The 56743-nt window shown below is 53.1% G+C and carries 57 protein-coding genes; 25 read left to right on the top strand and 32 right to left on the bottom strand.

Annotation, left to right across the window (positions count from 1 at the left end; translation table 11 throughout):
• Window positions 1-78: 78 nt before the first annotated feature.
• The 5 genes from GNT65_RS18135 to GNT65_RS18115 all read left to right on the top strand — a co-directional run bounded on the left by GNT65_RS18135 (window position 79) and on the right by GNT65_RS18115 (window position 5785).
• Complete coding sequence (locus GNT65_RS18135; RefSeq protein ID WP_160798613.1) at window positions 79-561, top strand: YcxB family protein; 483 nt, start codon at window positions 79-81, stop codon at window positions 559-561.
• A gap of 147 nt (window positions 562-708) precedes the next feature.
• On the top strand, window positions 709-1383 hold the full coding sequence (locus tag GNT65_RS18130) for a YiaD family glycine zipper/OmpA-like lipoprotein (protein WP_160798612.1): 675 nt from the start codon (window positions 709-711) through the stop codon (window positions 1381-1383).
• A 157-nt stretch (window positions 1384-1540) separates the two neighbouring features.
• On the top strand, window positions 1541-4276 hold the full coding sequence (locus tag GNT65_RS18125; RefSeq protein WP_160798611.1) for an ATP-binding protein: 2736 nt from the start codon (window positions 1541-1543) through the stop codon (window positions 4274-4276).
• Window positions 4266-4604: an Hpt domain-containing protein gene (locus tag GNT65_RS18120; protein WP_160798610.1), complete on the top strand. Its 339-nt coding sequence runs from the start codon at window positions 4266-4268 to the stop codon at window positions 4602-4604. Before GNT65_RS18125 ends, GNT65_RS18120 begins: the two co-directional genes overlap by 11 nt.
• On the top strand, window positions 4601-5785 hold the full coding sequence (locus GNT65_RS18115) for a response regulator (protein ID WP_160798609.1): 1185 nt from the start codon (window positions 4601-4603) through the stop codon (window positions 5783-5785). Before GNT65_RS18120 ends, GNT65_RS18115 begins: the two co-directional genes overlap by 4 nt.
• Here the strand turns inward: GNT65_RS18115 and GNT65_RS18110 are convergent.
• From GNT65_RS18110 to GNT65_RS18090, 5 genes are all read right to left on the bottom strand, one after another.
• Window positions 5782-6348: an acetate uptake transporter gene (locus tag GNT65_RS18110; protein ID WP_160798608.1), complete on the bottom strand. Its 567-nt coding sequence runs from the start codon at window positions 6346-6348 to the stop codon at window positions 5782-5784. The two genes, GNT65_RS18115 and GNT65_RS18110, sit on opposite strands and share 4 nt — an antisense overlap.
• 487 nt (window positions 6349-6835) lie before the next feature.
• Window positions 6836-7357, bottom strand: coding sequence for a GNAT family N-acetyltransferase (locus tag GNT65_RS18105; RefSeq protein ID WP_160798607.1), 522 nt, complete (start codon window positions 7355-7357; stop codon window positions 6836-6838).
• Between the two features lie 91 nt (window positions 7358-7448).
• On the bottom strand, window positions 7449-8528 hold the full coding sequence (locus GNT65_RS18100; protein WP_244952225.1) for an ACP S-malonyltransferase: 1080 nt from the start codon (window positions 8526-8528) through the stop codon (window positions 7449-7451).
• A 14-nt stretch (window positions 8529-8542) separates the two neighbouring features.
• A complete protein-coding gene (locus tag GNT65_RS18095; protein ID WP_160798605.1) occupies window positions 8543-10816 on the bottom strand; it encodes a dehydrogenase E1 component subunit alpha/beta in 2274 nt (757 codons plus the stop codon).
• A 108-nt stretch (window positions 10817-10924) separates the two neighbouring features.
• Window positions 10925-12100 carry an acyl-CoA dehydrogenase gene (locus tag GNT65_RS18090; RefSeq protein WP_160798604.1) on the bottom strand — a complete coding sequence of 392 codons (1176 nt, stop codon included), beginning with the start codon at window positions 12098-12100 and terminating at the stop codon, window positions 10925-10927.
• A 190-nt stretch (window positions 12101-12290) separates the two neighbouring features.
• Here GNT65_RS18090 and GNT65_RS18085 point away from each other — a divergent pair, with 190 nt between their 5' ends.
• The 5 genes from GNT65_RS18085 (at window position 12291) to GNT65_RS18065 (ending at window position 16617) form a co-directional block, all read left to right on the top strand.
• Window positions 12291-13127 carry a LysR family transcriptional regulator gene (locus tag GNT65_RS18085; RefSeq protein WP_160798603.1) on the top strand — a complete coding sequence of 279 codons (837 nt, stop codon included), beginning with the start codon at window positions 12291-12293 and terminating at the stop codon, window positions 13125-13127.
• 173 nt (window positions 13128-13300) lie between these two features.
• Window positions 13301-14179 (top strand): MipA/OmpV family protein, encoded by an 879-nt coding sequence (locus GNT65_RS18080; RefSeq protein WP_160798602.1) that lies wholly within the window; start codon window positions 13301-13303, stop codon window positions 14177-14179.
• 14 nt (window positions 14180-14193) lie between these two features.
• Window positions 14194-14595, top strand: a complete 402-nt coding sequence (locus tag GNT65_RS18075; RefSeq protein ID WP_160798601.1) for a DUF3019 domain-containing protein — start codon at window positions 14194-14196, stop codon at window positions 14593-14595.
• Window positions 14595-15308, top strand: a complete 714-nt coding sequence (locus tag GNT65_RS18070) for a response regulator (protein WP_160798600.1) — start codon at window positions 14595-14597, stop codon at window positions 15306-15308. Before GNT65_RS18075 ends, GNT65_RS18070 begins: the two co-directional genes overlap by 1 nt.
• A gap of 10 nt (window positions 15309-15318) precedes the next feature.
• The gene (locus GNT65_RS18065) at window positions 15319-16617 is read left to right on the top strand and encodes an ATP-binding protein (protein ID WP_160798599.1); all 1299 of its coding nucleotides are present in this window, start codon (window positions 15319-15321) and stop codon (window positions 16615-16617) included.
• Between the two features lie 24 nt (window positions 16618-16641).
• Here the strand turns inward: GNT65_RS18065 and GNT65_RS18060 are convergent, their stop codons facing one another.
• Window positions 16642-16920 carry a DUF1289 domain-containing protein gene (locus tag GNT65_RS18060; RefSeq protein WP_160798598.1) on the bottom strand — a complete coding sequence of 93 codons (279 nt, stop codon included), beginning with the start codon at window positions 16918-16920 and terminating at the stop codon, window positions 16642-16644.
• 192 nt (window positions 16921-17112) lie between these two features.
• On the opposite strand from GNT65_RS18060, the gene GNT65_RS18055 reads away from it, so the two are divergent.
• On the top strand, window positions 17113-17652 hold the full coding sequence (locus tag GNT65_RS18055; protein ID WP_160798597.1) for a DUF4136 domain-containing protein: 540 nt from the start codon (window positions 17113-17115) through the stop codon (window positions 17650-17652).
• Window positions 17653-17663: 11 nt separating this feature from the next.
• Here GNT65_RS18055 and GNT65_RS18050 read toward each other — a convergent pair whose 3' ends face one another.
• The 3 genes from GNT65_RS18050 to GNT65_RS18040 form a co-directional block, all read right to left on the bottom strand.
• Window positions 17664-19133: an AAA family ATPase gene (locus GNT65_RS18050; protein WP_160798596.1), complete on the bottom strand. Its 1470-nt coding sequence runs from the start codon at window positions 19131-19133 to the stop codon at window positions 17664-17666.
• 203 nt (window positions 19134-19336) lie between these two features.
• The gene (locus GNT65_RS18045; RefSeq protein WP_160798595.1) at window positions 19337-20473 is read right to left on the bottom strand and encodes an HlyD family secretion protein; all 1137 of its coding nucleotides are present in this window, start codon (window positions 20471-20473) and stop codon (window positions 19337-19339) included.
• Between the two features lies 1 nt (window position 20474).
• Window positions 20475-20864: a DUF3302 domain-containing protein gene (locus GNT65_RS18040; protein ID WP_160798594.1), complete on the bottom strand. Its 390-nt coding sequence runs from the start codon at window positions 20862-20864 to the stop codon at window positions 20475-20477.
• Between the two features lie 265 nt (window positions 20865-21129).
• On the opposite strand from GNT65_RS18040, the gene purT reads away from it, so the two are divergent.
• Window positions 21130-22308 carry a formate-dependent phosphoribosylglycinamide formyltransferase gene (purT, locus tag GNT65_RS18035; protein ID WP_160798593.1) on the top strand — a complete coding sequence of 393 codons (1179 nt, stop codon included), beginning with the start codon at window positions 21130-21132 and terminating at the stop codon, window positions 22306-22308.
• 86 nt (window positions 22309-22394) lie between these two features.
• Here the strand turns inward: purT and GNT65_RS18030 are convergent, their stop codons facing one another.
• From GNT65_RS18030 to GNT65_RS18010, 5 genes are read right to left on the bottom strand one after another with little or no spacing between them, the layout of a single operon-like run.
• Window positions 22395-23348 carry a D-2-hydroxyacid dehydrogenase gene (locus tag GNT65_RS18030; protein ID WP_160798592.1) on the bottom strand — a complete coding sequence of 318 codons (954 nt, stop codon included), beginning with the start codon at window positions 23346-23348 and terminating at the stop codon, window positions 22395-22397.
• A 20-nt stretch (window positions 23349-23368) separates the two neighbouring features.
• The gene (locus GNT65_RS18025) at window positions 23369-23998 is read right to left on the bottom strand and encodes an outer membrane beta-barrel protein (protein WP_160798591.1); all 630 of its coding nucleotides are present in this window, start codon (window positions 23996-23998) and stop codon (window positions 23369-23371) included.
• Between the two features lie 25 nt (window positions 23999-24023).
• Window positions 24024-24800 carry a co-chaperone DjlA gene (gene djlA, locus GNT65_RS18020; protein WP_160798590.1) on the bottom strand — a complete coding sequence of 259 codons (777 nt, stop codon included), beginning with the start codon at window positions 24798-24800 and terminating at the stop codon, window positions 24024-24026.
• A complete protein-coding gene (gene murU / locus GNT65_RS18015) occupies window positions 24801-25526 on the bottom strand; it encodes an N-acetylmuramate alpha-1-phosphate uridylyltransferase MurU (RefSeq protein ID WP_160798589.1) in 726 nt (241 codons plus the stop codon).
• Complete coding sequence (locus GNT65_RS18010) at window positions 25526-26563, bottom strand: phosphotransferase (RefSeq protein WP_160798588.1); 1038 nt, start codon at window positions 26561-26563, stop codon at window positions 25526-25528. The genes murU and GNT65_RS18010 overlap by 1 nt, the downstream gene beginning before the upstream one ends.
• A 156-nt stretch (window positions 26564-26719) precedes the next feature.
• On the opposite strand from GNT65_RS18010, the gene lptD reads away from it, so the two are divergent.
• From lptD to GNT65_RS17975, 7 genes are all read left to right on the top strand, one after another.
• The gene (gene lptD, locus GNT65_RS18005) at window positions 26720-29041 is read left to right on the top strand and encodes an LPS assembly protein LptD (protein ID WP_160798587.1); all 2322 of its coding nucleotides are present in this window, start codon (window positions 26720-26722) and stop codon (window positions 29039-29041) included.
• A gap of 126 nt (window positions 29042-29167) precedes the next feature.
• Window positions 29168-30472 carry a peptidylprolyl isomerase SurA gene (gene surA / locus GNT65_RS18000; RefSeq protein WP_160798586.1) on the top strand — a complete coding sequence of 435 codons (1305 nt, stop codon included), beginning with the start codon at window positions 29168-29170 and terminating at the stop codon, window positions 30470-30472.
• A gap of 5 nt (window positions 30473-30477) precedes the next feature.
• Window positions 30478-31476, top strand: coding sequence for a 4-hydroxythreonine-4-phosphate dehydrogenase PdxA (pdxA, locus tag GNT65_RS17995; RefSeq protein ID WP_160798585.1), 999 nt, complete (start codon window positions 30478-30480; stop codon window positions 31474-31476).
• 2 nt (window positions 31477-31478) lie between these two features.
• Window positions 31479-32288, top strand: coding sequence for a 16S rRNA (adenine(1518)-N(6)/adenine(1519)-N(6))-dimethyltransferase RsmA (gene rsmA, locus GNT65_RS17990; protein WP_160798584.1), 810 nt, complete (start codon window positions 31479-31481; stop codon window positions 32286-32288).
• 54 nt (window positions 32289-32342) lie between these two features.
• Window positions 32343-32723, top strand: a complete 381-nt coding sequence (apaG, locus tag GNT65_RS17985; protein ID WP_160798583.1) for a Co2+/Mg2+ efflux protein ApaG — start codon at window positions 32343-32345, stop codon at window positions 32721-32723.
• A gap of 23 nt (window positions 32724-32746) precedes the next feature.
• Window positions 32747-33571, top strand: coding sequence for a symmetrical bis(5'-nucleosyl)-tetraphosphatase (locus GNT65_RS17980; protein ID WP_160798582.1), 825 nt, complete (start codon window positions 32747-32749; stop codon window positions 33569-33571).
• A gap of 103 nt (window positions 33572-33674) precedes the next feature.
• Window positions 33675-35699, top strand: a complete 2025-nt coding sequence (locus GNT65_RS17975) for a methyl-accepting chemotaxis protein (RefSeq protein ID WP_160798581.1) — start codon at window positions 33675-33677, stop codon at window positions 35697-35699.
• Between the two features lie 87 nt (window positions 35700-35786).
• Here GNT65_RS17975 and GNT65_RS17970 read toward each other — a convergent pair whose 3' ends face one another.
• The 7 genes from GNT65_RS17970 to rplU form a co-directional block, all read right to left on the bottom strand.
• On the bottom strand, window positions 35787-36179 hold the full coding sequence (locus GNT65_RS17970; protein WP_160798580.1) for a DUF3718 domain-containing protein: 393 nt from the start codon (window positions 36177-36179) through the stop codon (window positions 35787-35789).
• Between the two features lie 86 nt (window positions 36180-36265).
• Window positions 36266-36748: a type 3 dihydrofolate reductase gene (gene folA, locus GNT65_RS17965; protein WP_160798579.1), complete on the bottom strand. Its 483-nt coding sequence runs from the start codon at window positions 36746-36748 to the stop codon at window positions 36266-36268.
• 40 nt (window positions 36749-36788) lie between these two features.
• A complete protein-coding gene (locus GNT65_RS17960; protein ID WP_160798578.1) occupies window positions 36789-37259 on the bottom strand; it encodes a threonine/serine exporter family protein in 471 nt (156 codons plus the stop codon).
• Entirely contained in the window at window positions 37256-38017 is a 762-nt protein-coding gene (locus GNT65_RS17955) for a threonine/serine exporter family protein (protein ID WP_160798577.1), read from the bottom strand. Before GNT65_RS17955 ends, GNT65_RS17960 begins: the two co-directional genes overlap by 4 nt.
• Before the next feature lie 35 nt (window positions 38018-38052).
• Window positions 38053-39216 carry an Obg family GTPase CgtA gene (cgtA, locus tag GNT65_RS17950; RefSeq protein ID WP_160798576.1) on the bottom strand — a complete coding sequence of 388 codons (1164 nt, stop codon included), beginning with the start codon at window positions 39214-39216 and terminating at the stop codon, window positions 38053-38055.
• 214 nt (window positions 39217-39430) lie between these two features.
• Window positions 39431-39685, bottom strand: coding sequence for a 50S ribosomal protein L27 (gene rpmA / locus GNT65_RS17945; RefSeq protein WP_011864676.1), 255 nt, complete (start codon window positions 39683-39685; stop codon window positions 39431-39433).
• A 15-nt stretch (window positions 39686-39700) separates the two neighbouring features.
• On the bottom strand, window positions 39701-40012 hold the full coding sequence (gene rplU, locus GNT65_RS17940) for a 50S ribosomal protein L21 (RefSeq protein WP_033537952.1): 312 nt from the start codon (window positions 40010-40012) through the stop codon (window positions 39701-39703).
• 275 nt (window positions 40013-40287) lie between these two features.
• Between rplU and ispB the strand changes: the two genes are divergently transcribed.
• Window positions 40288-41259 carry an octaprenyl diphosphate synthase gene (ispB, locus tag GNT65_RS17935; protein WP_160798575.1) on the top strand — a complete coding sequence of 324 codons (972 nt, stop codon included), beginning with the start codon at window positions 40288-40290 and terminating at the stop codon, window positions 41257-41259.
• 133 nt (window positions 41260-41392) lie between these two features.
• Here ispB and mdh read toward each other — a convergent pair whose 3' ends face one another.
• Window positions 41393-42328, bottom strand: a complete 936-nt coding sequence (mdh, locus tag GNT65_RS17930; RefSeq protein WP_160798574.1) for a malate dehydrogenase — start codon at window positions 42326-42328, stop codon at window positions 41393-41395.
• A 307-nt stretch (window positions 42329-42635) separates the two neighbouring features.
• On the opposite strand from mdh, the gene argR reads away from it, so the two are divergent.
• Window positions 42636-43106 (top strand): transcriptional regulator ArgR, encoded by a 471-nt coding sequence (gene argR / locus GNT65_RS17925; protein WP_160798573.1) that lies wholly within the window; start codon window positions 42636-42638, stop codon window positions 43104-43106.
• Between the two features lie 198 nt (window positions 43107-43304).
• Window positions 43305-43763 carry a cupin domain-containing protein gene (locus tag GNT65_RS17920; protein ID WP_160798572.1) on the top strand — a complete coding sequence of 153 codons (459 nt, stop codon included), beginning with the start codon at window positions 43305-43307 and terminating at the stop codon, window positions 43761-43763.
• Window positions 43764-43828: 65 nt separating this feature from the next.
• Here the strand turns inward: GNT65_RS17920 and GNT65_RS17915 are convergent, their stop codons facing one another.
• The 4 genes from GNT65_RS17915 to GNT65_RS17900 all read right to left on the bottom strand — a co-directional run bounded on the left by GNT65_RS17915 (window position 43829) and on the right by GNT65_RS17900 (window position 48787).
• Window positions 43829-44773, bottom strand: coding sequence for a Dyp-type peroxidase (locus tag GNT65_RS17915; RefSeq protein WP_160798571.1), 945 nt, complete (start codon window positions 44771-44773; stop codon window positions 43829-43831).
• Window positions 44774-44959: 186 nt separating this feature from the next.
• Entirely contained in the window at window positions 44960-45988 is a 1029-nt protein-coding gene (locus GNT65_RS17910; RefSeq protein WP_160798570.1) for an ABC transporter ATP-binding protein, read from the bottom strand.
• A 1-nt stretch (window position 45989) separates the two neighbouring features.
• Entirely contained in the window at window positions 45990-47621 is a 1632-nt protein-coding gene (locus GNT65_RS17905; RefSeq protein ID WP_160798569.1) for an ABC transporter permease, read from the bottom strand.
• Window positions 47622-47779: 158 nt separating this feature from the next.
• Window positions 47780-48787: a Fe(3+) ABC transporter substrate-binding protein gene (locus tag GNT65_RS17900; RefSeq protein ID WP_160798568.1), complete on the bottom strand. Its 1008-nt coding sequence runs from the start codon at window positions 48785-48787 to the stop codon at window positions 47780-47782.
• Window positions 48788-48957: 170 nt separating this feature from the next.
• Between GNT65_RS17900 and GNT65_RS17895 the strand changes: the two genes are divergently transcribed.
• A complete protein-coding gene (locus GNT65_RS17895; protein WP_160798567.1) occupies window positions 48958-49428 on the top strand; it encodes a hypothetical protein in 471 nt (156 codons plus the stop codon).
• A gap of 23 nt (window positions 49429-49451) precedes the next feature.
• Here the strand turns inward: GNT65_RS17895 and GNT65_RS17890 are convergent, their stop codons facing one another.
• The 3 genes from GNT65_RS17890 to GNT65_RS17880 form a co-directional block, all read right to left on the bottom strand.
• Window positions 49452-50051 carry a glutathione S-transferase gene (locus GNT65_RS17890; RefSeq protein ID WP_160798566.1) on the bottom strand — a complete coding sequence of 200 codons (600 nt, stop codon included), beginning with the start codon at window positions 50049-50051 and terminating at the stop codon, window positions 49452-49454.
• Window positions 50052-50061: 10 nt separating this feature from the next.
• The gene (locus GNT65_RS17885) at window positions 50062-50802 is read right to left on the bottom strand and encodes a ferredoxin--NADP reductase (RefSeq protein ID WP_160798565.1); all 741 of its coding nucleotides are present in this window, start codon (window positions 50800-50802) and stop codon (window positions 50062-50064) included.
• A gap of 129 nt (window positions 50803-50931) precedes the next feature.
• Window positions 50932-51513, bottom strand: coding sequence for a DUF5610 domain-containing protein (locus tag GNT65_RS17880; RefSeq protein ID WP_160798564.1), 582 nt, complete (start codon window positions 51511-51513; stop codon window positions 50932-50934).
• Between the two features lie 153 nt (window positions 51514-51666).
• Between GNT65_RS17880 and GNT65_RS17875 the strand changes: the two genes are divergently transcribed.
• Window positions 51667-52203 (top strand): histidine phosphatase family protein, encoded by a 537-nt coding sequence (locus tag GNT65_RS17875; RefSeq protein WP_160798563.1) that lies wholly within the window; start codon window positions 51667-51669, stop codon window positions 52201-52203.
• Between the two features lie 358 nt (window positions 52204-52561).
• On the opposite strand, the gene GNT65_RS17870 is transcribed toward GNT65_RS17875, so the two are convergent.
• Both GNT65_RS17870 and GNT65_RS17865 read right to left on the bottom strand, forming a co-directional pair.
• Entirely contained in the window at window positions 52562-52825 is a 264-nt protein-coding gene (locus GNT65_RS17870) for a hypothetical protein (protein ID WP_160798562.1), read from the bottom strand.
• Between the two features lie 75 nt (window positions 52826-52900).
• Window positions 52901-54676: an ABCB family ABC transporter ATP-binding protein/permease gene (locus GNT65_RS17865; protein ID WP_160798561.1), complete on the bottom strand. Its 1776-nt coding sequence runs from the start codon at window positions 54674-54676 to the stop codon at window positions 52901-52903.
• A 397-nt stretch (window positions 54677-55073) separates the two neighbouring features.
• Between GNT65_RS17865 and GNT65_RS20570 the strand changes: the two genes are divergently transcribed.
• On the top strand, window positions 55074-55250 hold the full coding sequence (locus tag GNT65_RS20570) for a hypothetical protein (RefSeq protein ID WP_011864658.1): 177 nt from the start codon (window positions 55074-55076) through the stop codon (window positions 55248-55250).
• 64 nt (window positions 55251-55314) lie between these two features.
• Here the strand turns inward: GNT65_RS20570 and aroG are convergent, their stop codons facing one another.
• A complete protein-coding gene (gene aroG, locus GNT65_RS17860) occupies window positions 55315-56367 on the bottom strand; it encodes a 3-deoxy-7-phosphoheptulonate synthase AroG (protein ID WP_160798560.1) in 1053 nt (350 codons plus the stop codon).
• Between the last annotated feature and the right edge of the window lie 376 nt (window positions 56368-56743).

Below are 56743 nucleotides of genomic sequence, written 5' to 3'. Positions count from 1 at the left end.
TAAGAGAGGTACACGACGAGATTGCACTTCATCCCCGAGGGATTACACTGTGTCCCAAATCCAGATATCGATATTGCCATGACTGCTACATTTCACTACTGCACACATTTCATCCTAGACAGGGATTACTATGGCGAATGCTTCGACGCCTCAGTGACTCAACCCGCACCAAGAGCCGAATATACTAAGTCGCTGTGCTTCCTGCTCGCGGGACTGGCGCTGTTGATGACAGGCGTCAATGCCTACGCCTCCTGGTTTATCATTGCCCTCGGCGTATTAGAAGCCCTAAGCATCAGGTTTAAGCGCCCTTGGTACCTGACCCGCCAGATGATGAGCAAGGCAGCCGGTAACGAAGCCAGCCTCACGCTGGATGAGCAGGGGGTAAAGACAGAATCCCTCTACGTTAAACAGCAGCTGCTGTGGGGCGATATCGACGAGATCGAGGAAACCGCAACGGGATTCCTGTTGTTAACTAAGGGGCAGAAACACTACCTCTCTAAACGCCATCTTGATGATGCCTGTCACCATTTTCTGCGCGAAAAGCAAGCGAATCGAGGCTAGTTTGAGCAGTGTTTCATTAAAGTTTGTATAAATTCAAATAATGAGTCCCCCTTTTGTTATTATGCAAACAAAATGCGACTATAGCGCACATAACAACAAGCCCTAAGGACGCTCTCCGTCCTAAGGCAAATCTGATATGGAGTAACGATGATCAGTAACCAGAAACTCGTCGCGGCAATCCTAGCCGGATCGACACTTTTTATTTCGGCTTGTCAAACAACCAACCCCTATACCAACGAGACCCAAAACGCCAAGGCAACTAACGGCGCCATCATAGGCGCAATCGCTGGTGCCGCGATAGGTGTCGCCTCATCAAGCAAGAGCGACCGTGGTAAGGGCGCACTGATCGGCGCCGCCTCGGGCGCCGCAGTGGGTGGCGGTATCGGCTACTACATGGATGTGCAGGAAGCCGAGCTGCGTAAGCAGCTACAATCAACCGGCGTAAGCGTCACCCGTAACGGCGACAACATCATACTCAACATGCCAAACGAAGTGACCTTCGGTGTCGATCAGTCTGTGCTGAGCAGTCGCGCCAAGAACGTGCTGAACAGCGTTGCCCTAGTGGCCGAGGAATATGACGAAACCATGCTGAACATCATGGGCTTTACCGACAGCTCTGGCAGCGAGTCGTATAATCTGCGCCTGTCTCAGGTACGTGCCGCTGAAGTGGCCAACTACCTGATGTCTCGTGAAATAGAGAACCAGCGCATCAGCTCTATCGGCATGGGCGAGTCTCGTCCTATCGCAGACAACTCGACCCAGCAAGGCCGCGCACAAAACCGCCGTGTCGAGATCGTTTTAAGCCCAATGCCAAAGGGCTAGACTCAGGCGTAAACCCCAAGTGCCCCTCGCCATCATTCGATTGAGGGGCACTCTCCTGCTGAATTTCCCGCCGTCAAAAAAGATTTATAAAACAGCCCCCCAAAGTGCCAGCTTAGGTCTAGACTTATTCTTAAGGGATAACAAGGATCTGGATGCCATGGCACCTGCAGGGAATAGCATAGACGACTCACCGTTTGCGCAGCTCATCTGCGATAAACAAGGATTGATTATCAAGGCCAACGATACCCTGTGCGCCTTGTTTGAACTCGATCGCCAGGCAATCGAAAACCAGACTATAGATCAACTACTAAAGCCCAGTCAGGTAACATCATCCGTCAGCCTTATCCATGGCCTGACTAACGGACAAGCGATTAACGTTCGGCGCAAACACCAATGTCAAACCCCTTGGTATCAGTTGCTTCCCCATCATCTGAATGATGATCATTTGCTGCTATTGCTGGTTCCCCAGTGCGAAGATCCCAACTTACATCAAGAATACCTCAAGCGTTTCGAAGCCTTCCTCTGCTCGGCCAATATCGGTATCTGGCACTATGATTCGGCCACGGGCCAAACCTATTTCTCCAACAAGGTGAAAGAACTGCTACAGCTCAACCATCACAGTCCCCTGAGCTGGCAGCTCCTGCAACAGATGGTTCCGGTAAAAGATCGCTATAAATTCGATCGCTTTCTCTCCCCTTCGCCTACAGGCGAACTTAAGATCCAGTTTCGCTTTCGCATCGACTCCGATGATGTCACTAAGGTGTATGAGCTGTTTGCCGAGCACCTCTATCTGGAGGATGGCCACTATAAACTGCTCGGCCTCATGATAGATCAGACAGAGTCCAAGGAGATGCTCGATGCCCTGAATGAGGCCAATGAGTCGAAAAAGCTGGCGCTGGAAGCCGGTAACATAGGTAACTGGCGGGCACAGCTAGATGAACAGGGAAAATGGATCTGGCAATGGGATCAAAGAGCCAATGAGATGTTTTGCCTCAACATCGAAGACATAGGTGTATTGGAGAAATGGGCCGAACGGGTTCATCCTGAAGATTTTCCCGCCGTCATGGCCGCCGTCGAAGACTCTCTGGCTAACGGCAATCCGTTTCATCAGGAATATCGTGCCATCTTACCCAACCAGGAGCTCATCTACATCTTGGCCAAGGGCAAGGTCAGCAAGGGACAGAACAATCAAAACAGCCGCATCGACGGCATCTGTATCGACCAGACTCCCATCTACCAGGCCAGGCTCGCCCTGCAGGAAAACTATAAGTCGCTGGAAAGCAGGGTCAAACAACGCACAACGGAACTCCAGTTGGCCAAGGAGCGAGCCGAGATCGCCAGTCAGGCCAAGAGTGAATTTCTTTCCATGATCAGCCATGAGTTGCGCACGCCGATGAATGCGGTGATCGGCGCCTTGGAGCTGCTGTCGCTGGCCGGAAAATCGAGCGAGGAGCGGGATCTTATCGAGACTGCCTCTACCTCGGCCAACAACCTCATCTATATCCTCAACGATATCCTCGACATCAACAAAATCGAGTCGGGCAAGATGCAGCTGGAACAGCAAGATTTTCACTTAACCGAGATGATTGCCGACCTCATCAAGAGCTTCTCGCCGGTGGCCAGCCGCCAGGGACTTCGCTTTGCCGTAAAAGAAGCCCTGGAGTTACCCGAGTGGGTCGAAGGAGATATCGTCAAGGTGCGTCAGATCCTCAACAACCTGCTGAGTAACGCGATGAAATTTACCCACTCTACCGAGGAACAGACGGGCTGTGTCGCCTTAAGCATCTCTGTGGGAGAGCAGAACGATATCGTCACCCGAGTGCGTTTCATCGTGACTGACAACGGTATAGGCATAGACAAGGCGACGCAGAAACGTCTGTTTACCCCCTTCGTGCAGGCGCAGCGCTCCACCACGCGCAACTATGGCGGTACAGGGCTGGGACTGGCGATCTGTGGCAAACTCACCAACCTAATGGGTGGTAGCATCAACCTGGAAAGTGAGCTGGGCCAGGGAGCACAATTCTGTGTCGAAATCCCATTCTGGCGCGCCCACCACCAAATACAAACGCAAGCACTCGCCTCACACACCATAGGCGTTGTGAACCTAGGTCAACCACAGGCCACACTCGACTGGATCAAGCAGTGCCTGGCCGCTCAGGGAGGCAGAGTAAAATGCTACAAGGGCGAGCAGCTGGGCGTTGATACTCACGCCCTGCCTCTGGTGATTATCCTCGCCACGGGTGAGGCCGACGAGCTGAGTTTTCTTGCCAATCAGGCGGCGACTCCCAAGGGCCATGACAACTGGCTGGTCGCCCTGCCTCAACATCAGCGTAAGGCGCTGCTGCAAGCGATTCCTCAAGTCGACAGCCTGGATATCTACCTACTCTCACGAACCTTGCTACTCAAGGCGGTACAGAAGCGGCTCGACAGCGGACTCGCCATCGACCTCGATGAGATGGAGTTGGACCTATGTGATCCCGTCGATAACGAGCCCACACCGCAAATTAAGAGCGATGCCGATATTCTGGTGGTGGAAGATAACCCATTAAACCAGAAGCTTATTCTTAAGCAACTCGACATGCTTGGCTACCGTTGCAACTTAGCCGAAGATGGCCTCGCCGGAGTCCACCTCTGGCAGTCGGCAAATTACAAACTTATCCTCACCGATTGCCACATGCCCAACCTTGACGGCTACGACATGTCCAAACAGATCCGTCAGATAGAGAACAGTACCCAACGTAAGTCTGTCCCCATAGTCGCCATCACAGGAGCCGCAATGGCCACCGAACTAGACGACTGTTATCGCTCTGGCATGAATGATTTTGTCAGTAAACCTGTGCAGCTCAGAGACCTCAAGAAGGTCATCCAGAAATGGTATCGTCATGAAGAATAGCCCCCAGATCCTCAACCCTAAAATCATGCGTGATCTTATCGGCAACGATCCGGCGCTCATCACGCAGTTCAAGCAGGACTTTGTCAATCAGGCCCGCGCCAGCCTGCGTGAACTCGCCACCCACTATAACAATCGCGAATTTGACCGGCTCAAGCAGGGAGCGCACTTTCTCAAGACCTCAGCCAAGGCGATCGGCGCCGAAGAGGTTGCCGACAAGCTACAGCAACTGGAATTAGCCTCCCGAGAACAAGAGTTGAGTCGCTGCAAACAACTCATCATCCAACTCAAGAACGCCCTGCAGTCTCTAATAGAGGTGATCAACTCATGACTCGAAAACCCAGCGTCGCCAGTCGCCATCCTGAAGTGATCATGCTCTACGAGAAGGAAGAGGATATCTCGGGTGCAGCCAACATCATTGCCGAACAGGTAGAGGAGTACCGTACCGTGCCCGTGACCCGGCTGGTCGGCGAACAGATAAAAGAACACAAACCCTCGGTGATCCTCTTCGCCATGAGTTCGGTGAAGCTCAGCATAGAGCTCTACACTAAGATGCTGAAAAATCAGCAGATAGCCTACAGACACTATGCCATAGTGCTATGCAAGAATAAGGAGTCAGCACTCGCCTTTCGCAGCTGTATCAAGGGGGTGTTCGACAACTACTTCGTCTATCTGCCCCTCTACGAGAAGTTTCGCTTGAAGATGATAGTCCATAACGGACTGAGACAGAGCCAGGGAGATGATCACTATGCCGGCCTGGATGATGACCAGCTGGAACGCATAGACACCAACCTCTCCTCCCTTATCGAGCTGAGCAGCCAGTGCAAGCGACAGCTACTGGATTCGGTCGACTCCTGCAAGGCCTCGGTGCAGCAGTCTACCGAACAACTTGAACCAGGTGAGGAGGGCGTGACCCGTGAGAAGGCACTGGTCAAGTCACTGGCAAAACAACATATCGAGCCCCTGCTCACCCAGCTGGAGCTGGAGATCAAAGATGGGCTGGATCTCATCCTGGCTCAGCTCACCAGTCGCCACAGCGAGATCAAAGATATCAAGCAGAAGGTGATCGACAAGCAGCAGGCTAAGATCCCGACCCAGGCACTGGTTAGCTCCCTGTTCGAGAATCAGGAGGCCAAGCCACCCAAGAAGAAGATTTTGGTGGTGGAAGATAACCAGATCTACCGGGAGATGATCGTCAAGGTACTGGAGCATGACGAGTACGACACAGAACAGGCCTGTGACGGACTGACCGCCCTCAAGATGATTAAGGGTAACGATTACGCCTTGATCCTAATGGATCTCTACATGCCCCACCTAGATGGCATCAACACCACCAAGCAGCTCAAGGCGCAAAACGACGGCAAGGATATTCCCGTGGTCGCGCTGACCAGCAACAACAACCGCGAGCTGATCAAGCGCTGGGCCCAGGTAGGGTTGAAGGGCTATATTCTTAAGCCCTCTAACCGTACCGAGATCCTTCAGGCGGTGAAGACCGCCATAGAATACAGCTAGGCCTTCGCCTCACCAATGGGCAGGATCACTTTGCCATACTCATGGTTCAGCACCTGTGCCATGGCAAAGTAGATGGCGCTGGCCCCACAGAAGATCCCTTCGAATCCGGCGATCATGCCAATCAGCTCGCTGCCGGTGAAGTCGCGGGCCGCGAGCAGAAAGAAGAGTATCGTCAAAGAACCAAACACCCACTGCTTGGCACGGGGGTAACGCAGGGAGCCGACAAACATGAAGGCGGTAAACAGGCCCCAGAGGCTGAGATACCAGCCCATGAAGTGACTCGGACTGGCCGCAGCGAGCCCCAGCTTAGGCAGCAATATCAACCCCACCAGGGTTAACCAGAACAGGCCATATGAAGTAAATGCCGTGGTGCCGAAGGTATCGCCCCGTTTAAAGCACATCATACCCACCAGCACCTGGCCCAGGCCACCGTAGAACAGCCCCATCGCCAATATCATGGCATCTATGGCAAAGAAGCCCGCGTTGTGTATGTTCAAAAGCACGGTCGTCATGCCAAATCCCATCAAACCCAGAGGTGCCGGGTTGGCCAGTTTTGTCGACATTTAATTCCCCTCTATATCGCTAGCGATTATTGCGCCCCCATGGCGCCATCAAAATCGCGGCGGATTCTAGAGAAGTCTTAAGGACACCACAATGCCAGCCTGAGTGGGCATAGCCTCTTAATTAAAACCTATACAAAACAATAAGATGCAAATGTCACTTGCCTACGAGACATTAACAAAAAGTAAAAATAACCAAGAAATTCATAAAGATAAATAAGATGCTCGGGGCGAAAGAGAGTTAGCTCACACAAACCCGGCTTTTAAGCACTTCGTCACAAAGACTATTTAGAAGCCAATCTAGATAAGCATTAGACGCTAGGAAAAATGGGACAGGACAAGACGCGCCTCACACTTCCTCGCTTCCTGCAACCAAACTCACAAAAAAATCAGCAGAGAGTCTTAGTTAACCATCTGCTGATCTAGATCAGTTTTACGCCTCAGATAGAGACCATAGAGCGAATGTTTAGCTAGTGCATAAACATGGCCCTTAGCAACACCTGGCCATCAGGAAGGCATTGACATAACCGCCATCCCGAAAGGCGTAATCTTTAGCCTCGCCTTCGATCTCAAACCCATGGGACTTGTAGAGGGCGATGGCGGCTTGATTATCGGTATAGACCTCGAGTTCGATGCGCCGCACCGCGAGCCAATTGGTCGCCAGATCTATCATGGCCGCCAGCAAGGCACTGCCTATCCCCTGCCCGCGGGCCGATTCGCACACAGCCATACCGAAGTTGGCCACATGCTTGCGTCTGGCGTTGCTATAGACCTCCATGCCGAGCTGACCCACTATCTTGCCCTCCCGCACGGCCACCAGGCTGTAACAGTTTTCCGGTAGATCCTTTAACCGCTTCTGCCAGAAAGCCAACGACGGATAGGGACGCTGCAGGGTACCGGCATAACAGCTGCGCTGGCCGTAGAGGGCAAAAATCCCCTCTATGTCACCATCTTTGCTGTGACGAATACTGATCTCTGGGCCTTGAGGGGAATCACACTGCTGCTCTGCCATAAACGTCCTATATTTCCTTATAAAAGAAGGCAATATGCCATAGGAATAATAGGCTTAGCAATGACAGGATTAGCACGACCGCGGCTCAAGCTTAGCCACTAATTTCACCCGTAGCTAATGCCCGCTGCGCCGGATTGCCCATGGCAATCAGTTTAGGCGCCAGTTTCTGCGCATCGCTGAAATCTTGCTTGCTCTGCCAGCCAAACCACTGGTTGGCGATCAGCGTCTGCGCCACAGGCCCACCTAAGGTATTGCCCGGCCCGAGCACTATCACGCAATCTGGGGCAAACTCCTTCACTCCAACCGCCATCGCCTGACTGAAATCGTAGGGTGCCACCACCTGATGATCTAAGGTGTAGCTGTGCAGCATTTCCTGATCACAGCTGAAGGGACTCCAGATATTCCCCCGTCCATCCACCATGGGCAAGTTGGGCCGGTGAAACAGCGACGGGGGCAGTGCCTGCTGCCCCCGTCGGGCGATCTCTTGCAGCAGCGGCGAGTGGAAGGCGCCGTGGTTATAGAGGCGCATAGGGTAACGTTCCTCCAGCTTAGGCAGACGAGTCTCGGCCTGGGTGAGCCCCGCCTCGTTACCCGCGAGCACGCGATAGCCCCCGAGTTGAATAGAGGTGTAGAGCTCACAGCCCGCCTCCTGGTTCACCTCATCGATGACCTCATCCAGCAGCGCCGTCTTAACATCGTCCCGGCGCCAGCTATCATCCATCTCGGGATAGATCATCTGCCCGCCGATCAGGCCGTCGCTCATCATACTGCCCATGGTATTGATCACCTCGATAGCGCCGCGCTCATCCAGGGCGCCGGCAAGTGCCAGGGCGATATACCAGCCCATGGAGTTACCGGTCACCGCCACTATCTCAAACCGCTCACGGTCGATATCCATAAAGTCCGCCATGGCGCAGGCATAGATAAGGGCAGAGGCATTCTCCCCCGGCGTGTGTAACTTAAAGGAGTATTTACTCTGGCCATCGAGCTCGGCGATGGGCTTCTGCCCCAGGTCGCGTCGATAGGCATCGATCGCCTCGATAAAGGCGGGCTTGTCACTATGGAATCTGGCCAGATAGCCAAGCTCCTCCTTGTTGTAACAGCCTCTTCCCGGCGCCACTACCAAGGCTCTTAGCTTGCCTGCCCCGCCCACTTGGTCGGTATTCTTCATCTTGGCTTCCTGTGTCATAAGGCTTGTCTCACTCCAGCACGTGCGATGGTTTCTCTGCCCTCATCGGCATTAGCCAGCTCGCCAACTAGGCCTAGGGCGGCCTCGACGATTTGCGAGCGCCCCGGCAATGGCAGGGTCGCCGCCTCGGCCAATGGAATAAAGCAATCTTCGGCAGTCAGCCTGGCCATCTGCGGCGCGAGATCACCCAGACGCTCATGCACACAGGTCACTATCGCCTCGCTTACCGAGCCACTGCGGCGGCACTCATCGACTATCAACAAATGCTCGCACTCGCTCACCGCCGCGATGATCGCCTCCTCGTTGAGGGGGATGAGATAGCGCAGATCGATCACCCGACAGTCGATACCCAACTTGGACAGTTCAAGCTCGGCCTGGCGGCTGAGATAATAACCATTACCATAGCTGAGGATGGCCAGCGTCTTGCCCTTGCCATAGACACCCAACTCACCATAGGGCAATGCTTTCGCCTGCTCCTGGGGACAATAGGCATGACTCCAGAGGCCATCGCCCTCCTCATGGAGATCCCGCGTCATGTACAGCGCGATCGGCTCTAAGAAGATCACCAGTCGCTGCTCCTGCTCGGCCAGACGCACGCATTCCCGCAGCATCCCCATGGCATCGGCGCCGTTAGAGGGGCAGGCTAGGATGAGGCCTGGAATGTCGCGAAACACCGCAAGTGAATTGTCGTTATGAAAGTGGCCGCCGAAACCCTTCTGATAACCCAGGCCGGCGATGCGGATCACCATGGGATTGCTAAACTGACCGTTAGAGAAAAACGGCAGGGTCGCCGCCTCGCCGCGGATCTGATCCTCGGCGTTATGCACATAGGCGAGGAACTGGATCTCGGGAATTGGCAACAGGCCGTTGTGGGCCATGCCGATGGCCAGGCCTAAGATTGAGGTCTCATCCAGCAGAGTATTGATCACCCGGTTGGGGCCGAAACGCTCCACCAGGCGTGAGGTCACATGATATACCCCGCCCTTCTTGCCCACATCCTCGCCGCAGACCACTATGTTCTGCTGACGTGCCATCAACTCGGTGAGCGTCATGTTGATAAGCTTGCCCATGTGCAGCGGTTTACCCAGGGAGTTCTTGTCCGCGCTAAATAGCCGCGCAAAGGCTTCTTCGGACAGATCTTGGTGTGCCTGAACCTGGTCATTTACAGGTGGGACTACTGCCGCCATCGCTGCCTTGGCACTGGTGAGCTTGGGCCGCTCGACCGCGACCTTGGCAATGGCCGCGATACGCGCCTTGAGACTTTGGTACTGCTCGACGATTTCATCCGGGCTCATCAGCTTGGCCTCGATGATCTGCTTGGCCGTGAGCAGCAGAGGGTCCTGCGCCTCGTTATCGAAAATCTTCTGTTTGTTCAGATAGGCAATCTCGGCGTCGCTGCCGGCATGGCCCATCAGGCGCACGGTTCTGACATGCAAGAAGACGGGGCGGCGCTTGACTCTGGCATATTCGGCCGCCTGGCGGCTGACCCGGTAACAGTCCAGTAGATCCCGGCCATCACAATAGAAATACTTGATGCCGGCGCGGTCGCGAAAGTTGGCTGCGATCCAGCCACTTGGGGTGGCGGTGGAGATGCCGATACCATTGTCTTCGCAGACAAACAGCAGCGGCAGTGGCACCTGCTGATAGGCGGCCCAGCCCGCGGCATTGATCGCCGTCTGGGCGCTGGCATGGTTGGCCGAGGCGTCACCAAAGTTGCAGAACACCAGGCTGTCCTCGGGCAAGACGCTGTCGATATCCAGCCGCTGGGTCAGGGGAATACTCAGGGCCGCCCCCACCGCCTTGGGCAGATGTGAGGCTATGGTGGAGGTCTGCGGCGGTATCATCAGCCGCTTACTGCCGAGCACCTTGTGACGGCCGCCCGAGATGGGATCTTCGCTGGAGGCGGCGAAGGAGAGCAGCATGTCCCACAGAGACTTCTCGCCGGGCACCTGGCGCGCCCGCTCTATCATAAAGGCCGCGCTGCGATAGTGCAGAAATGCCATATCGGTCGGGCGCAGGGCCGCGGCGCAGGCGGCGTTGCCTTCGTGACCCGAGCTGCCTATGGTGTAGAAGCCCTGATTGCGGGCCCGCATCTTACGGGACTCGAGATCCAGCAGCCGGCTCTTCATCTGAGACTCGAACATGCCGACAAAATCGGCATCGCTGAGCCCTAAGCGGGTGTGGCACCAGCCCTGCTCTATCTCCAGAAAATCTTGCTGTGATACACGTTCGACAAATTGCCTGTCGAGGGCAATAGCTCTATCTTCCAAGTTGATCTACCTCAATTGGGCGCAACAAGGCCTATACCACAGGCGTTCAACAGGCCGCTGCGACGAGAAGGCGAAACGACGCCGTCGCTCCGAGCTGAAGGAGAGGAATTAGCCGAAGGCCTGGATACCGGTCTGCGCACGACCCAGGATGAGCGCATGAATATCATGGGTACCCTCGTAGGTATTGACGGCCTCAAGGTTCATCACGTGGCGGATCACATGGAACTCGTCGCTGATGCCGTTGCCGCCATGCATGTCGCGGGAGGTACGGGCGATGTCCAGTGCCTTGCCGCAGGAGTTGCGCTTAATCAGTGAGATGGCCTCGACCGGTAAGGCGTCTTGATCCATCAAGCGACCGGCCTGCAGACAGGCAAATAAACCAGTGGTGATCTCTGTCTGCATGTCGGCCAACTTCTTCTGGATCAGCTGAGTGGCAGCCAGCGGACGGTTAAACTGGATACGATCTAGGCTATATTGACGCGCGGCGTGCCAACAGAACTCTGCCGCCCCCAGTGCGCCCCATGCGATACCATAGCGGGCCTTGTTGAGACAGCCAAACGGTCCCTTTAACCCCTCGACGTTAGGCAATAGCGCCTCTTCACCCACCTCGACATTGTCCATCACTATCTCACCGGTGATCGATGCCCTCAGGCTGAACTTGCCCTCAATCTTAGGCGCGCTTAGCCCTTTCATGCCTTTCTCTAGGATAAAGCCACGGATCACGCCGTCGAGTTTGGCCCACACCACAAAAACATCGGCGATGGGCGAGTTGGTGATCCACATCTTGGCGCCGTTGAGACGGTAACCCCCATCGATGCGCTCGGCGCGGGTCTTCATCCCACCGGGATCTGAGCCCACATCCGGCTCTGTCAGACCAAAACAGCCTACCCACTCGCCGGTAGCCAGCTTAGGCAGATACTTCTGGCGCTGCTGCTCGCTGCCATAGGTATAGATGGGGTGCATCACCAATGAAGACTGCACGCTCATGGCACTGCGATAGCCGCTATCGACCCGCTCGATTTCACGGGCCACCAGGCCATAACTGACATAGTTGGCATTGGCACAGCCATAGGCCTCGGGCAGCGTCGCCCCCAAGAGCCCGAGTTCGCCCAGTTCATTCATGATCTCACGGTCGAAATGCTCGTTGCGATTGGCCATCAATACCCGGGTCATCAACTTCTCTTGTGCATAGTCGTGCACCATGTCGCGGATCATGCGTTCATCTTCGCTAAGCAGCGCATCGAATTGCAGTGGATCTTGCCAATCAAATTTCACTCGAGCCATGAGTCTGTTCCTTGCTGTCATTTATTGTTTTGGTTGCAGCTGGTGACTAATTCATCACTTGCTAATTCGACTAGCATAGGCATAATTTATCCGTAGGAAAAATATTCTTTTTGTTTAGCTTACATAGTTATAATCTATATCTTACGTAAGGGTAAACATGAATCCCTGACACCAACCTAAGAGCCCAGATATGAACCTAAGAGCCCTGAGCTACTTTGTCGCCGTCTACGACAAAGGCACCATCAGCGCAGCCGCCAAGCAGTGTTATATCGCCCAGCCATCGATCTCCTCGGCCATCAGCCAACTCGAAGACGAGCTCGACACCCAGCTGTTTCAGCGTCACGGCAGAGGAGTAAGCCCCACCGAATCCGCCGAGCGCCTCTATCCCCTGGCACAGCGGCTGCTGAACGAGTCCAAGGCAATTCGCTCACTATTCAATACGCCAGAGCAGCGTCAACCCTTCAAGCTTGGGTTGATCAACTCCCTCGGGGTACAGCGCATGAGCATGCTACTCAAGGACTTTAGCCAGGCCTGCCATGATATGGAGCTCACCCTGGTCGAGGCCAACGAGCCCTGCGACGCCCGCATCATCACCACCAGCCAGCTAAAATCCGATGAGGTGTTTCAGCCCATCTGGCATGACGACTACCTGCTGGCGATCCCCTCGACCATGAGCCTGGCGCTGAAGAAGGAGATCCGCCTGCAGGATCTTAGCGGCCAACCTTTCATCCACCGCGCCCCCTGCGAGGCCCTGGCAGATCTGCAGCAGCTGATGGATCTGGAGGGAATAAAGATGCAGATCCGCGCCCGGATCCAGACGGTGGAGTACGCCGTGGGCCTAGTGGCGGCTGGGGTTGGCATCGCCTTGGTGCCCGCCCTGCCAGTATTGATGGAGCAGAACAACATCATCTACAAGGCGATAGGCGATCTGCAACTCAAACGCACGGTCGGCCTTGCCATGCCAAGGGAAGGAGAGCGCACCGAGCAGCAGAGACTATTGCAACAAGTCAGCAAACTCTACAGCTAAAATGAATCACACCCAGCCAAATACTGCGCAACAACTCACCAAAACTTAGCCAACACAAGGCGTGAAGCTGTATCATTTTGCATCAGGAACCGCGAAAACACTGTGCATATATGACGTAAATGGTAATCTTTTGTTCAGACTCCTGTTTGACCCGATTTAGCGTATCTATACCCATGAAAAACAAGCTGCTGACAAGCCTACTCACAACCCTGCTCCTCTCCTTTGCCATCCAGGCCGAAGAGCAGAAGGCTTGCCATTTAGATGATGAATGTGTTGAGGTTGGTCAATGGCAATTGGGCCTGGCACTGGGTTATGGCGAGCGCTCCAACCCTGTTCGCGACTATGATGACATCCCCATCTATCTGGCGCCTACTCTGGCCTACTATGGCGATAGCTGGTTTTTCGACAACGGTAACCTGGGTTACACCCTGGCGGAGAAGGAGCTGTTCAGCCTCAACCTGACCACAAGTTTTAGCAGCGATAGCGCCTACTTCTACCGCTGGGATCCATCAAACATCTTCATATCCGGCACCAGTCAGCTCAGTTCGGCGCCGGCTTTAACAACTAGATTTCAAGCCTTTGGCGCAGAGCCGGAGCCGGTCTTCAATGAGCTCGAAGACAGAAAATTTACACTTCTTGGCGGAGCCGAAGCGTTTATTTACACACCAATGGGTATAATCAACCTGGCCTTGGCCCACGACCTTTTTGATGTCCACTCCGGTATGGAGGCCAAGGTGAAGTGGCTCTACAACCTAACCCTGTCAGACTGGAAGTTTGAGGTCGCCGCGGTGGCCAACTGGAAGAGCGAAGAGATCATCAACTACTATTATGGCGTACGTCCGAGCGAGAACGCATATTGGAGTGAACGCTATCATGCCGGCTCTGGCACAAATTTAGGATTAGAATTGACGACACAATACATGATGACAGAACACTGGGATCTACTCTTCCTGGTACGCTATACCGATCTGGCCGACGAAATCGTCGCCAGTCCGCTGGTCACCGAAAGTTATACCAACACTTACTTTATCGGCACTGCCTATAGGTTCTAAGGTAAGTATTTTCAATGACTTTCAAGCTGATACAGGCAATTCTTGTCATCATTTTATTGTGCAACATTACCTATGCCGTGGGCCAGGAGTCGACGGCCAGCTTGTCTTTGTCGCCCCAAATTTGTATCACGGCCGATGTTGAACAGAGCTGTGAAATCGAGTTGGTTTTAAACTGGGAGACGCCCTATCCCCAAGTCGTCTGCATCATGTCGGATCATAGCGACCTGGAGAAATGGTGCGCCGACTCGCCCAATACCCACTCACTCACCCTGAAGGTTGAGACACAGAAAGATATTCAGTTTGTCATGATAGACAAACAGAGCCACCAAACCTTGGCCGGCGTGAAACTAAAAGTTACCCCAACTGCGGCGCCTCAGGTGAGACGTCGTTATCGCAACCCCTGGAGTCTATTCTAATGACCGAATCTCAATCGACCCATAGAGTCTTGCTCGTCGAAGACGATATTCGCCTGGCAAACCTGATTGTGGATTATTTAAAGTCGCATGGAATGCACGTTGAAGTTGAGCGTCGCGGTGATACCGTATTGACCCGACTGATCAACTACAAGCCAGATATCATCTTACTCGATATCATGTTGCCAGGGATGGATGGCCTTACGCTTTGTGAGAAGCTGCCCGACTACTTCGCCGGCCCTATCCTGCTGATGAGCGCCCTGGGCTCCAACGAAGATCAGATCAAGGGGCTGGAGCTGGGCGCCGACGACTATGTGGTTAAACCGGTAGACCCTGCCCTGCTTGTCGCTCGCATCAATAATCTGCTGCGCCGCACCGCCAAGCCGCCACAGGCAGAGTCTCACTGTCTGACCTTTGGCAAGCTAAGCATAGATCCCCACACCCAGGCCATTCGTCTGGGCGAGCTCGAGGTGGACCTCACCAGTCATGAGTTCGAACTGCTCTGGCTGCTGGCCTCCCAGGCGGGACAGGTGCTGAGCCGCCAATATATCTATCAATATCTGCTCAACATCGACTTCGACGGTAAAGACAGGAAGATAGATGTGCGTATCTCCAGGCTGCGCAAGAAGTTAGGTGACAATATCCAAACCCCGTTTAGAATTAAGACGGTATGGGGTCAGGGATATCTGTTTGCCCCTGAAGCCTGGAACAACTAACGGAGCAGCGTTGAAACGACTCTTCATTAGCCTATACCTGCTACTGAGCCTCAGTTTTCTCGGTATAGGCTGGACCCTGGACAGTATCTGGCAAAACAATGTCGACGACAGCGGCGTCCAAGACGCGCCGCTGATCGCCCTGGCACAGCTGATCGGCAAGCTCCCTGCTGCCGAGCGTGAGGCATACCTGGCACAACTGAGCACTCGAGAGACCTACCCTCTCAGGCTACTGTCTAAGGCACAGGTGGCCATCAACCAAGACGAATCCCTCGGCCGCGACAGCGTATTGATCACCGCACCAGACGAGCAGCACGAGCTGCATTTCATCGAGGTCGATGACCAACAACTTCTGATGGCCGGCCCCATAGAGATAGATCCCAGGGAGCAGCTACGCGGCCTGTTTACCCTCTTCTTCTACCTCTCCCTGGCATTAGTCGCGCTGATCTGGGTCTGGCCCCTATCGCGGGATCTCAAGACCTTGCGTCTGGCAACCAAGGCTTTCGGTCAGGCCAAGTGGGATACCCAAATTCAGCTCTCCAGCCGCTCCCAGGTACAGCCACTGGCCAGTACCTTCAACGAGATGGCCCGCCACATCAGTGCCCTCATCGAAAACCAGAAGCACCTCTCCAACGCCGTCTCCCACGAGATCAGAACACCTTTGGCCCGGCTCAAGTTTGCCCTGGCCTTGGTGCCTCAATACTGCGCCCCCGATTCCGATCCCGCACAGCGTCAGGCTTTCCTCGACGAGATGCAGCAGGATGTCAAAGAGATGGAGACCCTGTTACAGGAGCTGCTGACCTACGCCAGCCTGGAGTCTCAGCAGCAGGATATGGAATTTGAATGCTGCGAGCTGACCAAGCTCACCCAGCAGACCATCAGCCGGCTACAGAACCGCCATGACACCCCTATCTATTTTGACGAGCAGACTCCGGAACTAAAGGTGATGGGCGACCCATCGCTTATCGAGCGGGCGCTGCAAAACCTGATCATCAATGCCCAGCGCTTCGCCCAGAGTCGCATCACCATCGCCATCGGCCAGGACAACAAGTCGGTGCAGCTTAAGGTCATCGACGATGGCCCGGGCATCGCGGCCGTGGATCAGGAGAAGATCTTCGAGCCCTTCTATCGCAGCAAGGTGGTACAGAACGGTAACAAGGGCCATGGACTGGGACTGGCTATCATCAAGCGGATCATGCATAAACACAACGGCCGGGTGTCATTGGCGAGCGAGCCGGGCAGCACGGTATTTACCCTGAGCTGGCCCAGGATAAACGCCAGCAGACAGCGAAAATCGCAGACTGGCACATAAGGCCAAAAGAGTTAGCATCGCGCCTTATTCGGTGTCGGAATGGGTGTCGAAATCCAGGGATTGGGTCGCGGCGGCGCGCTCCTCGAGCATAGCCGTCTTCTTCGCCTTTAACAGGGCCAGGCGACGGCGGCGGTGTCGCTGCTTACACAGACGGATCACCTCGTTTTTCTGGGCGTCAGAGAAGTTCAGCCAGTTGAAGCGCTCCTCTCTGCTACGCAAACACCCCTTACAATAGCCCCTGGCATCTGTCTGACAGACACCAATACAGGGACTGGGGATCTCGAAAAACTCTAACTGTTCCATGGGGGCTAGCCGCACCTAATTGTCTATACCATCTCGAATTCGGGCTCACATAAGGGGACGCTAAAGGAGCCTATAGTTAAAACATAACCTAATTCTCGGCAACTGGCTAAACTTTATTCATATCGATAAACTAAAAACTCTTGTATAAATAAGCTGATAGCTGAAATTTATGATTATTTCACAGGAAGCACTATGAACTTACTACGCCTGCTCATCCTCACAATCGCCACCTTGCTACTGAGCGCCTGTGCCAGCAAACCCAGCACAGATTACGATACCCAGTATGATTTCGGCTCGCTCAAGCATTTCACCCTGCAACGACCAACCGACATAGGCGATCCCCTCAGCACGGAGCGGATCGATAACGCCATAGTCGAAAACCTGACGCAGCGCGGCTATCAGCAGAGCCCAGATCAAACACAATTCATGGTGACCTATGGCTTTAAGGTGGTGGACAAACCCAAGCGTTCTGGCGTCTCTATAGGTTTGGGCACAGGGAGCTGGGGCAGCTCAGGCGGGGTGGGAGTGAGCACCAGTGTCGGTGTCCCCCTGGGCAAAGACAACACCAAGATGCAGATCATCCAGATAGATATCGTCGACAGCGCCAGTAACAAGCTGATCTGGCGCGGCAGTGACAAGTTTGACTATGACGACGGCGGCGAGAAGAAGGCCAAGGAAACCCGGGAAACCATTAGCAAGATCCTCAACCAATTCCCTCCTAAGACAGAGTAACGATTCTCTGACTATCGATGGGCGTTAACCGTACGCCCTTTCGCCCAGTGGCGCAGCCCGGCAAGCTTTTCTCGCATCACCACAGATAGGGGCCGGGTCTTCATCAACTCACCCAACAAGAGTACCTGGGATACAGGCTGTTCCAGTGCCCGCGCCGTGTAGCGCGCCGAGATGATCGCCTGCTCTATCTCGGCGCCGGAAAATCCCTGACTGGCTTGTGACAACTTGGCCAGATCGAAACTGAGCGGGTCCAACTCGCGGCGCTGCAAATGGATCAGGAAGATCGCCTGACGCACGCTGTCGTCGGGTAGATCCACAAAGAAGATCTCATCCATCCTGCCCTTACGCATCAGCTCGGGTGGCAAGGCGCTGATATCGTTGGCCGTGGCCACCAGAAACACCTCAGACTGACGCTCGGCCATCCAGGTAAGTAGCGCCCCTAATATCCGCTTGGAAGTGCCATCGTCGCTGCTGCCGCTGCTCAGCCCCTTCTCTATCTCATCGATCCACAAGACACAGGGAGCCATGAGATCCGCCAGCGCCAAAGCATTGCGCAGATTCTTCTCGGTCTCGCCGATATACTTGTTATACAACGCCGACATATCAAGGCGCAGCAATGGCCGCTGCCACATGCCCGCCACCGCCTTGGCCGCCAGGCTCTTGCCACTGCCCTGTACCCCCAACAGCAGAATCCCCTTGGGGTGATCGACTCTGCCCTCTGCATTCGACGCAGGACTGCGTTGAGAGAGCCATTTCTTCAGGTTATGCAGGCCGGCCACCTGGGAGAAGTCGCTGGTGTCATACTCGAACTGCAGCACCCCCTCCATATCCAGCAACTTAAACTTGCCCTGATTGATTCTGTCCACGTCCGAGTGGGTGATCGCCCCGTCGTCCACTATCGCCTTATGGGCCAGGCGACGGGCATCGTCGAAGGTCAGGCCCCTTAGGTTCTCTGCCAGCTTGATCACGGCATCATCGTCGACACTCTGCAGCAGGCCATCGGCACGAGCCCTGTCTATCTGCTCATAGATGAGGTTTTGCAGCTGGGTCGTATCTGGCAACGAGATGGAGAAATGGGCGCAGTAGCGTTTGATCTCAGGCGGAATATCGAAGGCATGACTCACCAGGACTATGGTATGTTTCAGCGCCTCATACTCTAATGCGATCTCCTTAAGCAGACGCACATTCTTGGGCGCATTCTCGACGAAGGGGTGAAAGTCGCACAATACATAGATCCCCTGCTGACTGGTGGACTTAATCTGCCCCAGAATTTCCGCGGGATCTGTGTTGAACTTCTGGGTCCCCATCTTCACGTCGGCGCGGGTCAGCCCCTGGGTGATACTCCAGGTGAACAAGGGCTGATATAAGATGGTCGATACCCTCTTTAGCAACTCAATGACCCGATATTCTTCATAGGTTTCGATCACCACTATGGGGGTGTTGGAGCGCAGTACGGCGGTGAGGTCACGAATATCTTGCATGGGTCATCCTTAAACAAATTTGCTAACGACAGCATCGAAGCCGCTGGAACTGACACGAGACGGTAAGCTCAAGCGCTATTGATACCCCAGTATCCCAGTAAATTCAATTGCAGGCCTCGACACTCGCCCAATAAAAAGCCCGCAATGCGGGCATTTTATTGTCAGAAAACGGAACCTAGAGCTAGCCTTTGATCGAGCTCGGGCTAATGAAACAGATAGTTCAGCCAGCCTTGCATCCTCAGCAGCACCTTACGCATCACGGCCACATGGGAAAAGTGCTCAGTGTAGACGGCTATCTGACCCGATACCCCGGCAGGGAAGCTTCGCTTGGCCTCGTGATCATCAAGCTCGATCAAGATGATGGCACGCCCCCGAGGCAACAGCGCCATGGAAGAGACCAGTGCCCCCTGAGACTGAAACTCGCCTTCGGCCATGGCTGGCAGCACCTTGGCCACCCTTCCCTTAAACACCTGACCGGGCGCGGCGTCTAAGATCATCTCCGCCTCATCCCCCTCCTTGAGTCGCAGCAGAGAGTTTTGCCAGAAGGCGCCGGCAAAATAGCGATCCTCATCGGGAATGAAACTCACCAAGGAGCGTAGCGGCATAGGCACGGCAATCACTCCTGGGCGTAGTGCCATCTGAGTCACTATGCCGTCGGCCGGTGCCCGCACCACTGTGTGCTCGAGATCATAGATGGCCTTATCCAACTCGGCCCTAATGCCGGCCACCTTGGTATTGACGCCGTCGACATTGGATTCATAGGCCAACCTGACCCTTAGTTCTTCTGAACAGGCCGCGGCTAGCTGGGCCTCAGAGGCCATGTAGAGCTGACGCTTGTTATCCAGCTCGAGCTCGGTGAAGGGCGAATTGGCACCGCCACGCTTGCGCCCCTTCTCGTAACGCTCGAACGCCGACTTGGTACGGTCTCTATCCGCCGTGGCACGCTCCACGCTGGCCTGCGCCGTCTGCCAGGCCGCCTCCAACTGCGGTACCTCAAGCTCGGCCGCTGCCAAGGCCGCGCGCTTTTGCATCACTACCGCCTCGAAGGGCTCGGGATCTATACGAAACAGCACATCCCCCTTCTTCAGGGGCACATTGGGCTTTGCCTCGACGCTGATCACCAGACCGCGCACCGCAGGGTTAATGGGCACGGTGGCAAATACCTGACGAGCATAGGGAGTGTAAGGATGGTTATAGTTCATCAAGAGTACCAAGGCACCGACGATCACTATGCCACCGAGGATCGCCGTGGGCACAGTCCACTTATTGAGCGGGATCTTGAAGATCTTAAAGATGGCGATACAGATAGCGGTATAGGTCAGAATGAGTAACAGATCCATCTTATGACTCCTTCTCTTGCTCAACGGACGGCGTATCGACCACATGCAGGGCCGTTTGCCCGCCCTCGACCGCGCTGAGACGCTGCTCGAGCTTGGCTATGGTCTGGTTGAGCTGTTTTACCTCATCCTCCAGCGCCAGCTCTCGCTCGACCACCTTGTTGAAGCCCCAGCCCCTATCTTCACGATACAGGGTTGCCCAGATCCACAGGAAGGGCCAGATAGCATGCAGGGTAAATAGGCTCACCCAACCGGCAACATGCAGAGCATCTTGCTGCGGATGATTACGCTTCTTGGCTATCTCATAGGGAATATCATGAATGACGATCACCCCATAAAACAGGAAGACGGCGACAAAGATGATGACGCCTAAAGCAAAGTAATCCAGAAACACGGCTCACTCCTTACTCTTAGTTAATCCTTTTAACAGGCGGCGCACCACCCCTTAAGACTGGCGCAAACGAGCAAATCTCTTAACATCACCTTAACTATACTAGCCATAAATTGCTGATATTTCTTTTCTAATTGGTACCATAATCTTGATCCAGTACACACTTGTCGGCGCAAAGGGTCTGCTTCTTACTGACGACGGGGTAAGATGATCCCCAAATAACCTAAGTTGGGCGAACGACCCACTCAAGATAAAAGGTACCCACACCATGATAGGCACACCCTATTCACGCGGCGCGCTGCGCGCCATGCTGCTTGGCTGCGGCGAACTCGGCAAAGAAGTTGCCATCGAACTACAACGCCTGGGCGTTGAAGTCATAGGCGTCGACCGTTACCCAAATGCTCCAGCCATGCAGGTCAGTCACAGGTTTCATGTGATCAATATGCTGGACGGCGAGGCGCTGCGCGCCATCATAGAACAGGAACAGCCTCACCTGGTGATCCCAGAGATCGAAGCCATCGCCACCCAAACCCTGGTTGAGATGGAGGCCCAAGGCCTTAAGGTGATCCCCACGGCAAAGGCCACCCAGCTCACCATGGATCGCGAAGGCATACGCCGCCTGGCAGCCGAGACGCTGGGACTACCCACCTCACCCTATTTCTTCTGCGACACCCAAAACGAATTTGAGCAGGCGGTCGCCGACATAGGCCTGCCCTGCGTGGTTAAACCTGTGATGAGCTCCTCTGGCAAGGGCCAGAGCATCATACGCAGCGAGGAGGATATTCTCTCGGCCTGGCGTTATGCCCAGGAGGGCGGCCGCGCCGGTGGCGGCCGGGTGATAGTCGAGGGTTTCGTGCCCTTCGACTATGAGATCACCCTGCTCACCGTCAGCGCCGTCAACGGCATCCACTTCTGCGACCCTATCGGCCATCGCCAGGAAGATGGTGACTACCGCGAGTCCTGGCAGCCCCAGGCCATGTCTGATGCCGTGCTCGCCAAGGCACAGGAGATAGGGCGTAAGGTAGTCGAGGCGCTGGGCGGTTATGGCCTGTTCGGCGTCGAACTGTTTATCAAGGGAGAGGAGGTCTACTTCTCCGAAGTGTCCCCTCGCCCTCACGATACCGGCTTGGTAACGCTGATCAGCCAAGATCTGTCTGAGTTCGCCTTGCATGTGCGGGCCATCTTAGGCCTGCCTATTGCCAACATAGCACAACATGGCCCATCGGCCTCAGCCGTGATCCTGGCAGAGGGTACCAGCCACAACATAGGCTATCAGGGGATGGCGCAGGCGCTCGTTGAGCCCAACACCCAGCTACGCCTGTTCGGCAAGCCGGATATCGACGGTCGCCGCCGTCTCGGTGTCGGCCTGGCCCGCGGGGAAAGCATTGATAACGCCATCGACAAGGCGCTCAAGGTTGCCGCTCAGGTAGAAGTTTTGCTGGATTAAATCCTCCGCAAGTGAAATCAAAAAAAAGGGCGCCTCTTCTTCTCAAGAATCAGGCGCCCTTTTCTTTTCAACCAGATGACCTTGGTTTAATTCACCTGATTAATCAGTTGCCCCGCCAGATAGCCCTTGAGGTTATCGACGGCAATGGTCAGCAGATTCTGCCTCGCCTCCCTGGTCGCCCAGGCATTATGGGGGCTGATGCTGATATGAGGCGCACTCAGCAGCGGATTGTCAGCCTGTGGCGGCTCACTCGATAAGACATCCACCCCGGCGGCGGCAATTTCCCCCTGCTCCAAGGCATCGGCCAGGGCCTGCTCATCTACCAAACCGCCCCGGGCCGTGTTGATCAAGATAGCACCGGGCTTCATGGCGCTGAGCCGCGCTGAATTGATCAACTGCTGGGTATCCGGCGTCAGCGGGCAGTGCAGCGAGATGATATCGGCGCTGGCAAAGAGCGCCTCACGCTCACACCAGCTAACCCCTTCAGGGAGATCGTGTTTAATAGATCGCGTATTGACCAGCACCCGCATCTGAAATGCCTTAGCAATAGTGGCCACCTGACGGCCTATATCGCCAAAGCCTACCAGCCCCAGCGTCTTCCCCTTGAGAGACTGTAGCGGCGCCAGGGTAAAGCAAAAATCCGGTGCCTGAGACCAGGCCCCGTCTACCACGGCATTATGATGCTCGGCCAGACGCTGGGTGTGATGAAGAATATGCGCAAATACCATCTGGGCCACCGCATCTGGCCCATAGCCAGGTACATTGGTCACCTTGATCCCAAGCTCGCCGGCAGCATCAAGATCCACCACGTTGGTGCCTGTGGCGAGCACGCCGATATACTCGAGCCCAGGCAGGGCCTGAAGTGCGTCGGCATCGAGCACTGTCTTATTGGTCAGCAACACCTGCGCCCCTTGAGCGCGATCTAGGAGTTCGGCCGGGGAGGTTCTGTCAAAACAGCGAAACTCGCCCAGCGCCGCCAGGGGCTGCCAATCGAGATCGCCAGGATTGAGGGTGTAGCCATCGAGTACCACTATCTTCATTAAGATTGCTCGCTTATGGGTTAAAAGGTGTATTTGAATCCGGCGTTAACCTGGCCCTGCCACATGACATCGGCACTGATATTCCAGATACAACGGTTGGCATCGCAAAATAGCGAATTATCGCTATCGATAAAGGTGGCGTAACCACGGCCATCGGCAAACAGGCTGAAGTTATCGCCCATCAGGTATTCCACCCCACCACCTATCCCCATGGAAAAACGCGACTCGTCGGAGAAATCGCCCGATGGTCTCATCTGCGTCATGCCGACGCTGACGGTCACATAGGGACGCAAATTTCCCTTGGGAAAATAGAGCGAACCGCCAAAGTGGGCATAGTCCAACTGCAGTTTCGCCAAGCGATTGGGGTTGAACATGCCCGCGGCATGCATATCTGTGCTCTGGTGACTGTAAAGCAGGTAGATATCGCCTGGGTCCCGGGTCTTCATCCCCACTATGATACCGTAATGGCTGGAATCCTTGATGCTGACCTCGCCCCGGGTATTGGTGCCTACGTCTGTGGCGTCGAGTTCACTGGCCCCGAAGCTATAACCGCCGAAGGGGGCAACGTAGATATCCGATTGAGCCCAGGCCCCTCCGGCTAGCATCCATGTTAAGAGACCTGTCAATAAGATCTGTCTTGTTCGCATCATCGCCCTCTCCTTAGTTAGCTAATGTTCATCTCATCCCACGATCTTGCTTCACTCTGTCGTAGGCGGCCTGAATATCCTGCGCCTTCTGTTTGGCCAGCTCCATCATCTCGGCGGGTAACCCCTTGGCAACCAGTTTGTCGGGATGGTGCTCGTTCATCAGCTTGCGATAAGCTCGCTTCACCTGCTGATCCGAGGCCTGCTCGGTGAGTCCCAATACCTCATAGGCATCATTGATTGAGGTCTGCTGACGACCGTGACGCTGAAAGTTAACCTCCGCCTGCCAACGCTTGAGCAGTTCATCGAGTTGCTCGCGACTAAAGCCCAGCTCCTGCGCCACGGTTAAGAGTATGGCATGTTCTTTGGCATCTAGCTCGGCGTCCGACAGTGCCGTCTGGATCTGAATTTCCAGAAACATCTGCAGCAGCTCCCGCCGTCCCATGGAGATCAATCTGAAGGTACGCAGCGATGCCTTAAGGTCGAAGTCGGCCGCCTTACCTTGGGTAAAGGCCGCCTGGGCCTCGCGGCGGGCATCGCCGCTGAGGCGCAGCTGATCCATCAGCGCGGTCGCTAAGCGAATATCATTCTCTGTGACCTGGCCCGAGGCCTTGGCCACATGACCCATCACCGCAAATGCGGTATTGAAGAACAGCGCCTGACGATCGCTGCCCTTGCCCACCAAAGCCTCCACCTCACCACGCTTCTTGTCATAGAGGTGCCCGAGCCAGAGACCTATGATTCCGCCTATGATGCGACCAAACATGAAACCTATGGCAAAACCGAAAAACTTACCCCAAATCTTCATCTAACAACCTTTATTGTGTTCTTGTGCCGCCCTTAACTCGGCGTCCAGTGACTCCAGCCTTTGCAGCGTACCCACGTCGCACCAGAGATGTCGATAGTGCTCGCCACCGATCAGCCCCTGCTGCATCTTGGCTCTTAACAGCGGCGCCAGACCAAAACGCCCGCTGGGGGTGCCATCGAAGAAACGTGGATGATAGATGGCCATGCCGGAAAAGGTCAGCCTAGGTTCACGGTTATCGAATACCTTCCCCTTCTCCAAGGCAAAATCCCCTTCAGGATGCTGCTTAGGGTTATCCACCAACCAGAGATAAGCCTCATGCTCACTCATCAACTCGGTAATACTTGCGGTATCGAGCGCCACATCCAGCGACTGGCCTTTCACTGTGGGCAGGCTGTCGATGTAGACATCACCATTGAGCACCAGAAAAGGTTCATCCCCCAGCAGCGCCAGCGCCTGCTTGATGCCACCACCTGTCTCTAGGGCTTGTGTCTCTGGACTGTAGCAGATGCTCACGCCCCAGTCGCTGCCATCCCCCAGACTGGCCTCGAGCTTGTGGCCCAACCAGGCGTGGTTGATCACTATCTCTGTAATACCAAGAGCCGCGAGGCGCTCAATGTGATAGACGATGAGCGGCTTTCCCGCCACCTCTGCCAGGGGTTTAGGAAGCGTATCGGTCAGGGGGCGAAGACGTTCACCACGACCGGCCGCGAGTATCATGGCTTTCATCACTGTGCCTCCGATTTGCTTGTCAGTTGAGACAGCTTGTCGCTCGTCATATGCGGCACAACCTCACACCTCAACCAGGCAACAAACGGCTCAAACTCAGGGTATTTCGCCCCTATGTCACACACATAATCTAACGTCAGCGGAATATCTTTAAGGTAACCCGGCTTGCCATCGCGATAGTTGAGGCGGCAGAAGATCCCTGCCGCCTTGAGGTGGCGCTGCATCCCCATGAGATCGAACCAGCGGCGATACTGAGCCAAATCCACCTTATTTCCTATACGCCCCAGGGCGCGGGCCTGCTTATAGTGCAGCTCAAGCAAGGGCTCGACCACAGCGTTTGGCCAGCGCACATAACAGTCGCGCAGCAGGGAAACTGCGTCATAGGTGATGGGACCTAAGACAGCATCTTGAAAATCGATCACCGCCAGCTTGCCATCACATAGCATGAGATTGCGGCTGTGGTAATCCCTGTGCATACCCACCTTGGGCTGCTGGGCGACATTATCGATAAGCAGGCCGAAACAGTCATAAATCATCTGCCGGGTCTGGCTGTCGAGGCTCAGCTGCAGATGATGTTCAAGCAGCCACTCTACAAAAATATTCAGCTCACGCAGCACGAAGGCGTCGTCATAGTCGGGCAAGGGCTGCCCAGCCGACGAGGTGATGGTCTGTATCTCGTCGAGCAGCCCCAACGCCTTACCATAATGGTGACCGACGTTATCAAGGGTGAGCACCTCGAGCAGCTGAGTATCGCCGAGATCCGAGAGCAGCAGAAAGCCTTGTGCCATATCTGCGGCCTTAACCTCTGGCGCCAGGATGCCATGGTCACAATAGGCGTTTGCGAGGGCGATAAAAGGGGCGACGGGCACCAGATCCGGCGGTGAGTCCATGGCGATAAAAGTCTGGTTTGAACACTTAACACGATAGTAGCGGCGGAAACTGGCGTCACCGGAAATTAAGGCTATCTGAGCCTCATCGCCTAAAGTTCGCGCTATCCATGAATTAAGGGCAAGAAATCTTGGATCTGACAAGGGCACCTCATGGCTCTTAGAAGAAAATTGCTTTATTATAAAGCAAAATAGAAACAGCAATTAAGATGATTCTATCTCTTTTGCTAAGTTGCTTCCCAAGAGGGATGCAACTATTCTCACCGATAACTTGTCTAGACTAAGAAACCACAAAAACGATAAAAGATGCATATCCGTTACTTATTGGCATTGGCGCTACTCCCGCAGCTAGTCTTGGCAGACGAATCGGAAACCACTCCCGCGCCCGGTGCCCAGTGTCTGGTACTTCCGCCCGTACCTATCCCAGAGCCCACCACAGACGAGCGTCCCCTAGATCTGCAGCAGATTAAGATCGTTTCCGACTCGTCGGCAGCCAAGATGGGCGATAAGGCCAGTTTCCAGGGAGATGTGACTTTCAGCCAGGGTGGCCGCCATATCGCCGCCGACAGCGCAGTATTGGATCAGGCCAACGAACGCCTGGACGCCAACGGTAACCTGGTGTTCCAGGACAATATGTTTACCGTCACGGCAGACTCCCTCAGCGCCGAAATGCGCACCAACAGCGCACAGCTTCAGGGTGCCCAGTATTGGCTCCATGGTCAGCAGATCCACGGCGAAGCGGAAAACCTGGAGATCACTCAGGACAACAACCTGCACCTGTCAAATACCAACTTTACGACCTGTCCTCCGGGCGATAGCTCCTGGCTGCTGGAAGCAGAGACTATCAAGATAGACAGCAGCGAAGAGTGGGGCGAACTCTGGGATGCCAAGCTCAAGATAGGCGATGTGCCCGTCTTCTATCTGCCCTATATGACGATTCCGGTATCGGAGAAGCGCAAAACTGGCTTCCTGTTCCCGTTTTTCAGCACCAGCACCACCAATGGTGTCGAGGTAGCGACTCCCTACTACTGGAACATAGCCCCCGAGTATGACCTCACCTTCACTCCGCACTATATGTCGGCTCGCGGCCTGTTCCTCAAGTCGGAGTTTCGCTATCTCGCCGGAGAGGCCCAGCAGGGACAGTTAAATATAGAGTACCTGAGCAACGACAATCTGGTGCCTAACCGCGCCGACCGTTACCTCTACCACTGGCAGCATCAAGGTGCCATCGCCGACAACTGGCGGGTACTGGCCAACTTTACCAATGTGTCAGACAACAACTACTTCAACGACCTGCCCTCAGACGTGTTGCGCGCCACCGACAACCAACTCTCTCGCATCGGTGAGATCGCCTACTTCGAAGATAACTGGGACATGTCAGCCAGGGTGCAGGACATCAAGGTACTGGGCGAAGAGGAATCCCCCTATCAGGTCATGCCACAGGTTGGCTTTAATTATCGCGCCCCCGGTCTTTGGCAGGGCATAGACTTCAACCTCATGGGGGAAGCCAGCAACTTCCGTCATAAGGACGACCAATATGCCACCGCTAGCCGTCTGCATTTCGAACCCAGCGTATCCTTGCCTATCCACGGCCCCGCGGGCTCGCTGACCAGTGAGCTTAAGCTGCTGCAGACCAACTATTGGCAGGACACCAAGAACTACACAGGCACCCAGCCGCTGGACAGCTCGGTGAGTCGTACCCTGCCTCAGGTGCGTATCCACGGTCAGATCAATTTCGAGCGTTTCACCGACTACTTCGACGTCAACTACCGTCAGACCCTGGAACCCCAGTTCCAGTATCTGTACGTCGGCTATGAAGACCAGTCCAACATAGGCATCTATGACACCGCGCTGCTGCAGGAAGACTACTACGGCCTCTTCAGGGATCGCCGCTTCTCGGGTCTGGACCGTATCGCCGACGCCAACCAGATGACTCTGGGTCTCACCACACGCCTGTTTGACGATCATAACCTTGAGCGCTTCAAATTCAGCCTGGGTCAGATCTACTACTTCGAGGACAGCAAGGTTGGCATCACAGATCCCTCCCGTCCCAACGAGATCTTTAAGCAGGAGAATACCTCAAACTCTGTGCTGGCGGCGGAGCTGAATACTCAGCTCTACAGCGATTGGTTCTTGAGCGGTGCCATTCAATATGACACCAAAAACAAGAACAACAAGAAGAGTGAGGTCACCCTGGATTTCCGCCCCGGGGTCAACAAGCTGCTACAGCTAAGCTACCGTTATGTACCCGATTTAGTTAACAGCAACACCAACGAATCTGTTAATGTGTCGCAAACCGGCTTGCGCACCGCCTGGCCGATTAACGACAACTGGTATATCGTGGGCAACTGGTATTACGATCTCAATGAAAATCGAAGCGTCGAGACCTACACAGGATTTCAGTACGAATCTTGTTGCTGGGCGGTGCGCTTAAGTTATCATTACCGCATTAAAACCAACTACGATGACAACCTGGATCCGACGTTTAACGACAGAGAGCTGTTTGAAAGCGGCTTCTACCTGAACTTTGTGATCAAGGGATTAGGTGGCTCCGGCCCGCTAGGGGTATCGGACATGCTTAACGATGGCCTGTTTAACTATCGCAAGCCGCTCTACCTGAAAAACTAGTTTTGATATTTTAATCGGCTTTGCGCTGAACCTAGATACGGACTTGTAGTCCAATCAGAATAGTCGAATTAGATACTCGGCCGACACCTGTGTCGACCGACCTGAATATGCCAAGGATTTTTGTGGATGAAACCCTGTAAACAACTGATTTTTGCTTTACTTACATTGGCGATGAGCCACGGCGCAATGGCCGAGAACGTTCCTCTGGATAGGGTGACGGTTCAGATCAACGAAGGCATAGTGCTGGAAAGCGAAATCGTCAACATGTTGAAGACAGTCAAAGCCAACGCAAAAGCCGCCGGCCAGTCACTCCCTTCAGACAAGGCGCTGCGCACTCAGGTGATCGAACGTCTTATCGTGACCCGTCTGCAGCTACAGATGGCCGATCGCATCGGTCTGCATATCGGTGACCTGCAACTGGACCAGACCATAGAAAACATCGCCAAGGAGCAGAAGATGACTCCTGAGATGATGCGTGAAAAGGTTGAGGCCGAGGGCATGAGCTGGAGCCAATACCGCGAGCAGCTCAGAGAAGAGATCACCCTGGGCGAGATCCAACGTATTCAGGTTCAGCGCCGTATTCAGGTCTCCCCACAGGAGATCAACAGCCTGGTTAAGCTTATTGAAGAGCAAGGGATGCAACAGGTGGAATACCAGATCGGTCACATCTTGATCGAGGTGCCCAGCAGCCCCAACAGCGAACAACTTGAGGCCGCCAGCAGCCGCGCCAACGCCGTGCTCAAGCGTCTGCAAAGCAATGCCGACTTCAAACAGACAGCCATCGCCTCTTCTTCAGGCCCTAAGGCCCTTGAAGGCGGTATCTGGGATTACATGAACGTCAATGAGATGCCAACCCTGTTCGCCGAACTGTTAGTGGGCGCCAAGACGGGCGACATCATAGGTCCGGTACGCAGTGGCGCCGGTTTCCACATCATCAAGGTGATGGATGCCCGCGGCCTGCAGACCAAAGAAATTGACGAAGTGCGTTCTCGCCATATACTGATCAAGCCGTCACCTATCCTGTCGGAAGAACGTGCCAAGGCAATGCTCGACAAGTTTGCAGACCAGCTGAGAAGCGGTGAGGCCGACTTTGCCACCCTGGCTCGTCAATATAGCGAAGATCCAGGTTCGGCTGCCAAGGGCGGCGAGTTAGGCTGGGCAGACCCCACCGTCTATGTACCGGCCTTCGCACAGACATTAGGCGCATTGAAGATCAACGAGATCAGTGAGCCATTCCGCTCTAGCCACGGCTGGCACATAGTGCAGCTGGAAGAGAGACGCAGGACGGATGCGACAGATAAATTTAACACTAATCGGGCACACCAGCTCATCTTCCGCCGTAAGTTTAATGAAGAATTACAAAACTGGCTGGATGAAATGCGAGCAGAGGCTTACATTGAAGTATTCGATGCCGATTTCAATCGAGGTTAATCATATTGACGACTAAACGCATCGCCATCACACCGGGAGAACCTGCCGGTGTGGGTCCAGACTTAGTCATTCAACTTGCTCAGCGCGCTTGGCCCGCTGAGCTTGTTGTTTGTGCAGATCCCACTTTGCTGACCAGTCGCGCCAAGCAGATCGGCTTGCCGATACAGCTGCGCCCCTTCCAGCCCAATCAGCCCCCTAAGCCGCAGGAAGCTGGTACCTTAACCATAGTTCCCTTCCCGCTGGTCAACGAGGCGGTGTGCGGTAAGCTCGATGAACTGAACAGCAGCTATGTGATCGATACCCTGGCCTATGCCGGTGAGAAGAACATGAATGGCGAGTTCGATGCCGTTGTCACGGGTCCTGTGCACAAGGGGATAATCAACCAGGCAGGCATTCCCTTTAGCGGCCATACCGAGTTTTTTGCCCATCAGGCTAACTGTCAGGATGTGGTGATGCTACTCGCGGCGCCGGGCCTACAGGTGGCGCTGGTGACAACCCATATTCCGCTGGCCTATGTGTCTAAGGCGATCACCCGTGACCGCCTGCATCAGATCATCAAGATTTTACATCAGGATCTGGTCACAAAGTTTGCCCTCAAAGATCCTAAGATCTATGTCTGTGGCCTCAACCCCCATGCGGGTGAAGATGGCCATCTGGGCCGCGAAGAGATAGATGTGATTATCCCCGCGCTCAACGAGCTGCGCGAGCAGAATATGAATATCGTCGGGCCGCTGCCCGCCGACACCCTGTTCCAACCTAAGTACCTGGAAGATGCCGACGTGATCCTTGCCATGTATCACGATCAGGGCCTGCCGGTATTAAAATCACAAGGATTTGGCAGCTCGGTCAACATCACTTTAGGCCTGCCCTATATCCGCACCTCGGTCGATCACGGTACGGCCCTGGAGCTGGCCGGCACAGGCAAGGCCGACATAGGCAGTTTTGTCTGCGCGCTAAACAAGGCTATCGAACTAGCCACCAAGAATGAGTCACTTAAAGAGTAGTAATGAGTAATAAAGTACATTTAGGCCACACGGCGAGAAAACGTTTCGGACAAAACTTTTTGACCGACAGCAATGTGATCAACCGTATCGTCGGCGCCATCTCGCCCGATAACGATCACGTGATGGTCGAAATCGGCCCAGGCCTGGCGGCACTTACCGAGCCGGTAGCCGAAAGCATCGACAAGCTCACTGTGGTCGAGCTGGATAAAGATCTGGTCGAGCGTCTACAGACACATCCGTTTCTCAAGGATAAGCTGGAGATCCATCAGGGCGATGCACTGAAATTCGACTTCATGCAACTGGTCGAGGACGGCAAGCAGATGAAGGTGTTTGGCAACCTGCCCTACAACATCTCCACCCCGCTGATGTTCCATCTGTTTGAGTTTGCCGAGCATATCGAAAATATGCACTTCATGTTGCAAAAAGAGGTGGTGTTGAGACTGTCTGCCGCGCCAGGCACTAAAGCCTATGGCCGTTTGACCGTGATGGCACAATATTTCTGTCAGGTGATGCCGGTACTCGAAGTACCACCTGGCTGCTTCACACCGCCACCTAAGGTCGACTCTGCCGTGGTCAGACTCGTGCCCTACAAAGATAAGCCTTATCCTTGTAAGGATGTGGATCTGCTAAGGCACCTGTGTACCACCGCCTTTAACATGCGACGTAAGACGCTACGCAACAATCTCAAGCAGTTGTTAAGCGATGACGACTTCAGTGTGCTAGGCATAGATGCCAGCAAGCGCCCTGAGCAGATCACGGTGCAACAATATGTCGCCATGGCCAACCACCTGGTCGATAAACGCCAAGCCTAATCATGACAGAGGCGCAACATGCGCCTCCCACCCGTTAACCTTTTAGGGATCCGAATGAAACAACTCGAATCCTCAATCAGGATTGAGGTCAAAACCGACTATATCGAAGAGCAATCTTCGCCCGAAGAAGAGAGATACCTGTTCAGCTACACTATCACCATAGTCAACTTAGGGGATGAAGACGTCACCCTTAAGAGCCGCATGTGGTGCATCACGGATGCCAACGGCCATGAAAGCAAGGTCGAGGGTGCCGGTGTAGTTGGCGAGACGCCCACTATCGCACCCAATACCGCCTATCAATACACGAGTGGCACTGTGTGCGAGACCCCCTTTGCCGTCATGCAGGGCCACTATGTGATGGTGACCAAGCGAGGTGAGACCTTCAAGGCCCCCATCGCCCCCTTCCGTCTAGCGGCCCCTGGCCTGCTGCATTAACCTTAAGCGAGCCGAGAGCATCTATGGCAACATATTTCGTGGGCGATATTCAGGGCTGCTTCGATGAGCTCCAGGCCCTGCTTGCCAAGGTGGCCTTCAATCCTTCCAAGGACGAGCTTTGGGTCGTCGGCGACATGGTGGCCAGGGGGACTCAATCTCTGGAGACGCTACGCTACCTTAAGGGGCTTGAGGGTTCGGTAAAACCAGTGCTAGGCAATCACGACCTGCACCTGATGGCGCTACACGCCAAGGTGAAACGCGTCAACCCCAAGGATAACCTGGGCGCCCTGCTAGAGGCCCCGGATCTAAACCAGCTCATCGACTGGCTCAGGCTACAGCCCCTGGCGCGGGAGCTAGAGAGCCACGCTATCCTCATGGCCCACGCCGGCATCCCGCCCCAGTGGGACGTCAAGACCGCCCTAGAGGAGTCCCGTGAGGTACAACAGGCGCTGGCAGAGGATGACTACGTAGAAGGGCTCATCGCCAGGATGTACACCAACTCCATCAGCGAGTGGCATCCCCAAGCGAAGGGACTCAATCGTCTCGTCTATACCATCAACGCCCTGACCAGAATGCGCTTTCTGCACAGTGATGGTCGATTGGACTTCGACTGTAAGCTACCACCAAGCGAAGGAGAGAAGACGGGACTGACCCCTTGGTATAAACAGCCGGGACGAGCCATGGAGCGCCATACTTTGGTCTTCGGCCATTGGGCGGCATTGATGGGACAGGTGGATAGGCCAGGACTGCAGGCGCTGGATACCGGATGCTGTTGGGGACAATATTTAACCCTCTGGCATCTTGAATCGAATCAAAAAATTACCCAAAATAAGTTAAAAAAGAGTTAAACTAACAGCTAGTTTGGCCGATAAAAAATAAGCGGATTTTACCGCCCTACCCTGAAAATATGTTATTTAATTAGGGATATAACAACAAAAACCGGAGTGCCCTATGAAATTGAATGTCGCCACTCGTGTCATCGGTGGATTTAGTGTCGTCACCTTACTGCTTATCGTCTTAGGCGTGGCGTCCCTGATCACCAATGACAGCATCAAGAGCAGCACCCTCGTTTTGCAAGAGCTCAGCCTTCCAGCCCTAAAAAGCAGCAATGGCCTGACACAGAAGCTTGCACTTCAGGAAAAGCAGCTACTGGTGGCCTTCCATAGCAAGCAATCCAAAGAACTGCCTCAGGTTCGTAACCAATTCACCGGCCTAAGCAAAGGCTTCCTCAGCGAGCTGGACCAACTCAACCGCATCATTCAGGGCCATGGAGACAATCTTGGGGGGCAGATCAAGACTCTCAGAGCCAACTACCAAGCCTTCAACGACAATAGCCTCAAGATGATGCAGGCCAGAGAACAGTCGCTACAGACTCAGGAATCCCTACTCGACAGCCTGGAAAACCTCGAGGTCGCGGCTGACGATACCGCCTCCCTGCTACTAGACCTTATCGATCTAGAGATGAGTGAAGACCCCACCGAGCGGGAGATTGCCGCCACCGCCAGTAACATAGACAACAGTTTCAGCAACCTGATCACCAGCAGCTATGACCTGGTCAACACCAAAGAAAAGTCTAAGTACGAGACCATCCTCAAGGAGCTCGACTACATCATCAGCGAGGCCCAAAACAAGCTGGAGTATGTAGGCCGCCACTGGGAAGGTGTTATCGACGAGGAGATGCTGGAGAATATCAACACAGAGGCCGGCAAGGTCTTTGCCATGCTCAATGGCCCACAGTCGATTCTCAAACGCAAGGGTCAACAACTCGATTTTAACCTGCAGGCCGGGCAATTGCTCAACACAGTGGAGTCCAACGCTACTGCCGTCAACCAGAGCATGGGCAGCCTGAACAAGGCAATCGAATCTACCTCTCAGGAAGTCAGCGTCAAGGCGATCGACGAGGTCGACAGCGCCAGCTACAAGACCTTGGCATTGGTCTTAATTGCCATCCTAGTCGCCGTGCTGGTTAGTATCGCGGTGATCCGCCCGCTTAAGCACTCCCTGGATAAGGTCAATAACGCCCTCAATATCCTGGCGTCGGGTAATCTGACCCACAAGCTTGACGATAGTGGCCATGATGAGTTTGCCGAGCTATCTGGCAACTGTAACCGACTGGTCGATAGCCTGCGCACCCTGATTCAAGGCATCCTGGACCGTTCCAACCAACTGGCCGCCGCCGCCGAAGAAACCTCGGCCATCACGGCGCAAACCACGGCAGGCATTCAGGAGCAGAAGAACCAGGTCGATCAGGTTGCCACAGCCACCACTCAGCTAAGCTCCAGTGCCATGCAGGTCAACACCAGTGCCGATGAGGCCTTAAACCAGATCAGACAGGCCGATGAAGAGGCGCAACACATGCGCGCCATCGCCGATGAGAATAAGCGCACCATTCTGGCGCTGGCCGACGAAGTGGCCAAGGCGGGCCAGGTGATCAACAAGGTACATTCTGACAGCGCCTCTATCGGCTCGATTCTGGATGTGATCCGAGGTATCGCCGAGCAAACCAACCTGCTGGCGCTGAACGCCGCCATTGAGGCCGCCAGGGCCGGCGAACAGGGACGAGGCTTCGCCGTTGTTGCCGACGAGGTACGCAGCCTGGCATCACGCACCCAAGACTCGACCCAAGAGATCCAGCAGATGATTCAGGTGCTGCAACAGGGCACTCAGGAGGCCGTCTCCGTGATGGAGCTGGGCCGTCAACAAGCCACAAGTTGCGTAGAGAAGACTGAGCAGGCCAACGTTGCCCTGGAGAGCATTAGCAATGCGGTGCACTATGCCCATGACTCAGGCACGCATATTGCCAATGCGGCCCAGGAGCAGAACCTGGTAAGCCAACAGGTCTCAGAGAAACTCGAGCATATCGCATCGATCTCCGAAGAGACGGCCACAGGTGCCGATCAGACGGCTCAGTCGAGCCATCAGGTGGCCCAGCTTGCCGAAGAGCTACAGGCCTCAGTGGGTGAATTTAAGGTCTAAAAATATCTCAGACTGGCATCAAAAAACCGGACATCGAGTCCGGTTTTTTTGTGCTAAATAAAGCTTAACTAAAGGTCTTTACGCAGATTAGTTGCCAGCGAGTCGATCTTTGATCGCTGCAGTGATAGGGCTGCCGCCATGGCCGTTACCCTCGGCCCATTCCACCACGGTCAAGCCATCGGCTTCCTTAGCACTTAACTCACTGGTAGAGAGACGTTTACTCATGAACTCACCCACATCGCTGGCACCACTCTTCATGGCGAAACGCAGCAGACTGTCCCCATTACAGCTCAGCCCTTCATACACGTTACGCAGCTTAACGCGTGCTTCTTTCAATTTCTTACGCAAACGGTTTTTATCATCGGCCTGAACATAGTTACAGATGTTGGCAACGAGCTGATCGTTGGCCTTAACCGGTGCAGGAAGGGTATAAGCAGAGGCTGCAATTACCACAGCTAACGTAGTCGGTAAAAAACGCATCGGGTACTCCTATAATATTTATTATTTTTTTCAGTAGAATACCGCTAACACAGTACTCTAAAGACAACTCGGGGTATCACCTTACGTTAACATTTTTTCACCAAATTGATAAAGCGATATTCCAAACCTTTATCATTTATGTGTGATTCACTGTTAAGACACTGCCAACTGCCATCATCCCAATCGGGGAAGTGAGTATCCCCCTCTACATCGAGATTGATCTCGGTCAGATACAAGCTATCGGCCTGTGGCAATAGCTCGGCGTAAAGCTGACCACCACCTATCACCACTAGCTCCTCACAGCCTTTAACCACTTCCTTGGCCTGTTCGAAAGAGGTCACACAGGTCACCCCCTCGATAACCAGATCTTTTTGCCGACTCACCACCAGGTTATGGCGGCCCGGTAGGGGACGGCCGATGGATTCGAAGGTCTTACGGCCCATGACCACAGGCTTGCCTAGCGTCATCTGTTTAAAGTGACGCAGGTCTTCCGGTAGATGCCAGGGCATCTGATTATCTTTGCCGATAACCCGGTTATTTGCCATCGCGGCAATCATAGCTATTTTCATGGGCTCTCCAACGGTCTTATGCCGTTTCTAGGGTTAAGAATTAGATCACTGGACGGGTGCGAAAATAGAGCAGACTCGGCATGGCGAGTCCGACAGATAACGCCCCTAAGATGAAGATAGTCTTCAAACCATTGCTGATCACCTCGGCGGTCAACTCTGGGCTAACCTCAGACTGGGCAGACAGCTGCACCAAGGCGATCACTGTGTTGTAGGCATAGGTTCCCGGGATCATGGGAATGATCGCCGCCACGGCGTACATCAAGGGTGGCGCCAGATGTTTCTTGGCAAAGCCTATGGTCAACACCCCCACCAGGGCTGCCGCTGCGAAGGTACACCACTCTATCGGCATACCAAAATGTAACAGCAGGGTGCGCAGGCTATGGCCCAGGGCGCCTGCTAAGGCGCAGTAAGGCAAGAAGCGTCTAGGCACATTGAACACCATGGCGAATCCCACCGCAGGGACGGCCGAGAAGGCCGCATCATTTAGCAGTTTCAGCAGAAGATCCATCATAGAAAGAGTCCTCCAAGCTGCATGGCGATGGTGATCCCGATAACTGACGAGACAGTCAACAGGGTTGCGTGCCCCCAACGGGAGATCCCCACGTTAAGGTGTCCTTTCACCATATCCGAGATGGCATTGATCATGGGAAAACCTGGTACCAACATCAGCACACTGGCGGCCATAGGTAACATAGGCGTATCAGTCAGCTGCAGGTGATAGCCCATCTGCGCCACTAGCGTGGTGATAAAGGCGGTCACGGCAAAGTTCACCAACAGATTGAAATGATGCTTGGCGATAGCCAGACGCACCGACATACCCACTGAACTTGCAAAGATAGTGATCAACACGGCCATGGTATCGCCACCAAACAGATGGCAGAAACTGCCACAGGAGAGGCCTATCATGGGCACCAGATAACGCCTAGGATAACTCTTGGGCTGGATCCGCGAGACACGTTTGCGCACCTCGTTGAGGCCGTAGATCCCCTTCTCTGTCAGCAGGCAGATGCGCTGCAGCTCGCAGATGATGGTCATATTGATGCCATGCTCACGAATGCGCCGAGTCGTGGTAATACAACGACCGTGCACCAGGCTGGTCAACACCAGGGAATTGGAGGAGATGGAGATCTCGACACTGGCGAGACCTAATGCCTGACCCAGGCGCTGGCTGATCTCTTCGACGAGTTCGGACTCAGCACCATAGGCCAGTAAGAGTTGAGCAACCCGGACTACCTGCCGGGTAATATCATTTTGAGTATCGGCGTACACAATTCTCTCAGAATGAAAGTGGTAACTTAATAAACTTACCTTTGATAGATGATCTCGACATCATAGTCGTCATCATCGAAGTCATCGTCGAAGTCATCATCATAGTCTTCGTTGACCACTTCCTGAGTCTTCTGATGATAGTTATCCCACTTGAACTCGACCTCGGCATCGGGATCTTCCTCGACTTCTGCTGGTAGCGAATCGATGAAGTCCATCAGCTTGAGTGCCAGTTCCTGTGTGCCTTCACGGTTGTAGGCCGAGATACAGTATACCTCACCCTGCCAATCCAGCTCTTGAACTATGCGATCGATACGCTCTTGCAGCTCTTCCTCGAGCAGCAGGTCAGTCTTGTTAAACACCAACCAACGTGGCTTGCTGGCCAGCAGGGGCGAGTGCTTCTCCAACTCTCCCACTATGGCTCGGGCACTGTCGACTGGATCGCTGCCATCGATTGGCTCGATATCCAGAATATGCAACAGCACGCGGCAACGCTCCAGGTGCTTGAGGAAGCGAATACCCAGGCCTGCCCCTTCGGCAGCGCCTTCGATCAGACCGGGGATATCGGCGATCACAAAGCTCTGGCCAGGTCTTGGGGTAACCACACCCAGGTTAGGTACCAAGGTGGTAAATGGGTAGTCAGCTACCTTAGGCTTGGCGCGCGATACGGAGCGAATAAAGGTAGACTTGCCGGCATTAGGCATACCCAGCAGGCCCACATCCGCCAGCAGCATCAGCTCTAGTCTCAGGCTACGCACCTCACCCGGTGTGCCCAGGGTCTTCTGACGCGGCGCGCGGTTGGTACTGCTCTTAAAGCGGGTGTTACCCAAACCGTGGAAGCCGCCTTTGGCAACCAGCAGCTTCTGACCATGGGTCTTGAGATCCCCAAGGGCTTCCTGGGTTTCTTCATCGACGGCGCGGGTACCGACCGGCACCTTGAGGATAAGATCTTTTCCGCCATGACCAGTACAGTCGCGGCCGCGGCCATTCTCACCACGCTCGGCAAAATGAAAACGCTCGAAACGGTAATCGATTAGGGTGTTGAGGTTTTCATCGGCCTGCAGATAGACACTGCCACCGTCACCGCCGTCACCGCCATCAGGGCCGCCATCGGGCACATACTTCTCGCGTCGAAAACTAACGCATCCACTACCGCCATCACCAGCTTCGACTCTGATCACGGCTTCATCGACAAACTTCATACCAACTCCAGGCGCCAAACAATAGACCGATTATACTGCCTATCGAAACTTACCGCCAAAAACAATGATGCAACTGCCCCAGCACAAAGCGGCAGAGACAATATTGGACTGGTGCTGGAGCGATATATTGGCTCATTCACCAGTAATGATTCTTCATAAACAATAAAGCCCCACCAGAGGCAGGGCTTTAGAAACTAGCTTGGGTAGCTAAGTATTAAGCTTCGATGCTAATGAACTTACGGTTCTTAGGACCTTTAACTTCGAACTTAACTTTACCGTCAGTTAGTGCAAATAGAGTATGGTCACGACCGATACCTACGTTAACACCTGCGTGGAACTTAGTGCCACGCTGACGAACGATGATGTTACCAGCTAGAACTGATTCACCACCGAAACGCTTAACACCAAGACGTTTGCTTTCTGAATCGCGGCCGTTACGAGTAGAACCGCCAGCTTTTTTATGTGCCATTAGTCAGACCCCTTATTAAGCGTTGATAGCTGTAATTTTAACTTCGGTGAACCACTGACGGTGGCCCATCTTCTTGTCGTGGTGCTTACGACGACGGAACTTAACGATAGTTACTTTCTCGCCACGGCCATGGCTGACTACTTCAGCAACAACCTTTCCACCTTCAACTAAAGGTGCACCAACGTGTACAGTTTCACCATCTGCAACCAAAAGAACTTGGTCAAATTCGATAGTTTCGCCTGTAGCAACTTCTAATTTTTCTAAACGTACAGTATGGCCTTCAGCAACACGGTGCTGCTTACCACCACTTTGAAAAACAGCGTACATAGCTATTTTACTCCGATATTTCTAGCACGCAGACCCTTTAAGTTTGGCTGGGCGCTATAAAAGCTTTAATGACAATGGTCGCGGAGTTTACGCTAAGTTCGACTGGCTGACAAGTCTTAATTCACTTTGATCAAAAAAAGATCGGAATTACTCGCACAATACTCTTCTACTACTGTCAGAGAAGGCTTTTTTAGGTAGAATCTGGTTATTATAACATTTCCGCCTTAATTTGGGCTGTCTGATTTACCTTACAACCCTAAAAGTAGAGCCATTATATGGATTTGAATGCCATTCGTCAGCTGGCAGACGCTGATATGAAATCCGTCGACCAACTTATCTATAAACAGTTGGAATCGGATGTAGCCCTTATTAATCAACTCGGATTCTACATCATCAATGGCGGCGGCAAACGCATGCGCCCGCTGCTCTCTATCTTAGCCGCCCGCGCCATCGCCTATGAAGGTGAGGCGCATATTAAATTGGCGGCAATCGTTGAGTTTATCCATACCGCTTCTCTATTACACGACGACGTGGTCGATGAGTCCATGCTGAGACGCGGCAGGGAAACTGCCAATGCCCTATTTGGTAACAGCGCCAGCGTGCTAGTCGGAGACTTCCTCTATACCCGCTCTTTCCAGATGATGACAGAGCTTAAGAGCATGCAAGTGCTCGAAGTACTCGCCGATGCCACCAACGTACTGGCCGAAGGCGAAGTCCTACAGCTAATGAACTGTAACGACCCGGATACCAGCGAGGAAAGCTACATGCGGGTCATCTACTGTAAGACGGCTAAGCTATTTGAAGCCGCGACCCGTCTCGCGGGTGTGCTGGCCGATAGCAGCATAGAGGTGCAGACTGCCCTGGCCGACTATGGTAAATACCTGGGGACGGCCTTCCAGCTCACCGACGACCTGCTGGACTATACCGCAGATACCGAGGAGCTGGGTAAGAACATAGGTGACGACCTGGCCGAGGGTAAGCCAACCCTACCGCTGATTTACGCCATCACCAATGGCAACGAGGTCGAACGTCAGTTGATTCGCGATGCAATCGAGAAGGGTGATGGCACAGAACATATCGACACTATATTAAATGCCCTGAAGCAATGTGGTGCCCTCGACTACACAGAGAAACGTGCGCAAGAAGAAGCTGAGAAGGCGATAAAAGCATTAGATCTGCTTCCAGATAGCGACTATAAGCAGGCCCTGATATCGCTGGCGAGAATTGCCGTAGCGCGTAATCACTAATCGATAGCCATCGCGCTCTGTGCTATGAGGCGCATTATGATTCATGGCTTGAACATTCCCCATAAAAAATGGAGCCAATTGGCTCCATTTTTCGTTAAGGGCTAACTTAGCAACTTAGTTTAGAGACTTAGCCTTATTTTACGAAGTCGACACCTAGTGCGATATCGGCTTTTAGCGTGTCTAGCATAGCATCGCGTGCATTGGCTTCGAACTCGCTAACTTCGCCATAGGCAAGTACTTGCTCGATACCCTGCTTACCCAGTAGTACAGGTTGTGCGAAGAAGTCAGCATGCTCGCTGCCACCGTCAACATAGGCGCATTCAACAACGTTAGCTTCGCCTTGTAGGCCGCGAACCAGTGACAGGCCGAAACGACATGCAGCCTGACCCATAGACAGAGTCGCGCTACCGCCACCCGCCTTAGCTTCAACCACTTCGGTACCCGCGTTTTGGATACGATTAGTTAGCGCTGCAACTTCTTCATCAGAGAAGCTGACACCTTCGATTTGAGACAATAGAGGCAGAATAGTCACGCCGCTGTGTCCACCGATAACGTTAACTTTAACGTCGGCAACATTCAGGCCTTTCGCCTCGGCAACGAAAGTTTCAGAGCGGATCACGTCAAGAGTAGTCACACCGAACAGACGGTTCTTGTCATATACACCGGCAGCTTTCAATACTTCGGCAGCGATGGCCACAGTAGTGTTAACTGGGTTAGTAATTATACCGATCAGCGCCTTAGGGCAAGTTGCTGCACACTTCTCAACCAGGTTTCTCACGATACCTGCGTTGATGTTGAATAGATCTGAACGATCCATGCCTGGCTTACGCGCCACACCGGCAGAGATAAGTACCACGTCGGCACCTTCCAGGGCAGGCGTTGGATCTTCACCAGCAAAGCCCTTCACTTCTACAGCTGTCGGGATGTGGCTTAGGTCAACGGCAACACCAGGGGTTACTGGCGCGATATCATAAAGGGATAGTTTTGAACCGGCAGGCAATTGAGTTTTAAGTAGTAGGGCAAGAGCCTGGCCAATACCACCGGCGGCACCAAGTACAGCAACTTTCATAGTTATCTCCGTTAATTCTTGGATATTATGTGATATAGATCTAGATTTACCGATGGCGCAACATTACTGGAATCACGGTAAAAATTCAATTATCCCTTAGTCGTGTGGCCAGATAATTTCAATTTACTCAAAGCGACTGCCACTTCAGCATCATTTAGGTTATACTGGCAGGCCATCCGCGCCATTCTAGGGCGCAAACCTCACTCACAAACATGCATTTTTATTCACGCAATCCGAATAACACTTGACCAATGGTGCAAAACTATTCACAATAAGCCAGTTTTTTTGAATATAAGAATAATTCGATATGCAAGCCAATAAAAATCAAGACGAACTTGTAAAGACCTTTAAGGCTATCTTGAAAGAGGAGCGTTTTGGCTCCCAGAGCGAGATAGTCAACGCCCTGCAAGCAGAGGGCTTCAACAATATTAACCAGTCCAAAGTCTCACGCATGCTGAGCAAGTTTGGCGCCGTGCGCACCCGCAACGCCAAACAGGAGATGGTCTACTGCCTGCCCGCCGAACTTGGGGTCCCGACGGCTGGCAGCCCGCTGAAAAACTTAGTACTGGATGTCGACCATAACCAGTCTATGATAGTGGTCCGTACCAGCCCAGGGGCTGCCCAGCTAATCGCCAGACTACTGGACTCCATCGGCAAGCCCGAAGGCATACTGGGCACTATCGCCGGTGACGACACTATCTTCATCAGCCCTTCCAACATTCAGGAAGTGGACAAGACACTCGAGACGGTCAAGTCGCTGTTTAATTACGCCGATTAACCCACTTCTCAAGGATGGCCCAGGCCATTCACCCAAGAGACACCCTTTGACTGTTTAGCAAAGGGTGTCTTTTTTTTATCCCGGTTTTACTCGAGTTTTACCTAGATTTTACTCACGCTCAAATTGAATACTATATATCCAATAGGATACACTGAGTCCAAACCATCCCCTCTGTCACCCGATGGTTAAGGACCCGAGATGAAAAACAATAAGATAATTAATATCGACAACCTTTGCTGGGAATCTTGGCAGCACTCAGATCAATACGCCAGCCATCAGAAACATATCGGCGATGCCGCCGGTTGTCAGCAGATAGGCGTCACCATGGAACGGCTGGAACCCGGCAAGCTTTCCTCCGTCGCCCACTTTCACACCAAGGAAGAGGAGCACCTCTACGCGCTGCAAGGCGAAGCCACCCTGTATATCGACGGCGAGCCCCACCCCTTCAAACAGGGCGACTATATCTGCTTCACCGCCAACTCGGGCATTTCCCACACCCTGAAAAACGAATCCGATGCCGACTTCCTGTTTCTTGTGCTGGGTAATCGCGATCCCCACGATGTGGTGGTATATCCCGAGCACAATAAGGTGCAGGTGCGTTCTATCGACGAGATCTATGCCAAGCGGCCCACCAACTACTGGGATCCCGATCGCTAACCCATTTGTAAACAGGCACAAAAAAACACACCTTAAGGTGTGTTTTTTATTGGGCGACCTTAGGGCTAGCCTTCTAGATCCGCCTCATGCTCCATAAAGTCCAGCGACGGGACAAAGAATGCCGAGCCGGTCAATGCCTGGGTAAAGTGCATCAGGTGATCGTGATTCCCCTCGCCGTCACCATGGATCATGCTGCTCAGCATCTTCTCGAAATTTTCCGAATTGCGACAGGCAGAGATAAACATCAATCCCTGCTCTTTCATCGAGCCATAGGGCATGCTCTGGCGCAGGATCTCTATCGAGCTACCGTCGGCATCTTTCAGATTGACCCGCTTGATATGACTGGTCAGGGGCTTATCCTCAGAGGCGTACTCGATATTATCTATCTTGGTGCGGCCTATGATATCTTCCTGCTTCTTCTGTGGCAGACGGTTCCACTTGCTGAGGTTATGGGCAAACTTCTGCACATGCAGGTAGCTGCCAGCTCGAAACGCTTCATCTTCGTCTCCCACCAGGGCAACATCCTGTCGATGACGCCCCTTGGGATTCTCTGTACCGTCAACAAACCCGGTCAGATCTCGGGTATCCATAAACTGGAATCCCCGCTCCTCATCCACCAACTCGACCAGATCTTCAAACATCTGACACACCTCGTTGGCCACTAGATGCAAGATATCGTAGCGATCACAGCGTAGATGCACGAAGAGATCATACTCATGGGCAGGGGCATCACGGTTGTCGGCATGCATTGCAGGAAAAGGTTTTAACTGTGAAGGTCGCTGCCGAGGATAGAGGCTATCCCAGTAGTTGGCACCTATGGCCACGAAGCCGTTAAAGGCGCTGTCGGCATACTGGTCGGCCAATTCATAGATATACTGAGCCACATTGGCAACGCAGGGACGCAGCTGAGATTCGACGCCGTCGTTGGCGTTGAGCATCAGATACACACTATGTAAATTTCCTTCGGCACACACACCCAGCTGTTCACGTGGCATAACCAGATTATCCATAAATAAACCTACCTTTCGTCAGTCTCAATTTCGGCGTTATTATCCGAAACTTTAGCGATAATTAGTATTACACAACCCACAAACCGTTAAAGCGAAACATCATTTATCGGTTAGATTAACTTTTTTTTAAGTTGGCAACCATAGCTAGATAAAAATGCCCACACAAAAATGTTACATAGGCCCTATCTAAAACAACACCGCCGGATGTGGCGTCACCGACAGGGCGACCTTCTGTCCCGGTGAAAAGTGATGCAACGGCGAGCGAACTGCCAATGTCTCCTTACCTATTAGGATACTGTAGTGGCACAGATTACCGAGAAAGCGCCGCGCTATGATGGTGCCTTCTCCCTGTTTGTCCTCAGTCATCTGTATCTGCTCCGGACGCAGCAACATCTCACCACGATAACCCGCCCCCTTGGGCAAAATACTGCTGCTTTGCACCTCACCCAGCAGGGTCTGTAGCCGCGAGCTGGCTTTCACCTCACAGCTAAGATAGTTCACCTGACCGAGAAATTCCGCCACATACTTGTCGACCGGCGCGCCGTAGAGGCTCTCGGCATTGCCATATTGGGCTATGCGTCCCTCTTTGAATAGCGCCAGCTTATCGGCAAATACGAAGGCCTCATCCTTACTATGGGTCACGAATACCGCACTCACCCCACGCTGCTTTAAGATCTCGCGGATCTCTACCATCATCTCGCCTCGCACCTTAGCATCGATATTGGAGAAGGGCTCATCGAGCAGCAGCAGTTCTGGTTCGTAGGCGAGCGCCCTGGCAATCGATACACGCTGCTGCTGACCGCCCGAGAGTTCGTGGGGATAACGCCCCCCTAAGCCCTCCAGTTTCACCAACGCCAGCATCTCGCCGAGCCTCGCCTGTCTGGCGGCCTTGTTCAAGCCTTTGACCCCAAACAAGATGTTCTCGGCCACTGTCAGGTGGGGAAACAGGGCGTAGTCTTGAAAAATCATCCCCACTTCACGTTGCTCGCTAGGCACAAACAGCTCATCTCCAGAGAGCAAACGGCCATTGATGCTGATGCGACCCTGGGAGATAGGCTGCAGCCCGGCAATCGCCTTGAGTAGGGTCGTCTTGCCACAGCCGCTGGGGCCGAGCAAGGCAGCAATCTCCCCTTGATGCAACACAAGATCTAAGCCGCGCAGAATAACCTGCCCCTGATAATCGCTATGAACCTGTTCTATGGTGAGAGTCGACATACTAGTTACCTTGCTCCAGGGAGCGATTGAGATAGATAAGCGGGACCAGCCCCACCAAGACGATTACTATGGCCCCCAGGGCGCCCTGCTCTAGCTGCTCGTCTGAGACAAACTGGTAGACATAGGTGGCGAGATTCTCAAACCCCACAGGCCTGAGCAGCAAAGCCGCCGGCAGCTCCTTCATACACTCGATAAAGACCAGCAAGATGGCGGCGAAGATCCCGCTGCGCAGCAATGGTAGGTGGATCCGCGATAGGATAGCGCTAGGCTTCATCCCCATGGTGACCGACGCCATATCCAGCGAGGGACTAATCTGTTTATAGCTGTTTTCTATGCTACCGATAGCGATGGCCGCAAAACGAATCGTAAAGGCAAATATTAAGACAAACAGGGTGCCACTGAAGATAAGTCCAGGCTCAACCTGGTTGAAATAGGCATAGAGATCATTAAGGGCAAAATCCAGATAACTCAGCGGTACCAAGACGCCGATGGCCAGCACAGTGCCCGGCAGGGCGTAACCCGTCGAGGCCAGGCGTGACGGTAAGATATCAACTTCCCTTGGGCTGCAGCGCCGGACAAACATCAAGAGCAAGGCGAACACCACGGTCATCAGGCTGACCACCAAGGCGATCGTCAGGCTGTTGAGGCTATATTCCCAGAAGGCTTGGTTCCAACTCACATCAAAGTAATCCCAGGCATATCCCAGCAAGATCCAAACCGGCAGGCCGAAGGCCAGCAAGAGCAGCACAACGCAATAACCCGTCGCGAGCCAGGCCTTGTAACCCGATAGCCCATATCGCTCATGGGAGGTTATCGGCGTCTGTTTCTGAAACAGCTCCTGCTTACGCCTGGCAAACCGCTCTGCGCCGATCAGACAGAAGACCACCAACAAGATGATGGCAGAGAGTTTAGCTGCCGCCGCCAGACTACCGTATCCCAGCCAGGTATCGTAAACCGCCGTCGTCAGCGTGGGCACGGCAAAGTAGCTCACGGTCGCGAAATCGGCGGCCGTCTCCATCGCCACCAGCGCCGCCCCCACCGCCAAGGCAGGCCGTGCCATAGGCAGATTCAAGCGCCAAAAGCTGCGTCCGGGACTGGCGCCCATCACTCTGGAGGCGTGCAGCAGACTAGGCGACTGCTCCATAAAGGCGGTGCGCGCCAGCAGATAGATATAGGGAAATAACACTAGCGCCAGCATCACAGACGCACCACCCAGGGTGCGAACATCGGGAAAGTAATAATCTGTGGGTGATAGCCAGCCATTGACTTGCCTCAGCCAGGTCTGAATAGGCCCCGCATAGTCCAGCAGATCCGTATAGACATAGGCTACAACGTAGGCGGGCATAGCTAAGGGCAGCAGCAGCGCCCACTGAAACCAATTGCGTCCGGGAAAATCACAGCGGGCCACGCACCAGGCGGCGGGTACGGCGATCAGTAAGGCACCCAGGCTAACAAACAACATCAAGGCCAAGGTATTGAAGATATAGGTAGGCAAGACGGTCTGCATCAGGTGGCCGAATACTGCCTCATCTGGCACCAATGCCTGTATGCAGATAGCCCCCAGAGGCAAGGCAAAACAGATGGCGGTCAAATAGCTTAGGGTCGACCAAGATTTGGGAAAGCCTAAAATCATAGAAAATCTCAATAAAACGAGTCGGGTCATTATCTGTGACCAACTTAAATCTAAGCTTAAACGCAAACGATTATTAGTTGAATAGTGACACATGCAGCATAAAAACGAGATAGCCTTCCCGAAGGAAGGCTATCTGCTGACGAACGACACATTAGTCCCTAGAGATCGAACTTCACCTGATCGAGTAGCTTCACCGCCGCGCCGTGATACTCGGCTAGCTTGTGAATAGGCAGCTCATCGGCCTTATAGTCCCCCCAGGATGCCACCAGCTTTGAAGGCTTTACATCCAACTTAACCGGGTATTCCATGTTGAGCTCGGCGTAGGTCTGCTGCGCCTGTTGGCCCGAGAGATATTCCATCAGCTTGATGGCGTTCTCCCGTTCAGGGGCATACTTAGCTAAGGCCATGCCGGAGACATTGATATGGGCACCGCGATTTTTCTGATTCGGGAAGTTGATGTTAACCGCCTCGGCCCAAGGTACCTGCTTTGGATCCTGCAACATCTTACCCAGGTAGTAGCTGTTACCTATTGCAATGTCACACAGGCCTTCCTTAACCGCCTTCACCTGCGCCCTGTCGTTACCCTGTGGCTTACGCGCCAGATTTGCCTTAACGCCTTCTAGCCAGGTCTTGGTCTCGGCCTCACCATGATGGGCGATCATCGACGCCACCAGAGAGATGTTGTAGGGGTGCTTACCGCTGCGGGTACAGATCTTGCCCTTAAATTTAGGATCCGCCAGGTCTTCATAATCGATATCTAAGGGGCCGAGGCGTTCCTTGGAAGAGTAGATATTTCTCACTCGCTTGGTCAGGGCAAACCAATCGCCATTAGGCGAACGGAGATTCGCGGGAATGTTCTGCTGCAAGGTATCGCTGTCGACCGAGGCCACCAGGTCTCTGTCGGCCAGCTCCATTAAACGAGAGAAATCAGAGGTAAGCACCAGATCTGCACGGGACAGCCGCCCCTCACGGGCGATGCGCTCGGCAATACCCTGCTTGGCAAACACCAGATTGACCTTTATACCCGTCTCCTTGGTAAAGTCAGCCAGAATCGGGTCGATAAGGAAAGCCTGACGGTAGGAATAGACAGTGATGCTATCGGCCGCATTAGCCATTGAAGTGACACAAGCAAAACCCAGAACAGCCAAACGTTTCATGAATCTCATGCAGATACTCCGCGATACAGTTAATGATAATAATTATCAATTGCGACAAGAGTAATCAATCTGACATCAAACGGCAAGTCTGATTCGTCAAAATTTGTGAGGCTGCTCATTTTGACCCAAAAAGCCTCGGTGACTAGACTCAAAGAACTCGGCCCCAAAAAGGATCTCATATGTTTCTGGAAATTCTCACGCTGATACTCGCCGTTATTCTTATTTTATTCCTGTTTAAACATAGATTTACTCGGGTACGGGTCCGGCGGGCCCGCAGAAGCGCCATGCCGCAGACAGACCTGACTGCCAAGGCGATAAGCGAAGAACTCCCCCAGGCGCCGACTCACAACCATCATACCAGCCACCCCTATCACTGCGTCGAAATAGTCAATGACGACGGTCTGTGTGGCAGTGCAATGAACTTAAAAGGAAAACGCTTTCTCTCTAAAGATGCACCAACGCTGCCACTTCCCGGCTGCAGTGAGGGCGAATGTAACTGCCGGTATATGCATCACGAAGACAGAAGAGGACAAACGGAAGATAGGCGGATAGACTTTGGTGTCACCAGCGAACTCTATGGTGTATTTGGCGAACCCAATAGGCGCGAGCAACCGGCGAAGGGAAGACGCCAAACCGATCACAGGCACTAGAGCAACTTATTAGGCTCTACGAATTAAACACTTGGGCGTGTCGCTAACATGGCGTCACACTTAGCAAAAGATTGCAGCCATCTGGCGGTCGCCGGAGCAACCTTTCGCCAATCCAAGTCTGGATGACGAAAATCTAAATACTCTAACAGGCAGGCGAGACAGATCTGCTGCAACGTCAGCTTACCATGCCCTGAAATGGCCATCTGTTCTATCTGCGCGAGCCCTCTGAGTAAGGCTTGTTCAAATCGCGCCGTCCAAAATGGGCTACGCAGCCCCTCGTCGTCACGCATCTGCTCCTGCCTGAGCGCCACAGCACTATCGAGTAGCCCCTTAATCAAAGAGTATTGCGCCTCACCGTACCAAGACTCACCGGGCTGACCAAACAACTCGCCACCACAATACTCGTGATCCAGATAGCGAAGAATCACTTCACTGTCATACAGGGCACCACCGTCGTTTAGCAGCAGGCAGGGGATCTTTGCCAGCGGATTGGCCTCAAGTAATAACTCGTCATTTTCCAACGGATTAACACCGACCTGCTCAATTCCGTCTATGGCAAACTGGGTGATAACGACCCGTACGGTTCTGGCGTAGGGAGACGCCTCGGAATACAGTAATTGCATCTCACTTCCTCTACCAATATTTCTCGACGGTTATCTGCCCAGGGGCTCGGCGAAGATTCTTGGCCAATCCCCGCGACTGCAACATTGTATTGAGCTCCTTAATCATCTCGGGATGGCCGCAGATCATCACCTGCGAATCTTGTGCGCTCAGGTTAAGGCCAACCTCTTGCTCGATAACACCGCTCTCAACCCCTTGAGTAATGCGGCAACTGAGCGCACCTTCCACCGGCTCCCGGGTAACTGAGGTCACCAAGATAAACTGCCCTGGATACTGGGCCTCGAATGCCTTGAGCTCTTCATAATAGGCAAGATCTTCTTGATACCTAACGCCATAAACCAAGATAACACGCTCGAATCTCTGCCAGGGCTCGTCTGTCCTCATCATGGAGATAAAGGGGCCCACCGCGGTGCCCGTAGCAAAAAACCACATATGTTTCCCCTGTTTGGGGATTTCATCCAGGGTCATAAAACCGGCCGCCTTGGTGGAAATATTGACGCTATCACCCGGTGCCAATGCCTGTAATCTGGGCGAGAGCAGTCCATCGTCGACGCTAACGGCCAGCACCTCCAATAGGGATTCACCTGGGGCATTAACCAGAGAATAGGCCCTGGCGACCCGTTTATCGTCGATATGCAGCGACAACTTGATGAATTGCCCGGCAATGAAATCGCCGATGTCGCCCGACAACTTCAAGGTAAACAACTGATCGCTCCAGTCAATCCGCTCTACAACCTTTGCCTCTCCCCACATGTCGCACCTCTGATGGCATCAATCGCTACTGATACTCCCATGATTCATAGATTTTCCATTCGAGTCAAGACAACAAAAAACCCCTTATCTTAAGGGGTTTATCGAAATCAATTGGCGGTCGAATGCTGGCTATTCTTGCTCGGTCTCTTGATTGAAACTGTCTCTGAATGCCTGCAACCCTTCCTGTACCAAGCCATAAGTCTTGTCGACCCCAGCCTCTATGTCCCCTTCAAGCACCTTGAGCCCGGAAAGGATATCTTTAGCCTCATCGAATCCCTGATCTATGGCGCCGCCGATAATATCCATGAAGGAGCTAAGCTGGTCATCGAAAGACATGCCGCGATTCTGCTCTTGATGTATGGCGAAGAATTGAGTCGCAAAACTAACGATTCGCTCGGCCGTTGCCTCGGGTGAAGTATCCACCCCTTGCTCTACTGCCGTCTCGATGGCGTGCTCACCCATTGTCGGCGCCAACTCTTCGTTGATCGCCTCGATAGCCGCCTTATACAACAGCTGCATGGGCTCATTACCAGCGCTCAGGTTAACGTCTTGCTGTGCCTCCAGAATCGCCGTATTCATCAACTGCTTACTGGCCGCCAATGCCGTCTTATTCTTGGCCACCTCGGAGACTTGTTGACCATGGTTAGTCGTCGAATCTGTCTTATTGTGCGCCGCAGCAGATACGGCTCCGCCGTGATTTTGAATCTCCATAATAGCCTCACTCACCAAAATAAATTAACTCTCAGCTATTATTATCGTCCATTTTATAAACAACTTTAGCCCTGAGGCCCAATTAATCTGTCATCGGCAACTCTGCCTAAATAGGATATGCTAGCCAATTCGTTAATATATACAGGGATACGCATGTTACGACTCATCAGCTATGGGCTTCTCGCATTGTTAGCTTACCTGCCAATGGCCCAGGCCAATCAGGTAACCACAAGTAAAACCGTGATTCTGGTGCGTCACGCAGAGAAAGCCGGTAAAGGCCGCGATCCCATGTTGAGCCACGAAGGCAAGCTGAGGGCCAAAGCCTTGGTCGAGGCTTTAGCCGGTACTCCACTCAGCCTGGCAATAGCAACGCAATTTAGACGCACCCAGGAAACCTTGACGCCACTCATGACCGCTAAAGGAATTCCTTTAGTTGTCATCGACGCAGGCAAGGAGATGGACAAACATATTGCGGCCATCGCCGACAAGGTCATGGCGCAGGATGGCAATGTGATCATCGCCGGTCATTCCAACACAGTACCACTGATCATCAAAGCATTAGGTGGACCTGAACTACCTCAATTGGGTGAATCGGAATACGACAAGCTATTTATCCTTTCGATGCCCCAAGAAGGCGCAACTAGCCTGATAAAAACCCAATATGGTGCAACTTCAATCAATACCCCATAAGTATTAGACATTAGTCTAGATAGCGCTAGCATTATGGGCTAAACTTGATTACATTAGCGATATATGGAATAGCGGCAGGCACTGGCGTTAAGGATAACCTCGGAGAATCACTTGTGAGTAATTCGTTTTTTGGAGCGGGAAATAAAAGTAAACCCTTGTCGGTTAGCTGTCAAAACTGCAACCGATTAACGGTTATTGAGGGCGAAACCATTTGCTTTAAGGGTGGAGAGATCATTCGGCTCACCCCTTATGAACCTCAAAACACTAAAGTCAGCCTTCTTTGTGATGGCTGGAAGCCTATTAACACCTCAAAGTCAGCCTAACCTCCCCTCAGCCTGCGACTCAGGTCATCCACCAGTTAACCTTGCAACATACGAGCGTAGTCGTTCGCGCTGTGTTTGATCTCTCGCGTCAGCCCCTCGATGATGGTCGAGGGTGGGATCATCGCCAGGGTTAAGCCTCGTGTCGTTACCCTTAGATAGGAATTGAGCTGGGCGTAAACGACAACCAACTCTTCTTGCTCCAATCCCCGCTCTTTCAACGTAGCCATGATTGCCAACCAGTCGGTATCCACGACCCTAGTCTGACCTTCGATGCTTGCATGTATGGGGATATTTTTCATGGAACCGCCTCCTTAGGTTTGTTATTAACAAATATTATGCAAATCAAACCTGAACGAAGACTTAATCCCTTACAATTAATGCTGGTTTTGTACGGTCCACAGTTTCTTGTAGAGTCCGTCCGTCGCCAGTAGACTCTGATGATCCCCCCGCTCGACAATCTTTCCCTGACTCAGCACCAAGATCTGATCGGCATCCACCACGGTCGACAGCCTGTGGGCAATGACCAGGCTGGTATGCCCCTTAGCCATCTCCTTGAGTGCATTAAGAATGGCCTGTTCCGAATGGCTATCAAGCGAAGAGGTCGCCTCGTCGAATACCAACAGCGGAGAGCCCTTAAGGATCGCCCTGGCGATCGCCACCCTCTGTTTCTCACCGCCTGAGAGTTTTAACCCGCGTTCGCCCACCTTAGTATGCCATCCTTCGCTGAGTTGAGAGACGAAGTTGGACAGGTGTGCCAACTCTATCGCCGCCCTCACCTGCTCGTCACTCGCCCCCGGCAGACCATAACGAATATTTTCCAGCAGCGAGTCGTTAAACAAGACGGTATCTTGTGGCACTATGGCGACGGCACTACGCAGCGCATCTTGAGTCAGCGTCTTGGTATCATGGCCATCTATGGTGATAAGTCCCTGCTGCGCCTCATAGAACCTAAACAGCAGCTTCACTATGGTAGACTTGCCAGCGCCACTATCCCCCACGATGGCCACCTTATGACCGGCGGGGATCTCGAAGCTAACATCAGTTAGAATCGGCCTGTCACCATAACGAAAACTCACCCCTTCAAATTTCAGGCTCCCCTGAGTAATCTTGGGCGATGTTGCATTAGGTGCATCGTTTATCTTAGGCACCCTGTCCAACAGGCTAAACATACGCTCGATATTGGCCAGCGCACCGCGTATTTCTCGATAGACGAAGCCTAAGAAATTGAGCGGCATGAAGAGCTGCATCATGAAGGCGTTGATCAGTACAAAGTCACCTATGGTCATGGCACCTTGACTCACCCGAGTCGCCGCCAGTGCCAACATGAGGGTCATCGCCAGTGAGATGATCAGCGCCTGCCCGGCGTTCAGCGCAAACAAGGAGAGTCGATTCTTTCGCTTGGCCACCTCCCAGCGCTCCAAGGCTCGATCATATTGCTCTGACTCATAGGCCTCATTGTTGAAGTACTTCACCGTCTCATAGTTGAGCAAGCTGTCGATGGCGCGGGTATTAGACTGAGAATCCGCCATGGCCGCCTCACGCACGAAGCCGGTCCGCCATTCGGTGGCAAAAATAGAGAAGAGGATATAGGCGATGACGGCACTCAGGGTAATTGCCGCGAAAATCCAGCCGTAGTTATAAAGCAAGATACCCACCACCAGCGCTATCTCAAGCAGGGTCGGCACTATGTTAAACACCATGAACCGCATCAGGAAGCTGACCCCACTGGTGCCCCGCTCTATGTCTCGCGACAGCCCCCCCGTGCGACGCTCCAGATGAAAGGCCAGATCGAGTCGATGCAGATGATCGAATACAGACAGGCCAAGACGCCTAATCGCCCGTTCGGTAACCCGGCCAAACAGGGTGTCTCTCACCTCGGAGATCACCGTATTGAGCAGGCGCAAACTGCCGTATGCCAGCACCAAGGCGATGGGCACGGCAATCATCTGCTCGGCTGAGGCCTCACTCAGAGTATCCACCAGCTGCTTGAGCACGAAGGGCAAGCCTACGCTTGCCATTTTCGCCACCACCAGACAAGCAAGCGCCAAGATCACCCGCCCCTTAAACTCGAGTAAATAGGGCCAAAGCAATTTCAAGACATGCCAATTCAGTTTATCGATAGGACCATCAAAATAGAGCGAAGGACGCATGGCAACTCCAGCTAGCATCATTAGTTAGACTAAGGCATTTAGGTGAGATCAAGATAAAAGCCATAACATACACCATCTTACCTCAGTAGGCTTACCAGCCACTAGCCCAATCATTCACCTTTGCTATAGGGGCAGCATTTTGGCATAGAGAGTCAACCAAGATCAGACTTTCGATGAATCATCTCGCCCCCACAAATAATACTTTTGAACTACATAATGAGTGAAAAAACTAGAAAAAAGCATTACCCTTGTGGAAGTAATTGTCACTTTAGTGTTTCATCGAGGTGATTATTGTTATCTCTCGCCACAGATTTTGATAATCTCAAGGTCAGCTTAAGGCGGTTCAAGCTGAGTAAAAAGCAGAGCGGGAATAACCCAATTTTTAAAGGAAGCCGATATGCCACAATCATCTGACGTGCAATACCCACCACTGCCATTGGTACAGACTTGGGTATGGATGATGACAGAATCGAACAGCCCAGAAATACAGCAGAAGGGTCAAAACAATCTAATATCGTCTTTTGGCAGTCTTGCTAAAGCCAACGAATATTTGGTGAAACAACAAGCCAAATAAACCAGCCAGCAGATGTAAAAAAGGAAGCCAAATCGGCTTCCTTTTTTTATCTCTGGGCATCTACTTAGGCCCGACGCTCGATCACACTCTGATTTAACTGTGCCAGCAAGGTTTCGGTATCTTCCCAACCGATACAGGCATCCGTGATGCTCTGCCCGTAACACAGGGACTGTCCCTCGACATAGTCCTGACGCCCCTCAACCAGATGACTCTCAACCATCACACCAAATATGGCTCGCTCTCCTGAACTCACCTGGCTAGCAATGTCTTCACCCACCAACATCTGACGCTTAAACTGTTTACTGCTATTGGCATGGCTGAAATCTACCATGATATTTTGTGGCAGCTTTGCCTTGGCTAACTGCTCACTGATCGTCTTTACGTGCTCGGCGCTATAATTCGGCTCCTTGCCTCCACGCAAAATAATATGACAATCGGGATTCCCCTTGGTAGAGACAATTGCCGAATGGCCGTATTTAGTCACAGATAGAAAATGGTGTGGCGCACTAGCGGCACCTATCGCGTCGATAGCCACCTTGATGGTGCCATCGGTACCATTCTTAAAGCCCACCGGACAAGAGAGACCAGAGGCCAACTCTCTGTGCACCTGTGATTCAGTCGTTCGGGCACCGATTGCGCCCCAACACATCAAATCCGCCACATACTGGGGCGTGATCATATCTAGGAATTCACCCGCTGTAGGTACACCTAACTCATTGAGATCTAAAAGCAGCTTTCGGGCGGTACGCAGACCGTCGTTTAACTTAAAACTATTGTCCATGTAAGGATCGTTGATAAGGCCCTTCCAGCCCACTGTGGTACGCGGCTTCTCGAAATAGACGCGCATCACTACCTCAAGTTGATCCTGATATTGCTCGCGTAGTTTAGCGAGCCTCTGACCATACTCAAATGCCGCCTTGGGATCATGAATAGAACAAGGCCCGATGATCACTAACAGACGATCATCTTCTTTTTTAAGGATATTGTGGATATTCTGTCGTGCGTTAAACACAGTTGCCGATGCATTTTCGCTTGCCGGAAATCGCTCAAGAATAGCGACTGGGGGTAACAACTCTTTAATTTTATTAATGCGAACGTCATCAGTTTGATAATACATGGTTTTATTTTCCACTCCGGCTCTGGATTAAATAAGGGTCTCTCTATTGCACTACTGAGTTCAATTTATCCAGTATCCTCCACTATTGCAACCAAACATTAATAAAATAAAGAAGATAAAAATAACCTTATGTTATATAACATATAATTATTATTTTAATTTAAAAATTCCCCCCGTAAGCTAGCGGCGATTACCCGGCATAACAAAACAAAGTATTAACAATTACCTGAAAATTGCCCAAAAGCCTATCTCTAGGGAATCCCCAGATAATTCCTTGTACAATCAATTAGTAGACACGCATGGTGCTGTTTGATCTAATCAATTTCGCCAAAAACAAACTAGAACAACACCATGCGCGACATTACAATACTACATG

This window comes from Shewanella insulae (assembly GCF_009831655.1).
Taxonomy (GTDB): domain Bacteria; phylum Pseudomonadota; class Gammaproteobacteria; order Enterobacterales; family Shewanellaceae; genus Shewanella; species Shewanella insulae.
This window is presented reverse-complemented; position numbering and strand designations above follow the sequence as displayed.

What these genes read in the sequence shown, in the direction of transcription:
- GNT65_RS18135 (WP_160798613.1), top strand. Translation starts at nt 79, where the DNA reads ATGACTGCTACATTTCACTACTGCACACATTTCATCCTAGACAGGGAT.
- GNT65_RS18130 (WP_160798612.1), top strand. Translation starts at nt 709, where the DNA reads ATGATCAGTAACCAGAAACTCGTCGCGGCAATCCTAGCCGGATCGACA.
- GNT65_RS18125 (WP_160798611.1), top strand. Translation starts at nt 1,541, where the DNA reads ATGGCACCTGCAGGGAATAGCATAGACGACTCACCGTTTGCGCAGCTC.
- GNT65_RS18120 (WP_160798610.1), top strand. Translation starts at nt 4,266, where the DNA reads ATGAAGAATAGCCCCCAGATCCTCAACCCTAAAATCATGCGTGATCTT.
- GNT65_RS18115 (WP_160798609.1), top strand. Translation starts at nt 4,601, where the DNA reads ATGACTCGAAAACCCAGCGTCGCCAGTCGCCATCCTGAAGTGATCATG.
- GNT65_RS18110 (WP_160798608.1), bottom strand. Translation starts at nt 6,348, where the DNA reads ATGTCGACAAAACTGGCCAACCCGGCACCTCTGGGTTTGATGGGATTT.
- GNT65_RS18105 (WP_160798607.1), bottom strand. Translation starts at nt 7,357, where the DNA reads ATGGCAGAGCAGCAGTGTGATTCCCCTCAAGGCCCAGAGATCAGTATT.
- GNT65_RS18100 (WP_244952225.1), bottom strand. Translation starts at nt 8,528, where the DNA reads ATGAAGAATACCGACCAAGTGGGCGGGGCAGGCAAGCTAAGAGCCTTG.
- GNT65_RS18090 (WP_160798604.1), bottom strand. Translation starts at nt 12,100, where the DNA reads ATGGCTCGAGTGAAATTTGATTGGCAAGATCCACTGCAATTCGATGCG.
- GNT65_RS18085 (WP_160798603.1), top strand. Translation starts at nt 12,291, where the DNA reads ATGAACCTAAGAGCCCTGAGCTACTTTGTCGCCGTCTACGACAAAGGC.
- GNT65_RS18080 (WP_160798602.1), top strand. Translation starts at nt 13,301, where the DNA reads ATGAAAAACAAGCTGCTGACAAGCCTACTCACAACCCTGCTCCTCTCC.
- GNT65_RS18075 (WP_160798601.1), top strand. Translation starts at nt 14,194, where the DNA reads ATGACTTTCAAGCTGATACAGGCAATTCTTGTCATCATTTTATTGTGC.
- GNT65_RS18070 (WP_160798600.1), top strand. Translation starts at nt 14,595, where the DNA reads ATGACCGAATCTCAATCGACCCATAGAGTCTTGCTCGTCGAAGACGAT.
- GNT65_RS18060 (WP_160798598.1), bottom strand. Translation starts at nt 16,920, where the DNA reads ATGGAACAGTTAGAGTTTTTCGAGATCCCCAGTCCCTGTATTGGTGTC.
- GNT65_RS18055 (WP_160798597.1), top strand. Translation starts at nt 17,113, where the DNA reads ATGAACTTACTACGCCTGCTCATCCTCACAATCGCCACCTTGCTACTG.
- GNT65_RS18050 (WP_160798596.1), bottom strand. Translation starts at nt 19,133, where the DNA reads ATGCAAGATATTCGTGACCTCACCGCCGTACTGCGCTCCAACACCCCC.
- GNT65_RS18045 (WP_160798595.1), bottom strand. Translation starts at nt 20,473, where the DNA reads ATGGATCTGTTACTCATTCTGACCTATACCGCTATCTGTATCGCCATC.
- purT (WP_160798593.1), top strand. Translation starts at nt 21,130, where the DNA reads ATGATAGGCACACCCTATTCACGCGGCGCGCTGCGCGCCATGCTGCTT.
- GNT65_RS18030 (WP_160798592.1), bottom strand. Translation starts at nt 23,348, where the DNA reads ATGAAGATAGTGGTACTCGATGGCTACACCCTCAATCCTGGCGATCTC.
- GNT65_RS18025 (WP_160798591.1), bottom strand. Translation starts at nt 23,998, where the DNA reads ATGATGCGAACAAGACAGATCTTATTGACAGGTCTCTTAACATGGATG.
- djlA (WP_160798590.1), bottom strand. Translation starts at nt 24,800, where the DNA reads ATGAAGATTTGGGGTAAGTTTTTCGGTTTTGCCATAGGTTTCATGTTT.
- murU (WP_160798589.1), bottom strand. Translation starts at nt 25,526, where the DNA reads ATGAAAGCCATGATACTCGCGGCCGGTCGTGGTGAACGTCTTCGCCCC.
- lptD (WP_160798587.1), top strand. Translation starts at nt 26,720, where the DNA reads ATGCATATCCGTTACTTATTGGCATTGGCGCTACTCCCGCAGCTAGTC.
- surA (WP_160798586.1), top strand. Translation starts at nt 29,168, where the DNA reads ATGAAACCCTGTAAACAACTGATTTTTGCTTTACTTACATTGGCGATG.
- rsmA (WP_160798584.1), top strand. Translation starts at nt 31,479, where the DNA reads ATGAGTAATAAAGTACATTTAGGCCACACGGCGAGAAAACGTTTCGGA.
- apaG (WP_160798583.1), top strand. Translation starts at nt 32,343, where the DNA reads ATGAAACAACTCGAATCCTCAATCAGGATTGAGGTCAAAACCGACTAT.
- GNT65_RS17980 (WP_160798582.1), top strand. Translation starts at nt 32,747, where the DNA reads ATGGCAACATATTTCGTGGGCGATATTCAGGGCTGCTTCGATGAGCTC.
- GNT65_RS17975 (WP_160798581.1), top strand. Translation starts at nt 33,675, where the DNA reads ATGAAATTGAATGTCGCCACTCGTGTCATCGGTGGATTTAGTGTCGTC.
- GNT65_RS17970 (WP_160798580.1), bottom strand. Translation starts at nt 36,179, where the DNA reads ATGCGTTTTTTACCGACTACGTTAGCTGTGGTAATTGCAGCCTCTGCT.
- folA (WP_160798579.1), bottom strand. Translation starts at nt 36,748, where the DNA reads ATGAAAATAGCTATGATTGCCGCGATGGCAAATAACCGGGTTATCGGC.
- GNT65_RS17960 (WP_160798578.1), bottom strand. Translation starts at nt 37,259, where the DNA reads ATGATGGATCTTCTGCTGAAACTGCTAAATGATGCGGCCTTCTCGGCC.
- cgtA (WP_160798576.1), bottom strand. Translation starts at nt 39,216, where the DNA reads ATGAAGTTTGTCGATGAAGCCGTGATCAGAGTCGAAGCTGGTGATGGC.
- rpmA (WP_011864676.1), bottom strand. Translation starts at nt 39,685, where the DNA reads ATGGCACATAAAAAAGCTGGCGGTTCTACTCGTAACGGCCGCGATTCA.
- rplU (WP_033537952.1), bottom strand. Translation starts at nt 40,012, where the DNA reads ATGTACGCTGTTTTTCAAAGTGGTGGTAAGCAGCACCGTGTTGCTGAA.
- ispB (WP_160798575.1), top strand. Translation starts at nt 40,288, where the DNA reads ATGGATTTGAATGCCATTCGTCAGCTGGCAGACGCTGATATGAAATCC.
- mdh (WP_160798574.1), bottom strand. Translation starts at nt 42,328, where the DNA reads ATGAAAGTTGCTGTACTTGGTGCCGCCGGTGGTATTGGCCAGGCTCTT.
- argR (WP_160798573.1), top strand. Translation starts at nt 42,636, where the DNA reads ATGCAAGCCAATAAAAATCAAGACGAACTTGTAAAGACCTTTAAGGCT.
- GNT65_RS17920 (WP_160798572.1), top strand. Translation starts at nt 43,305, where the DNA reads ATGAAAAACAATAAGATAATTAATATCGACAACCTTTGCTGGGAATCT.
- GNT65_RS17915 (WP_160798571.1), bottom strand. Translation starts at nt 44,773, where the DNA reads ATGGATAATCTGGTTATGCCACGTGAACAGCTGGGTGTGTGTGCCGAA.
- GNT65_RS17910 (WP_160798570.1), bottom strand. Translation starts at nt 45,988, where the DNA reads ATGTCGACTCTCACCATAGAACAGGTTCATAGCGATTATCAGGGGCAG.
- GNT65_RS17905 (WP_160798569.1), bottom strand. Translation starts at nt 47,621, where the DNA reads ATGATTTTAGGCTTTCCCAAATCTTGGTCGACCCTAAGCTATTTGACC.
- GNT65_RS17900 (WP_160798568.1), bottom strand. Translation starts at nt 48,787, where the DNA reads ATGAGATTCATGAAACGTTTGGCTGTTCTGGGTTTTGCTTGTGTCACT.
- GNT65_RS17895 (WP_160798567.1), top strand. Translation starts at nt 48,958, where the DNA reads ATGTTTCTGGAAATTCTCACGCTGATACTCGCCGTTATTCTTATTTTA.
- GNT65_RS17890 (WP_160798566.1), bottom strand. Translation starts at nt 50,051, where the DNA reads ATGCAATTACTGTATTCCGAGGCGTCTCCCTACGCCAGAACCGTACGG.
- GNT65_RS17885 (WP_160798565.1), bottom strand. Translation starts at nt 50,802, where the DNA reads ATGTGGGGAGAGGCAAAGGTTGTAGAGCGGATTGACTGGAGCGATCAG.
- GNT65_RS17880 (WP_160798564.1), bottom strand. Translation starts at nt 51,513, where the DNA reads ATGGAGATTCAAAATCACGGCGGAGCCGTATCTGCTGCGGCGCACAAT.
- GNT65_RS17875 (WP_160798563.1), top strand. Translation starts at nt 51,667, where the DNA reads ATGTTACGACTCATCAGCTATGGGCTTCTCGCATTGTTAGCTTACCTG.
- GNT65_RS17870 (WP_160798562.1), bottom strand. Translation starts at nt 52,825, where the DNA reads ATGAAAAATATCCCCATACATGCAAGCATCGAAGGTCAGACTAGGGTC.
- GNT65_RS17865 (WP_160798561.1), bottom strand. Translation starts at nt 54,676, where the DNA reads ATGCGTCCTTCGCTCTATTTTGATGGTCCTATCGATAAACTGAATTGG.
- GNT65_RS20570 (WP_011864658.1), top strand. Translation starts at nt 55,074, where the DNA reads ATGCCACAATCATCTGACGTGCAATACCCACCACTGCCATTGGTACAG.
- aroG (WP_160798560.1), bottom strand. Translation starts at nt 56,367, where the DNA reads ATGTATTATCAAACTGATGACGTTCGCATTAATAAAATTAAAGAGTTG.